Below are 57,053 nucleotides of genomic sequence, written 5' to 3' on the forward strand. Positions count from 1 at the left end.
GTCGAAGAAGGGGCCTACGTATATCTCGCCCAGCTCGGAGTGGACGCGTTGCCACGGAGTTCGGCTGCGGCGGCACCAGGTATCGAGTTCCGACCACGCGTCGTGAGGGGGAGCGTCGGCAACCGACAGTACGAGGTCCGATGCCGCAACGTCGTCTTCGATTGGCGCAGTGGTGAATATGACTTCGAGATCCGGAAGAGCTTCGGAGAGCAGGGCGATGCAGGCATCGGCAACGGGCCCGGTTCCGTCGATCAGTACATGTCGGAGGACTGGAATCTCCGGTACTTCACCTGGAACAACCAGCACGCCGCGTGCGACGAGGGCGTCGGCGATCTCGATCGATCTCGCGCCGAGCGGCGAGTTCGACCGCCGGAGGAAGCTGTCGAGTTCCGCGAGATCTTCGGCAGGCGCACCGATCGTGACTGCGTTCTCGTCCGGTGTCAGGTAGTGCCAAGAACCGTCCGGGGTCGGGTACAGCTGGTGTCCGTCGGCGAGGGTGTACACGGATCTCCTTGTCGAGGCCCGCACCCGACGAGTCGGATGCGGGCGGGGTCGTCAGCAGATCAGACTGTCGAAACAGGCTGGATCAAGGAAGGTTTCAGCTCTGGAAGCTGAAAGGGTTGTCGACGAGGGCGTTGGTACCCACGCCCTGCAGGGCGTGTGCTGACGTTGCCTCGGCAACCGGCTCGAAGGTGAACGGGTTGTCGACGAGGGCATTGGTGCCGACGCCCTGGAGTGCATTGGCCGGAGCCGAGTTGGAGACGCTGTCGAACGAAATGTTGCTCATTGTCATCCCTTCCGTAATGGAAACCATTTCCATTACGATGCCACCGTACGAAAGATCGCGACGGAGAGCAACAGGTACAAGAGAGTGCATACATGAGCGAGACCCCGACGACGGGATCCGTCGAAGCGCAACCACATGTGTTTCGGGACAGATCGTTTCGATTGTTCTTCACCGCCCGCACGATTGCCGTGGCCGGTGCGGCGGTGACAGGAGTGGCTATGCCGATCCTGGTGTTCGACATCAGTCCGTCTCCGTTTCTCACCTCGCTCGCGGCCGCTGGGACGGTTCTGCCGTACCTCGTGTTCGGTTTGTTCGCCGGCGCGGTGGCAGACCGAGTCGATCGGCGCACGGTCATCCTGTGTGCGCAGGCCGCAGCTGCTCTTGCCTTGGCGAGTGTTCCGGTGGCCCAGGCGCTTGGTGTCTTGACCGCGTGGCATGCCGTCGGTGTATCGATGTGCATCGGAACGTGTTTCGTGTGGTTCGACGCTGCAGCTTTCGGAGCGCTGCCTGCTCTGGTCGGTCGGCAGAGGATACCGGCCGCCAACAGTGCGCTGTGGACGGCCGGCACGCTGATCGATGTTGTCTTTCCGGCGATTGCCGGAGTGCTCGTGGCATCGATCGGCCCGGCCTACGCATTGGGTGCTGATGCGCTGGCCTATGTATTGGCAGGACTGGCCATGGCGTCGATCGGAGCCTCGTTTTCGATTACCCCTGCGACGCCGAAGAAGTCGGAACCTGGAATTGCGCGTGACATACGCGAAGGCCTCAGCTTTCTCTGGCAGTCTCCGCTCCTGCGAGCCTTGACCGGCGTCGGCTTCGTCAATTCGCTGACGCAGGGCGCTGTCACGGCGCTCCTGGTGGTGTACGCGACCGAGAGGCTGGGGATTTCGACGTCGAGTCCGATGATCGGGGCCGTGTGGACAGCAGTCTCCGTCGGTGGTGTGGTGGGCGCAGTCTTGCTCCCACGCCTACCGGCGCGGTGGCCGGTGGGGGCGATCACGATCGGTGCGTTGACCATCGCCCCGGCGGTGCTGTTCGTAGTTGTGACAACCAGCAACACCGCCTCCGCGATCACTGCTCTGGCCGTCTACTCCGGCTGCGCGACTGTCACCATCCTCAATGGGATCGGTGCACGGCAACGCCTGACGCCGGATCGCCTTCAGGGCCGGGTGAACACCACGGCGCGGATGGTCGCCTGGGGTGGTTCGCCGGTGGGTGCCTTGATTGCCGGGGTAATTGCCGGACGGTGGGACATCGGCACCGCTTACCTTGTTGCGTGCATCTTTGCGCTGGTCGGGGCACTCTTCGCATGGGCGAGCGCTCTGCGGTCCGACCCTCACCCGCACAGATGAGCATGTCACTATTAATGAAAACGACTGTCGTTATGGTTAGATCCACCTGTTCACGACTGCGAACGCCACTAGCTCAGGAGCGCGATGACGCTGACCAGCGAAGCAGTACCTGACGCGCCGTCGCGTGCACACCCCGTCGGCCAGCGTGGGTACGGCCCGTTTCTATTGGCCACGGCCGTTGTGCTCGTCGCGGTCTCCACCGTCGCAGTGTGGTCCGGTGCTGCGTCGCTGTCCTTCGCCGACGTGTTCGCAGTGTTGTACGCTCACGTCGGTGGCCCGCCGGTTGATCCACTGCTCGATCGGATCGTATGGGGACTACGGGTCCCGCGCATTCTGATCGCGGCATTGGCCGGCGCAGGGTTGTCTCTGGCCGGCGCCGTGCTGCAAGCATTGGTGCGCAACCCGATTGCCGATCCCTACATTCTGGGTGTCGGTTCGGGAGCGTCCTTCGGCGCGGTGCTGATCATGACGACGGGCTTCGGAACCGGGCTGTCGATCGGTGTCCCGGTGGCGGCCTTCCTGGGAGCGATGATCTCCCTGATCGCGGTTCTCGTTCTGGGCAGGCGCGAGGGAATGCTCGTCCCGCTACGCATGGTCCTGGCCGGTGTTGCCATCGGCTATCTACTCTCGGCTGCAACAAGTTTCGTGCAGCTGCGTGCCGACCCGAGCCAGCTTTCGGGAGTGCTCTTCTGGTTACTCGGTTCGGTGAGCGGGGCAAGTTGGTCGGATCTCGGTGTGCCGGCCGCGGTGATCACCCTGTGCGCAGCGGTGTTGCTGACGCAATCGCGCCAACTCAATGCGCTGGCGATGGGTGACGAGAGTGCGCAATCGGTAGGCGTCGATGTGCGTCGTACCAGATTGCTGTTGCTGGTGATCGCGTCGTTGCTGACCGCTGTGGTCGTATCCGTCGCCGGCGGAATCGGTTTCGTGGGGCTACTCGTGCCGCACGCCGTACGGCTCCTCGTCGGATCCGATCACGGCAAGCTGCTCCCCGCCACCGCGCTCGTCGGCGCCACCTTCCTGGTGATCGTGGATCTTGCAGCTCGAACGCTGGATGCGCCCAACGAATTGCCACTCGGGATCATCACCGCGGGATTGGGCGCTCCGTTCTTTCTCTGGTTGCTTCGACGGGACGGCGGTGCGCAGTCGTGAGATTGTCGGCCAGCGGAATTCAGATCGTTCGGGGCGGGCGCCTGGTGATTTCGGGTGTGGATCTGGAAGCACCGGAGGGAAGTGTGGTCGGGCTCGTCGGACCGAACGGCAGCGGAAAGTCCTCCCTCCTGCGCGCGTTGTATCGCTCGATGAAGCCTCGAAGCGGAGTCGTGAAGGTGGACGAGGTGAATGTCTGGGACGATCTCTCGCCCCGATCGGCTGCCCGCATCATCGGTGTCGTCGGGCAGGAGCATTCATCCGACTTCTCGTTCAGTGTCCGCGAGGTTGTCGCGACGGGCCGAACGCCGCATCACAGCGCGTTCTCCCGACTGGGTGAAATCGACCGGGACATCGTCAGTGCCGCACTGGCACGAACCGGTATGCGCGGCTTCGAATCACGGCTCTTCGCTGAACTGTCCGGTGGTGAGAAGCAGCGTGTGATGTTGGCGAGGGCCATTGCTCAACAGCCGTCGGTGCTGGTCCTGGACGAGCCCACCAACCACCTCGACATCCGCGCTCAGCTCGAATTGATGGAACTGGTCATCGAACTCGGTACCACGACGGTTGTCGCGATCCACGAGCTTGCTCTGGCCGCCGCCTATTGCGACTACGTGTGTCTGCTTTCGGAGGGTGCGGTTGTCTCGTCGGGCCCTACCGCCGAGGTTCTGACCGAGGATCTGTTGTCCGAAGTATTCGGCGTTCAGGTGCATCTCGGCACTCATCCGTTGACCGGTCGTCCCCTGCTCTCGTTCGCCCCTCCGCTCCTACCTACGAAAGAAGCAGTGTCTTGAAAACATCGAAACGTACTGCCGCGCTGTTCTGCTCGGCAGTAGCTACCACAGCTGTACTGACCGCCTGCGGGAACTCCACTGCGGATTCGGCGGCAGCGTCCTCCGAGAAGATCACTGTCACGAATTGTGATCGTGACATCACGTTACCGACGTCGGCTGAAAGGATAGTCTCGCTGTATCCGTCGATGACGGAGCTTCTGATTCAGCTCGGCGCCGCCGACCGCATTGTCGGACAATCGAATACCGACCTCTCACCACCGAGTCCCGATCTCGCGCAACAGTTCGCCGCCGTGCCGGTACTGAGCACCGGAGTTCCCGCGAAAGAAGCACTGCTCGACGCCCGTCCTGATCTGATCGTCTCCGACGGCGAATACTGGTTCGACGGTGACCGATTGCAGAGCATGGACGAACTACGCGACCTCGGCATCCCGATTTTCGTGAACAGCGGCTATTGCCACAAGGCAGTCACCGAAGGACGGATCGACGACGTCTGGTCCGATCTCGACGCTCTCGGCGCCTTGACGGGAACGAGCGACGAAGCGGCAACTCTCCTGGCAGACGGCAAGAAGTCGCTCGCCGCCACCGAGGCGTCCGTGGCCGGGAAGGAGCCGGTTCCCACTGTGATGCTTCAGGTTTCGGAGGGGCAGTCCTACGCTCTGGCAAGGGGTCTCTACAGCAGTGTGCTCGAGGCGGCCGGGGGAAAGAACCTCTTCGAGAGCGACCTCCCTGACGGAAAGTACTTCGGCCAGGTAGCGACGGAGTCGGTACTCGCGAAGTCGCCGCAGGCAATCCTCGTCGTCTACTCCACCGAGTCGACGCGGGCATCCACACTCGAGGCTGCCCGCACGGCATTTGCCGGCACTCCCGCCGCGGCGTCGAATGCGATCTTTGCCGTCCCGGAGGCGTGGTTCGCAGGCGAGTTGGTATCGATAGACGGCGCTGCCGAGGTTTCCCGTCTGCTGCACCCGGGTTCGTGACCGCACTCGAGCGGATCGAGGCCGTCGTATCGCTGCATGCTGCGCTGGACCGGACGGTGAGTCCGTCGGAGCGACCGTTCGACGAGGGCGCACTGCCGCCGGTGACGTCTGAGTTCGTTGAATTACCGGCCCCGACGCCACTACCGGCCCGGGGCTTTCCGGACATCTTGCAGGCACGACGGAGTCGCTACAACCCGGCAGCAGTTGCGTTGGGAGCAGTCGAACTGTCAAACGTGCTGCACCACAGTCTGGTCAGCAGCCCGACGGCCGGTGGGATGCGCGAACTGACGGTGTTGATGGTTGTCACCCAGCCCAGTGATCCGCTCGGAGTCGGGGTGTACCGGTATGCCCCGGACCGCGCCGAAGCTGTCCGGCTGGGCGACGTACGAGAGCACCTTCGTGCGAGCCTTCTCCAACCCGAGTTCGTCGACGTGTTCCCGGTTCTTCTGTTCGTGGTCGCCGACGCGGAAGCACCGCTCGAGAAGTATGCGATGCGGCACTACCGCACGATGCACGTGGATGCCGGTGTGCTGGTTCAGAATCTGTACCTGGTGACCGAGGGGATGGGACTTGTGGGCTGTGCCATCGCAGGATTCACCGATCCGCGAGTGGCATCTCTGTTGAATCTCGCGACGACGCAGCTTCCCGTCATGGCTTTCGCCCTCGGGCGGCCCGGCTAGTTCAGGCGAGAATGCGCGCCTTCTGGGTCTCGAACTCGGCGTCCGTCAATACGCCGGCGTTCTTGAGTTCGCCCAGCTTGGTGAGCTGTTCGATCTTCGCGTCCATCGACGCTGTCGGGGCTGCCTGCGGCGGCAGGGGCGGTAGATCCGGAATCGGCGGCACCGGCTGGGCCTGGGCTGCGCGAGCCTGATCTTCGGCGGCCCAACGGGTCCGCTGACGGCGCTGAACATTGCCGTGAATGGAGCTCGCGACGGCTACCCGGCCGGCTCGCCTCAAGAAACTCATGTGTCCTTCTCCGTATTTTCTGGTGCGGTGTTGTCGAGTGCATCAGCCAGTTCGTCCAAGCTCAGGTGACCTTCGGTGACGACCTTTGCGCCGCTGCGTGTCCAGGCATCGATGACAGGCAGTATGGCCAGTTCCTCGTAGACGAGTACGGCGGCAACACTTCCGGCGGCCAACTCGTCACCAACGGCAGCGATGTCGCCGGCGTCGAGCAGTCCGGAGGCAGCGCCGTCGAACTGCGCCAGATCGAAATCTTCGAGTTCGAAGGTGGAGGCCGGTACGACGGATACCGATCCGTCGGCGGCCTTGGTGACGAACTCGAGGTCGAGGATGCGGATCGCTCCGGAGTCGACGAGAGTGAGCAGCTGCTCGAATCCCGCGGAGGTCGGTGCACCGCTGGGAAACTCGACGGCTACGTATTCGATGGGGCCGAACTGGTCTTGGTTGGACATCGGTTACTTCTTGCCCTTCGTGGGTTGCGGTTCTTCCAGAGCAGGTACTTCGTTGGGCATGCGCCCGGCCGGAATGATGGCGAGCAGAGAGAGTCCGGCGAGTACGAGCAGCGAGGTTCGCAGTGCGCGCAGGCGCGCTTCGGTGTTGATCCGGATGGCTTCGTCGATCTGTGCTTGTGTCGCCGAGGTGTTTTCGAGCGTCACGACGAGTTGATCGTTCGGGACGAAGTTGACCTGGTCGAGATTGATCCCGGACTCGACCTTGAGCGATGCCGGGATGGTGGGGTTGTCGATCAGCTGCGCGCTGACGAGGGTACCGAGGATTCCGACGGCGAACACGCTGGCCACCGCGATGCCGACGCTGCCGGACATGTTGTGTACCAGTCCTCGCCAGGCACCGACGTCACCGGCCAGTTCCTTGGGGGCTGCGGTGAGGAGGGTGTTGAACACCAGCGCAACGATGGCGCCCTGCCCGAGGCCGAGAGTGATCAGCCCGATGACGACGAAGATCTGATGCCAGTCGCCACGAATGGTGAAGGCCAACAGGATGAGTCCAGCGGCAACAACGACGAACCCGGCTCGTGCGATCAGGCGCGGGGAGTACGTCTTGTACAGGCGCGCGACGACGGTGCTCGCGATGAAGATCGAGAGTGTGTACGGGATGATCGAGAACGACGTCTGCAAGCTGGTGCGGCCCTGGATGATCTGCATGTACAGCGGAATGAGGAAGTTGGCCGCCGTTCCCACGAACATCATCGTCGCCATGCAGATCGTGGTGGCGCGCTCGGCGCCGGTCTTGAGAACGTCGAGGTTGAAGAGCTGAGGCTTGTTCTGTGCCTTGCGGCTTCGCGTCCACTGGAAGAAGCTCTGCGCGCAGATGGTGCCGAGGACGATCAGGATGGCCGCGGGTGAAACACCGATGACCGAGAACGGCGCAGCGTCGGTGGCAAGGATGACGCCCCACGAGTTCAGGCCGCTGAATCCGAAGCTGAGCAGGATGACGGCAACGGCAGCAATGGCGGCGCCGGCCCAGTCGATGGTGATGTCCTTCTGTGGGGGAACAGGTTTGACACGGAAGCTCAGGATCAGGTTGACCACGGCGAGCGCCACGACGAGAGCGAACGAGTAACGCCACCCGATCGTCGTCGCGAAGGAACCGGCGATGAGCAGTGCCAGCACACCGGCTGCTGGGATTGCTGCTGCCAGGTAACCGATGGCCTTTGCCTGCTGATCGCCACTGAAGTTCGTGGCGATGAAGACCGTCAATGCGGGAGCGATGAGGGCGATCACTGCGCCGGACGCAGCTTGCGCCACGAACAGCATTGCCGGGCTCTGACTCAGAGCAACCGCGGCCATCGCGAGGCCGTGAATCGCGACCGCAATCTGGAAGACCAAACGCGTTCCGTACCGGGCGCCGATCTTGGCTCCCAGCAGAATGAAGGCAGCCATGGCGAAGGTGCCCGCGGTGATCGCTGTGCCGACACTTGTTGCGGGCGTGTCGAGGTCGGTGGTGATACCGGCCATCGAGACGGTCAGGGCGTTGACGGCGAACGACGCCTGGATCTGGGTGAGGACCACCACGACGAGTGGTAGCCAGGAGGCGGTACTCACGGCGGCCGTTGTGGCGGCTGCGCCAGGCTTTACGGACATGATGGGTCACGCCTTCCTCGACACTGCGTGTACTCGCGGTGTACTCGCGACGTGCCCGGATCAGCCACGCACGGTTACATTAGCCGGAATTGTGCTGAATGGTCGCCTGCAGGTGGTTGGTTTCTTCGCGGTAGACCACCATCTCCCGTTGCAAGGCGCGTCGGAAGCGTGGTTGCTCGGCCACGAGTACGGCCAGGACGGTCAGCAGCAGCCAGGTAGCCGCCGCGCTCGCGAGGAGCAACAGGACCGGAATCCATGGTCCGCCCATTTGCTCGAGCAGCGTCGTCTTGGCCCAGACTCGCCAGTAGAGCATCAGATTGACGATCAGTCCGACACCGTAGGAGATGAAGAAAGACAGCAGGAACTGCTTCCACGTGCCGTCGTGGCGCCGTGCCGTCATCGGTTCGGCCCGCAGGGGCAACGCCACGGACATCACGTTGGCGACGCCGAGCCACAGCAGGATCATGGTCAGCACCTGACCGCACGCCTTCACCAGATCAGCACTGCTTCCGGAGCGCCAGGCGAGGACGGCGCTGAGCAGGAACCCGGCGCTGCCGACGAGAAGCAGCATCACCGCGTTCTTCGCGACCAGTACGTGCCAGAGCCTGGTGCCGCCGGACAACGCAGCACGGACGCGGCCGGCGTCGAAGCTGAGTGCATTGGTGCACACGACGCTACCGACCACACCCGAGAGTGCGTACAGCGCAAGGTAAGGCAGTCGATCTTCCTTGGCGTCCCACTGGAAGAGGCGGATGAAAGCCAGGTATGCCAAGCCCATTCCGAGACTCAGCCCCAGCCGAAAAGCGATCGACCGAGGCTTGCCACTCACGACGTGCCGTGCTTCCTCACGGATCCGCGAGCCGAGACCCTGTACATGCCGGACGACGGGGTTGCCCGAGGTCAGCGGGACGTAACCGCGAATCGCAGCGGCGACGGTATCGGTGTCACCGGCATCGAGCGCGGCGACGCGTGCTTCGAGAACCGCAAGGTGGGCGGCGCGCAGGGCTATCCGTGCAGTGGTGACCGCGGCAACGGCGTCGGCCTCGGCCTGCGCGGCGGTACCGATGGAGGCGTCGGCGGGAAGCGGTGGTTGCAACCGGGTGATCAGTTCGAGTTGGTGCGCCATGTGCGGCGAGGGCGACAACCCACTGTACGACGGTCGGCTCAGCGCAGTTCGTTCGTCGTCGAGCGAATCGCGGACGGACGCGGCGGCTTTGCGGACCGCCGTCGGGTTGTGCCAGCGCACCGATCTGGCGTCACGCTCGGCGGCGACGGCCCGGGAGGCAACCTCGGTCAGATCCTCCACCGCTGTCAATGTGTGCTCCACTCGGTTTAGGTTGGTTTCATGACCACCAACTCGGAAAAGGAAGATCTCCGGCGGTACCTGCAGGCAGCGCGCGACGTGCTCGTCTGGAAGCTCGACGGGCTGTCGGAGTATGACATTCGGCGTCCGATGACCCGGACAGGGACCAACTTGTTGGGTCTGGTCAAACACATGATCGGCGTCGAGCTCGGGTATTTCGGTCCGACGTTCGGCCGACGTGTTCCCGATCTACCTGCGTGGTTGCGTTCGGAGGAACTCAACGTCGACATGTGGGCCCGCGCCGACGAGTCCAGGGCCGACATCGTCGAAACCTATCGCCGCACCTGGGCTTTCGCCGACGCCACGATCGAGGAGCACGATCTGGACGCCCCCGGCTTCGTGAAGCATTGGCCGGAGAATCGGCGCGACGTCACGTTGCATCGGATACTCGTTCACGTCGTCACCGAGATCCATCGGCACGCCGGCCATGCGGACATCGTCCGGGAGTTGATCGACGGCGCAGCGGGGATGAAAGCGGGCGACGACAATCTGGCTCCCGGTGATCAGGCGTGGTGGGCCGAGTACAACGACCGTCTGGAGACGGCGGCACGCGAGGCCCACCACGCCTGAACTACTCGAATACCGCTGCCGCGCCGATCACCACGACGACGATCACGAAGTTGATCAGCAGGAGTGGCCAGACGAAGCGTAGGAACTTGTCGTAGCCCACCTTCGCCATCGCCAGCCCGCCGACAACGACGACGTTGGTCGGGGCGACCATCAGCATCAGGCCGTGGCCCATCTGGAAGGCGGTGATGACGAGAGCGCGGCTGACTCCGGCGAAGTCGCCGAGCGGAGCGAGCAGCGGCATCGCCAGGGTGGCGTGACCGGAGCTGGACGGGATCAGAAACGCCAACGGGATGTTGACGAGCATCACGAGGATCGCGAAGACGCCGGCCGAAGCGCCGCTGACCAATTGCTCCATCGCATTGAGGATGGTGTCGAGGGTTTCGGTGTTCGTCATGATCACCGAGACGCCGCGAGCGAGCAGGATGACGATTGCCGGGCCGACCATGTCGCCGGCTCCACGCGTGATCAGGGAGACGATTTTCTTCTCACCCATCTTCGCGACGATGCCGACGAGAACTGCGGCGAGGATGAACAGCATCGCCAATTGCGGGAACCACCAGTTCAACTCGAACCAGTAGGGTTCGGTGGTGGTGACGTGGTACGCGTCGTACTCGGCCGGTCCGGTGGTGGCTCCGAAGATGCTCGACCAGGGGATGACGGAGAAGATCATCAATCCGAAGGTGAGCCCGGTGATGAGCAGCACCAGCTTTTGAGTTCCGGTGAGCTTGCCGTCGATGTCCACCGGCTCGGCCGGCTCCTCGTCTTCGTCGTCCTCGATGTCGAAACCGACGAGCGACTTGGACGGGTCCTTCTTCACCTTCGCGGCGTAGCGGAGAACGAATACCACTGCTACTGCGGTCAATACGATCCACAGGATCACGCGCAGCACGATGCCGTCACCGATGGAGACGCCTGCTTCACCCGAGGCGACGCCGATCGAGAACGGGTTGACCGTCGACGCCATGTTTCCGACCAGTGCGCCGAGGATGATCATGGTGGCCGCGACCATGCGGTCGTAACCCAGTGCCGTCATCAGCGGTATGAGCAGGGCGTAGAAGCCGAAGGTCTCGACCGAGAAGCCCATCGTCGAACCCAGCAGCGAGAACAGCACCATGATGACGGTGATGAGCAGCCAGCCCTTGTCGCTGAGCTTGGTGGCGAGTTGGGAGACAGCGGTTTCGAGGCTGCGGGTGGCAAAGCTGACGGAGATGAACGCACCGAGCGCCATGATGAAGAGGACGACGCCGACCGAGCCGAAGAGCCGTCCGATGTTGTCGGTGTCGACGAACCCGGTGATCGAATCCTGCACGCCGTACAGGCCGTTCACGGGGGAGAGGATCAGCTGCTGGATTCGTTCCCAGAACGAGAGCGGAGACGTGACGGTCTCGAAGCTGCCGGGAACGGGTGAGCCGTCCACGTCGACGCCGAAGCGTCCGGCCGGAATGAACAGTGCTGCAACCCAGACCAGGACGGTGACGATCGCGAGCATCGTGACCGCACCGGGGAACTCGAACTTCTTCTTGGCCGGTGTTTGCGCGGATCCCGTGTCGGTCTCGGTGCTCATTTCTTCCCCTCGAAGGTGTGTGCGTACTCCTGAAAGAACAGTGCCTTGGCGACGACGGCCTTCTCCAGCTCGTCGAGCAGGACGCGTTCGTTGGGGCCGTGGATGTTCGCGTAGCCGTCGGTGGCGCCGAACAACAGCTTCTCAGCGGTCGGCACTGCTGTATCCAAGGCCATGACGAGGGGGATCGATCCGCCGCCTGCCATCAGTCCGGCCGGCTCACCCCATGACTGCGAGAGTGCTGACAGCGCTGCGTCGAAGGCCGGTCCGCCTTCGGCCGCGGCAAACCCGTCGCCCGTTTCTCCTGCAGTGACGGTCAACGCCAACCCGAAGGGCCGCAAGGCTTCCAGGTGCCGGACCAGAGCAGCCTGCGCCTCGGTGGCAGGTTGGCGCGGGTGCACGCGCAGATTGATCACGGCGCGGGCGGTGCTGGCGACGGCATTGACGGCACCGTCCACCGGAGGAGCGTCGATTCCGGTCACGGTGATGGCCGGGCCCGACCAGATGCGTTCGCCGATGCCGCCGGTGCCCAGTAGCGGAAGCCCGTCGCGGATCTCGGCGAGGGTGCGGAACTCGTCCTCGGTATATGAACTGCCGGTCCACGGTTCGCGCAGGAGGCCGTCGACGGCGACGTCACCGTTGTCGTCGTGCAGCGACGCCAGTGCGCGGATGAGCGCGAGGCGGGCGTCCGGTGCGGCGCCGCCGTAGAGGCCGTTGTGCTTGTCGGCTCCGAGAGTGGTGAGTTCGACGATCACCTGGGCGGATCCGCGCAATGCGACGGTCAGAGTCGGCGATCCGGGGCGAACGCTGCCGACGTCGGCGATGACCATTGCGTCGGCCGCAAACAATTCGGGGGCTTCGGGCGGATAGTTGTCGAAGGGGCTGCCGAATTCTTCCTGGCCTTCGATGACGAGCTTGACCGTCACCGGCGGCTTTCCGTCGAATACGCGAAGTGCGCCGATCATGCCGATGACATTTGCCTTCGAATCTGCTGTACCGCGGCCGTATATCGCGCCGTCGCGTCTGGTCGGCTCGAAAGGCGGAGAATCCCAGAGTTCGATGTCGTCGGCGGGAACGACGTCGTAGTGCGAATACATCAATACTGTCGGGGACCCGGCGGGGCCGGGAACTGTTGCGATGATGACGGGCGCGGTTTTACCTGTTATCTCGAGTTTCTCTATCTTCGTGACTCCGGACTTTTCCAGTAGAGAAACGATCAGGTCGTGAGCCTCGAACAGGGGTTTGCTGGGGAAACCCTCTGTTGCTATCGACGGAATACGAACGAGTTCGACAAGTTCCGACTCCAGTTCCGGCATCAAAGCTGCAACTGTTTCCTTGATTGTGGAATAGGAGGGTGAGGCGGATTCTTCCGGCACAGAACTGACTCCTTCTGGGAAAGGCGAAAAGCATTAGAGGCAGAGTCTTACACCCGATATATGGGCTGTGAAAGGGCAACCCGAACAAAAGATCGAATTCGGTCGCCGCGGGGTCGGTTCTTGACATTGACGTCAACGTCAACACACACTGTGACGGTGACCACCAGCGAAACGCAGGAGCGAGCGCGGACAGCCCGCAAGCTCGGGGACGGTCCACGCCGGGCCGGCCTGCTCGATACCGCTGCGCTCTGTTTCGGCGAACTCGGATACGACGCTGTGACCGTCGAGACGATCACGACCAGGGCTGATGTTTCCCGGGCGACCTTCTACGCGTACTTCTCCTCGAAGGACGAGGTCTTCCGTGCCGTCGCCGAAATGATGTGTCGACGGTTCCTCGACGCTCAGCACATGGAGGGCCCGGCGGCCGAGGATCTACGCGAAGTTCTCCGAACGACCACGTCGGCGTTCATCACGGCCGTGTACACCTACGGTGACCTGCTCGCGGTGATCGAGCATCGGGCGCGGGTGGATTCCGAGGTCGAGCGCAGTTGGTCGGCGGTTCGCGAAAAGCTCGTGAGCCGCTACGTGCGCTTCGTCGAACGGATTCAACAGGTTCACGACGTGGATCCCTGCGTTTCGCCCCCGGTGCTCGTTCAGATGATATCGGACGCACAGATGGCCGGTGGAGCACGACTGAGTAAGGCGAGTGTCGAAGAGCAGAACCAGTTCATTGCGGATATGACGACGATGTCCGAGCGGTTGATCGGGTTCGAAGAGTCGAAATAGATTTCTTTTACGAATGGAGTGATCGGTGGCAGAAAAAGACGTGCTCGAAGCGGCTCTGGCGGAAATCTCCGCGCTGCAACAAGCGCATTGGCCCGCCGGCATTCCCCGCGCCGTCGAGTATCCGCTCGAAGGTGGGGGACTTGTCGATTACTTGCGGCATTGGGCGGTCGAGCGGCCGGATACTCCCGCAATCGTCTTCTACGGCCGGGTCGTCACGTATTCCGAATACGACGAGCTTTCGGATCGTTTTGCCGGATGGCTGCTTTCACTCGGAGTCGAACGCGGCGATCGCGTCGGCGTTCACCTGGTCAATTGCCCGCAGTTCCATATCGCGATGCTCGGCATTCTCAAGGTCGGTGCGGTTCACGTGCCGATCAATCCGCTCTTCCGTGAACACGAATTGATTCACGAACTCAACGATGCGGGCGTCACGGTTCTTCTGACGCAGAACACCTTCTCGAAGTTGGTGAAGAAGATTCGTTCGCAGACACCACTCGAACACGTCGCGAAGACTGCCGTCTCCGACATGCTTACCGCGATCCCCACCGTCGAACTGCCCTTCGAGGTCGACGATCCGCGCCTGAGCGACTGGCAGTCGATCATCACCAGTGAGCGTGCGACTCCCGTTGCCACCGAACTCGATTCCCTCGCCGCCCTGAACTACACGGGCGGAACGACGGGAATGCCCAAGGGCTGTGAGCACACTCAGCGTCACATGGTTTACACCGCGGCCACCGCGACGCTTGCCGGTGGTGACCAGGTGGGTGCCAATCCGCCGGTATCTCTGGTGTTTCTGCCGATCTTCTGGATCGCGGGTGAGGACTTCGGCATTCTGGTTCCGCTCGTCAACGGCGGAACCGTTGTCCTGCTGAATCGTTGGGATGCGGAGACCACGCTCGACGCGGTCGAGACCTACGGTGTGACCTCACTGGTCGGAACCGTCGACAATTACGTCGAACTGATGGACACATCAGGGTTCTCGGAGCGAAATCTCTCGACACTCCAGAACGCCATGGCAGTCTCGTTTGTTCTCAAACTCGATCCGGCCACGCGCCAGCGGTGGCGCGAGGCTACCGGCGGCGTTCTGCGCGAAGCGAGCTACGGCATGACCGAAACCCACACCGCGGACACGATCACCCTCGGCTTCCAGGACGGTGACTACGACCTGAAAAGCGAGCCGGTGTTCTGTGGGATTCCGGTGCCCGGCACCGACGTTCTGATCGTCGATCACGACGGCAGGCCGGTTCCTGTCGGCGAGCACGGACAGATCATCGTGCGCAGTCCGTCGATCCTTTCCGCGTACTACCGCAACGAGGTCGCCACCGCCGACGCCATCCGTGACGGCTGGCTGCAGACGGGCGACGTCGGAAAGTTCAGTGAGCGTGGCGGTTTGCACTATCTGGCGCGCAACAAGGAAATGATCAAGACCAACGGCATGAGTGTCTTTCCCTCCGAGGTGGAAGCGCTGCTGATGCTCCATCCCGCGATCGAAAAGGCTGCGGTGGTGCCGAAACCGGATCAGGACAAGGGACAGGTTGCTTTTGCGTTTGTCCAGCTGGTCGAGGGTTCCGACACCGCGGCCGACGAGATCGTCTCGTGGGCGAAGGAGAACATGGCCACGTACAAGGTGCCCGAAGTGGAAGTGCTCGAGGCGCTTCCGATGACAGCGACAGGAAAGGTGCGCAAGGGCGATCTGTTCGAGCGCACTCAGGGGGACAAGTGAGACTGCTGATTGCGAACCGCGGCGAGATTGCGCTGCGGATCATTCGAACTGCCCGTGAACTCGGGATCGAGACGGTGTCCGTCTACGCCGACGACGACGCGTCCAGCCCGCACGTCTCGGCGGCGACGGAGTCGGTGGCGCTCGGAGCCTCGGGTGCTTCCGCCTACCTCGATCAGGGCGCTTTGCTGAAGATCGCTGCCGAAACCGGTGCCACGCACGTACACCCGGGCTACGGATTCCTCAGCGAGAACGCCGAATTCGCGCAGGCATGCACCGAGGCGGGGATCGTCTTCGTCGGTCCGGACGCCCAGGTCCTCCGGACTTTCGGCGACAAAGCCGGCGCCCGCACTGCGGCTGTCGACTCGGGCATACCGGTCCTGCCGTCGACATCGGCGAATGCCGACCTCGCGGAGGTACGTGAATTCTTCGAGCGCAACTCCCGCGGCATCATGATCAAGGCGCTCAGCGGTGGCGGTGGTCGCGGCATGCGCGCGGTGCGGGACCCGAAAGCTCTCGACGACGCGTACCGTGTGTGTGCGGCCGAAGCCCAGTCGGGGTTCGGTAGTTCGGCACTGTTCGCCGAGGTACTCAGTGAGCACGCTCGGCACATCGAAGTGCAGATCGTGGCGGCACCGGGGCAAGGCGGAACCCGCGCGCTCGCTCTGGGTGACCGCGATTGCAGCGTCCAACGTCGGCATCAGAAGTTGATCGAGGTTGCGCCCGCGCAGGGGCTGTCGGGGGCCCTGCGCGAGCGTCTTCACGCTGCGGCCGCGAGGCTGTGCGCCGAGGTCGGCTACCGCGGCATCGCGACTGTCGAGTTCCTGGTCGAGGAACGCGGATTCGTCTTCCTCGAGGTCAATCCCCGAATTCAGGTGGAGCACACGGTGACCGAGGAGGTCACCGGAGTCGACCTCGTCGCCGTACAGCTCGCGATCGCGGACGGAGTTCCGTTCGAGAATCTGGACCTGCCAACCGGAATCACCGCTGTCGAGAAGGGCTCGGAAACAGTCGGATCCGTGGCAATCGCATCGGGAATCGCGATCCAGGCTCGCGTCAACATGGAAACCATGACGCCGGACGGCAATGCGTTGCCGTCGTCGGGCACCCTCGACAACTTCACCCCTCCGGGCGGGCCCGGCGTGCGAGTGGACACCTTCGGTACGGTCGGACTCTCGCCGAGTGCGCGGTACGATTCGCTGCTGGCGAAGGTCGTCACCCACACGCGTCGATCGGATTTTCCTGCCGCTGTGCGCAAGTCGATTGCTGCTCTGAGTGAGTTCACCATCGACGGTGTGGCGACCAACCTCGAATTCTTGCAGGCCATATTGTCCGACAAGGACTTCCGTGACGGTCTGGTCGACGTCGACTGGTTGGGTTCGCGATTGGCGGATCTTGTTCCCGAAGCCGGTCCGCAAACGCCTTCCTCGAACGTGGACGTGGCACCGGACGAAGACGTGGTTCGTGCACAGATGGCGGGCATCGTCGTCGAACTTGCCGCCGTCGGTGACGGTGTCCATGCGGGAGGCCAGATTGCCGTCCTCGAGGCGATGAAGATGCAGCATGTACTTTCGGCGTCCGGTGACCTCGAAGTGGTCCGAGTGTTGTCGTCACCGGGACGATCGGTCGGAGCGGGCGAACCATTGCTCGTCGTTCGTAGCGCGAGCGCGGGCTCGAAGCTCGCCGAGGTCGACGAGGTGGACCTCGACGACGTCCGCCCCGATCTCGCGGAGATCATCGCTCGCCACGAGGTGACCCTGGACGCGGCGCGGCCCGCAGCTGTGGCCAAGCGCCACAAGCTGGGGCGGCGGACTGCTCGCGAGAACGTCTACGACCTGGTCGACGACGACAGCCTGGTCGAGTACGGCGCTCTCGCGCTGGCAGCGCAGCGCAGTCGACGCAGCGAGGAAGACCTGATCGCCAACACTCCGGCTGACGGACTGATCGGCGGAGTGGCGACCATCAGCGGCGGCGAGAGCGTCGTGATCTCTTACGACTACTCGGTGCTCGCCGGTACCCAGGGCATGCGCAATCACGCCAAGACCGACCGCCTGCTCGAGATCGCCGATCGCAAGCGAGTTCCGGTAGTGCTGTTCGCGGAAGGCGGCGGTGGTCGCCCCGGTGACACCGACGCGGGCGCCGGGGCGGGCCTGGAACTGGGAACCTTCCGTGCCATGGCGGCTCTGAGCGGCCGGGTGCCCATGGTCGCCGTCGTGTCCGGTCGTTGTTTCGCGGGCAACGCGGCCCTGGCCGGCGCGTGCGACGTACTGATCGCGACGCCCGATGCCAACATCGGCATGGGAGGCCCTGCCATGGTCGAGGGCGGCGGGCTCGGAAACTTCCGCCCCGAGGACATCGGCCCCATCGACGTGCAGCGCCGCAACGGCGTCGTACACCTGGTCGCTGACGACGACGCTCATGCTGTGGCCCTGGCCAAGCAGTACCTCGGCTATTTCCAGGGCGCGAGCGGAGAGTGGGCGGCTCCGGATCCGCGGCTCTCGCGGCACATGGTGCCGGAGAATCGCCTGCGCTCGTACGACGTTCGTGGAGCGATCGAGGCGATCGCGGATGTCGACAGCGTCCTGGAACTCCGTCGAGATTACGGTCGCGGTGTAGTGACTGCACTCGTTCGCGTCGAAGGAGTTCCGTACGGTGTGCTGGCGAACAGCAGCGAGCATCTCGGCGGAGCGATCGACGCGGAGGCGTCCGACAAGGCTTCGGATTTCCTGGAACTGCTCGAAGCGCACCGCATCCCTCTGGTGACCCTCTGCGACACACCGGGATTCATGGTGGGTCCGGATTCGGAGGAAGAGGCGACCGTCCGAAGGTTCGGCAGGTTCTTCGTTGCCGGTGCTCGCCTCACGGTGCCGTTCGGAACGATCATCCTGCGTAAGGGTTACGGGTTGGGCGCCATGGCGATGGCCGGTGGTTCCTTCCACGCACCCGAGTTCACGGTGGCGTGGCCGACGGGCGAGATCGGGCCGATGGGTCTGGAAGGCGCGGTGCGTCTCGGTTTCCGCAAGGAACTCGAGTCCGTCGAAGATCCGGAGGCTCGGGAAACCCTGTTCGGTCAGTTCGTGGAACTGGCCTACGCACAGGGCAAGGCTCTGATGGCGGCGACCACGTTCGAACTGGACGACGTCATCGATCCGGCCGACACCCGAGCCTGGATCAGGCAGCTCGGCCGAAACAGTTGAGATCCTGCTGATTCGAGCTGTTGCCGCACGTGGGCGGGGCAACTAGCCTTGCCCACGTGTCGGCTGCGCGAGATAACGTCCTGATCATTCATTGGCACGACCTGGGGCGACACCTCGCGAGTTACGGTGTCGCCGGGGTCAACAGCCCCCATCTCGACCGACTGGCAGCAGAAGGTATCCGCTTCACCGACGCACACGCGACGGCGCCGCTGTGCTCACCTTCGCGCGGTTCGCTCTTCTCGGGCAGGTATCCGCACAACAACGGTCTGATCGGGTTGGCGCACCACGGCTGGGAGTACCACGCCGAGGTGCAGACGCTCCCGCAAATCCTCTCCGACAACGGCTGGTACACCTCGCTGTTCGGCATGCAGCACGAGACTGCGTATCCGAAGCGACTGGGCTATCACGAGTACGACGTCACCAACTCGTTCTGCGACTACGTGGTTCCGCGTGCCCAGAACTGGTTACGACGCTTCCCACCCGAGCCGTTCCTGCTCACCACGGGGTTCTTCGAAACGCATCGGCCGTACCCGGCCGATCGCTACACACCGGCGGACACCGCAGCGCTGGAGGTTCCCGGATACCTTCCCGACGTGCCGCAGGTACGCGAGGATCTGGCCGAATTCCACGGCAGCGTAGAGGTGGCCGACGCCGCGGTGGGTGATCTGCTCGGGACGCTCGAGGAAGAGGGGCTCGACGAGAACACGTGGGTCTTCTTCCTCACCGATCACGGCGCCGCGTTCCCGCGTGCCAAGTCGACGCTCTACGCCCCGGGTACCGGTATTGCCTTGATCGCTCGGCCTCCGGCTCGGTATCGCAGTGGCGGAGCGGAATACGAGACACTCTTCAGCGGTGTGGACCTTGTTCCGACCATTCTCGATCTCCTCGGCATCGATGTCCCCACCGAGGTGGAAGGGCGCTCGCACGCCGATGCCCTCGTCGATCGTGGAACCCAGCCTTCCGAGCCCGTCCGGACTTCCTTGTTCACGGAGAAGACCTTTCACGACAGCTTCGATCCCATTCGAGCGGTGCGCACCAAGGACTACAGCTATATCGAGAACTACGCCGTCCGCCCGGCTCTGGATCTACCGCTCGACATCGAGGACAGTCTCTCCGGAAAGGCGCTCGGCACCGAGCATCTGGCGGTACGCGCGCCTCGGGAGCTGTACGACCTGCGGTCCGACCCTGACGAGAAGATCAATCTGATCGATCGACCGGAAGTGTCGGCGGTACAGGCGGAATTGTCCTCGCAGCTTCACACGTGGCGCGCCGAAACGGATGATCGTCTTCCCGACGAGGCATTGGGTAGCGCGATGGCCGTGCACCGCATGGCGGCATATCTCGAAAAGATCGGTGTCCGACCCAACGTGCGGTCCGCCTACAGCGCGGACCGCGGCTATCTCGAGTCGGACACCGAAAACCCCTAGGGCCTGGTGGCTTCGCGTTCTTCCAACAATGCGATGACCCGCTCGACCAACTCGGAGATGTCAGCGCCCGTCGTGTCGAAAGCCAAGTCCGGGTCCTCCGGGGTCTCGTACGGCGCGTCGATACCGGTGAGTCCCTTCAGTTCACCCGCTCGCGCACGTGCATACAGGCCCTTGGGATCTCGGCGTTCGCATTCTTCGACGGGAGTGGTGACAGCAATTTCGAGAAAGGTGAGCCCGGCAGCTTCGTTGAGAGCACGCGCAATTGCCCGGTCCGAACGCAGTGGCGAAACCATCGACGCGATGGCCACCACGCCGGCGTCGGCGAACAGTCGAGTGAGATGTCCGACGCGCCGGATGTTCTCGGCCCGATCTCCCGGTGAGAACCCGAGATCGTCGGAGATACCGTGGCGGACGTTGTCACCGTCCAGGAGGTACGCGGTGCGTCCCGCGTCGACCAGCGCACGTTCGACAGCCACAGCTACGGTGGATTTTCCGGAGGCGGGCAGGCCGGTCAACCAGATCGTCGCGCCCTTCTGGGTGGTAGACGCCCACCGCCGTTGACGTTCGAGTGAGGACGGATGCCATTTGATGTCGTTGCGGGTCTGTTCACCGGGAACGACGACGCGTGGTTCGAGAATGGTGCCTGCGCCGACGGTGTCGTTACCCTGCTCGTCGATCAGAATGAACGCGCCGGAGTCCCGATTGTGGTCGTAGGTATCGGCGACCACCACGGAACTGGTTCGGAGCGTCACCGTTCCGATGTCGTTGAGCCCCAACTCCACCGGGCTGTCCTGCTCGTCGAGCGTCTCGGGATCGAGTCGGGTGTGCAGTTCTTGAACGGTCGCTCGCACGGTCCGGGACGTATGTTTGAGTGCTATCCGATCGCCGGCTCGCAGTGGCGTGTTCGACAACCAGCAGATCGTGGCTTCGAGTTCTCGGGCCAGAACCGGCAAGTGGGCCTGCGCACCTCCGCTGACCAGAACGTCGCCACGTCCGACGTCGATGTCGTCGGCCAGTTCCACCGAAACCGACAGTGGTGCAACGGCGGTAGTGCGGTTGTCGTCGAGGGTGTCGAGGCCGATCACGGTGCTCTTCGAGCCGGACGGCAGGACCACCACCTCGTCTCCGACGCTCAGTGTGCCTGCCGATATACGGCCGGTGTACCGGCGCCGATTCTGTGGATCGGGACGCGAAACCCACTGCACGGGAAGCCGAAGCTCCTCGATGTGTGTCGCAGGCGCATGGAGTTCGACGCCTTCGAGATATTCGAGAAGTGTCGGCCCGTCGTACCACGCGGTGTTCTCGGAACGCGTCACGACGTTGTCGCCGGCCTTCGCGGAGACCGGGATGGCAAGTACGTCCTCGCGTCCGACTTGCCGCGCCAAGGCTCGCAGTTCTTCCTGCACCTGAGCGAATCTCGCTTCGTCGAAATCCACCAGATCGATCTTGTTCACCACGGCCACAAGGTTCGGAACACCCAGTAGCGCAGCGATTCTGGCGTGCCGACGCGTCTGACGCAGCACGCCGGTCCTCGCGTCGACCAGCAAGACCGCCACGTGCGCGTTGGAGGCTCCGGTGAACATGTTGCGCGTGTAGCGCTCGTGTCCCGGGGTGTCGGCGAGTACGTAACTTCTTGTCGGAGTGGAGAAGAATCGGTACGCGACGTCGATCGTGATGCCCTGTTCACGCTCGGCGCGTAGTCCGTCGGAGAGTGCAGCCAGGTCGGCGACACCGTGCTCGTCGGTCACGGAATCGAGGTGATCGGTTGGCAGGCTGTCGGTGTCGTGCAACAGCCGGCCGATCAGCGTGCTCTTGCCGTCGTCGACGCTACCCGCCGTTGCCAGCCGCAGGAGTTGGCGAGTGATGGTGGTGGTCATCAGAAGTAGCCCTCACGCTTTCGGTCTTCCATCGCGGCGACCGAGGTTCGGTCGTCTGCGCGAGTCTCGCCTCGTTCGGACACCGTCGCGGCCGAGATTTCGGTGACGACGTCGTCGATGGTGGTGGCGTGCGATCGAACGGCGCCGGTGATGGTCAGATCGCCGACGGTTCGATATCGCACCCACTCGGTCGTTGCCGCGGCGTTCTCGGCATCTGTGCTGAATTCGGAAGCAGCGAGGAGCATCCCGTCGCGCTCGAACACCCGCCGTTGGTGCGCGAAATAGATGGACGGCAGTTCCAGTTCCTCCTGGGCGATGTAGCGCCAGATGTCGAGCTCGGTCCAGTTGCTCAGGGGGAAGACACGAACGGACTCGCCGCGTCTGATCCGACCGTTGTAGAGCGACCATGGTTCGGCCCGTTGCGCTCGCGGGTCCCACTGGCCGAACTCGTCACGGAAGCTCAGGACTCGTTCCTTGGCTCGCGCGCGTTCCTCGTCCCGGCGGGCGCCGCCGAATGCGGCGTCGAACCTTCCGCCCTCGAGAGCGTCGAGCAGGGTTCTGGTCTGCAGGCGGTTTCGTGATCCGCTGGTCTCGGTCGACTCCTGCACTCTGCCCTGGTCGATCGAATCCTGAACGGAGGCAACCAGAAGTGTGTGTCCACCCTCCTTGATTCGGCGGTCGCGAAATTCGATGACCTCCTCGAAATTGTGACCGGTGTCGACGTGCAGAACCGGGAAGGGGAGCGGGGACGGCCGAAACGCCTTCTCGGCCAGTCGAAGCAGGACTATCGAGTCCTTACCGGCCGAGAAGAGCAGTACCGGTCTTTCGAGCTCTGCCACCACCTCTCGAATGATGTGAACCGCTTCGGATTCGAGAACTCGGAGTTCGTCGACCACATCGGTGACGGTGCTCATGTGACGGGGTATCCGTTCTGTTCGGCGTCGATGCGGTAGCGCTGCACCCATTCGCGGGATCGTCCGTCGCTCTGACGACGCAGCGGCGGTGGTGGGGCCAGTTGTCCGTCGAGGCCGAGGGAGATGAGAGTTTTTGCGACCACGGACTGCGGGTCTTCGGTGAGATCGCGGAACCCGATCTCGATGGGAGAGATGTCCTCCTCCTCGAACCAGCGCTTCCATTGGCGTTCCTGCTCACCGAGAATCGTCACCAGGTGCGCGATTCCGAGTGCGTTGTACTGCGCACCGTCCGAGAGATTCGGTGGAGTCGCGTCGTCGCGCCAGACCTGTGTCTGCACGGCGCGCCACATCGACACAGCTTGAGCGACGACATCTTCTCGATAGACGTGTATGAACTGCAGGTCGTGATCGAGGGTGTCGTGGAGTGCCGAACGAAGGTCCGTCCCACTTCGCCACGGCAATCCGGCCGCGCGATCGAGCAGGAGCGGCGTCTGATTCCACATCAGCTTGCCGCCCCAGACTCCGTTGGGGGTTCGGCCGAGTTCGAGTAGTTGTGTGCGCCACTGTTCGGAGGTGCGAGTGTCCGGCGTGCCCGGGTGAAACGGGGCGAGCAGGCTCAGGACGGACTCGTCCGTGACGTCCTCGAACCACTGCCTCGGTTGAGGCGATCGAGAGGTCTCGGGGAGGTACTGGAAGAACTCTTCCGGCTCACCCGCGACCCCGGTTGCTCGCAGGGATTCGACCAGCAAAGTACTGCCGCTGCGCTGCGAAGCGCAGACGAGAAACGAGCGTTGGGCCTCCGTCATGCGAGCAACGCTAAGGGCGGCCGGAAACCGCCGCAAGCTGGGAAAATAAACTCACGTAGAGGTTAAATCTCGACGTGAAACGTTAAATGTGCGGGTCACGAAATCTTGCGCTGAGGCACGTCTTACGCAGTTGTCGCAAGGGCCGCGGCGAGCCCGAAAGCGATGGCCATGAACACAACTTCACCGATGGCGCGGCGCAGGGATCCGTCCGAACTCATGCGGTGTGCAGCACTCGCGACCACCCACGTCCGGCGCCACCACCATCCCAGGGCGACGAGCAGCGCGATCACCACGATCTTGGCGAGGATCACCCGGCCGTATGCGCTGTCGTAGAAGGCGGAGAGTGAGTCGAGTCGCACGACGGCGTTGACGATACCGGTGACGACCAACGCGAGGACGCATCGCCAGGCGAGGGCGGAGTACTTGGGCAACCAGATCGCCCATGAACCGCGCGACGGTACGGCAAGGGCGAGTGCGGCGAGCACGCCGAACCACAGGGCCGCCGCGAGGACGTGAACGGCGTCGAGGATCGATCCGAAGCTCTGCTGCGCCATGTGCCCGGTGATCGGGCGGGCAGCGAGCGCCAACGCGGAGACGACCAATGCCGGTGCGACGGGCACCGTCTCGGGATTTGTGAATCCGTAGATGCCGTAACAGACGACGGCAAACGCGCACGCGATGATCGCGACGCCGACGCGGCCGACGTTGACCTCGGAGACGAATGCGCCGAAGTGTCCGATGGTCAGCGAGGTGACCGGGGCGCCGTCGGCCGCTGCGGCATTGAGCACGAGGAGCGTGATCTCGGCGACGAGCCAGACCGCTGCCACCGCGGTGAGCTGAGTCCACATGACGGCAGGGGTTGTTGCCGGGCGGCGTTCACTGCGGCCCATCCACGCAAGCGCCGCGATGCCGAGCGTCAACGAGCCGCATCCGATCGCGAGAACGCGGACCGTGCTCGACGATTCGGGTCCCGACGGGCTGGCGAGGCCCCAGGCGATCAGTACCCCCAGCAGAGCTGTGGGTACGGCAAACAGCAACCACCACCTGTTTGCCGTACCCGTCACGCGATCAGCTCGACTTCGGCTTACGGAGCACGAAGAACAGCGCACCGCCGAACACGACGACGCCGGCGACGATGAAGATCCACACCGGCATGCTGCCGGACTCCGACTCACCCGTACTCGACGCGGCGGCAGCGCCGGGAGTGCCCGACCCCGCCTCGGTGAGGGTGAACGTCAGGGTTCCGTTGACGGGGTGGCCGTCAGCGGAGGTGACGCGGTACGCGATCGTGTAGACGCCGGTCGGCCCGAGATCGCCGAGGTCTGCACTGACAGTGGGACCTTCGACGGACGGATCGCTCTTGGTCCAGAGGTTGCCGTCGGGACCGGTGACGGTCAGTGCCGCGAACTGCGCCTGCAGGGCCTCGTTGAACGTGACCGAAACCGTATCGGGTGCAACTTGAATCGACGCACCGTTTTCGGGGTTGGAACCGACCACTGCGGAGTGCGCGCTGGCTGTGCCCATTCCGAGCATCGTGGCCAGCATCGCGAGCATGCCGACGGCGATGACCTTGATCCGGGTACTCATCAGCGCTTGCTCCTGACCAGTGCGCCGAGGCCGAGTGCAGCGCCCAACGCGCCGAGCACCAGGCCGACGCCGCCGAGCCAGCGGGCGGTGTTGTCCGACGAAGAAGATTCGGAGGCAGCGGACGTCTCGGCAGTGTTATCGGCAGAGGGCGCTCCGTGCGCGTCACCGGTGGACGCGGCGAGAGTCAGCGTCGGCGCGGGCTTGTCCGGCTCACTGCCGTCGGCAAGCTCTTCCTGATCCCAGTTGACGACGTTGCCGTCGCTGTACGTCTGGACGGCCTTGAACTCGACCTCTTCCTGCTCCGGCAGCGGGCCGGCAGAAAGGACGAACTGCTGGAACTGGCCGGGGGCGATGCCGACGCCGGGATCGGCCGTCCAGGTCACGGACTTCGCGACCAGCGAGGTGGGGTCCTTCTCCACGACAGCGGTCCAGCCGGGCATCGGTTCGGTACGTGCCGACTTGAGGTCGGGGAGTGCCACCGTCAGCTTGGTGGTCGAAGCGGTGTCGGATTCGGTGGGCACGCGGAACGTGAGAACGGAGTATCCGCCCTGGGTGGCTCCTGGTGCGACGACGCTGACGTGTGCTGAAGCAATTCCGGCGGCCAGCAGCACAGCGCTGCCGGTAGCGACGGTCGTGACAACCGCACGCGAAATCAGGGTGTTCTTCATGTCGGGAAGTGTCCTCTTGGTCTGGTGAAGGGGTGGGGAGTTCTACGAATCTTCAGACCAGGGCAGGAGGACCGCGCCGCGAGATGCTGGCGCGAAGCAGAGCGTCGACAGGTCCGTGATGGATTCCGGTCGAGACGGTGTGGCCGCGGGAAGTGACGGCGGCGGGCGCCAGGGACGCCAGGACGACGTGAAGAGCGTGAGTGACAACCCGGTAGAGGCGCTCGGCAGCCAGGACCGCCAGCGCACAGGCGACGGTGGCACCGGCGTGAGCACCGAGCATCACCAATCCCGGAGCGGGCGAATGAGCGTGCTCGGAGAGCGTCATGGTGGTGTGCGCGGCAAGCTGACCCAGGCCCAGAGCCACGATCAAGGCGGCGGGCCCCCGCGAGAGGGCGGGGAGGGTGGCTGTGACGGTACCGACGGTTGCGCAGACTGCGAGCAGCAGAGTCAGCGAAGACGACTGTGGCAGCTCACCTCCACCGATTCCGTGCGCAGCGACAGCGAGAGCAGCCGAAGCGGAACCGACAGCTGTCCCCCGGAGGGTCGCGGTCTGCTCGGCTGCTCTCACTGTCTTTCTCAGGTCTAGCGCACGCCGAGGCGTGCGAGCAGATCTGCTTCGACGCCGTCGAGTTCGGAAGAAATTGCCTGATGAGCTGCCTTTCGGCGAGCCTGCGGCATCTGCTCGGCAGCACGAACTGCCGTGCTGAGATCGCCGAGGCGCTCACGGATGGCGGCCGCGAAACGCTGCGTCTCCGCGTCGTCGGGCTTGCGGCTGAGGATCTCGGTGACCGAGCTCTCGGCACCGGCGATACGAGCGCTCAACTTCGCGCCGTGACCGGTGTAGTCGCCGAGCTGGTCGACGGCGATGCCCATCTTCTGTGCGCGCGTGGTGTCGAGCTGGGCGCGAACTGCCGTAGCCGCGCGGTACGCGATCGGCAGGAGAACAGGGGCAAGCAGACGTGCCACGCCCAGGTACTTGCGTACCTTGGCGACGGTCAGGCCCTGATTCGCAGCAGCCTTCTCCTGCGCCTTCAGGGTCGCGATCTGCGCCTTTTCGATCTTGTGCTGTGACTCGATCTCGGCTTTCTCCAGCTTCTTGAGCGACTTGGTCTCGACCTTGTCGCGCTTACGCTGGCTCTTGGCGTTGAGCTTCGCCTCGACCTCAGCCTTGTGCTTGAGAGCCTTTGCCTCCGCCTTGCGGGTGGCACGAGACTTTCGCTTCTTGAACAACCCCATCGAAAAGGACCCCGTTTCCAGGTGTTTGTGTGTTGCCAGGTACCTGCGCTTCGGCTTCAGCCTAGGGGAGCACATAATCTTCGTCATCGTGTGTTCCGTTAACAACCCCGCGCCCCAGCTCCCGATCATCGATTCGGGGGCGTTGACCCGATGCCGCCATCGGGTGCGTCTGGACGGGTTGTTTCCCGGGAAATCGGCTTCGGAACCCGTCGACACCGGCGTCAAGCAACGCCAGGATGCCGCGATCGCAAAGCGTGCCGAGATCGCCGAACTGGTGATCGGTGCTGCTCCCGAGCGTTGGGTGAAGATCAACCCCGATCAATCGGCGTCGGCTCAGGCTCGAGACACTCTGGCTGCCTGTGAGGCCGGCGCGGACCGGATCTGGGGCGCCGTGTTGCCCGTCGAGCGAGACACCGGCCGCAAGGGCCGATGCGAAATGCTCATCCGTGACGAGGGAGGCGGCGGGTACATCCCCGTCATTGTCGTCAATCACAAGGTGACCGATCCAGGCCAGGGCGCGATCACCTCGGGGCTCTTCGACTGGGAGCCAGCGGTCGATCCCAAACGCAAGGTCCGCAGTCAGGTCCGCGATCAGATGCGCGTCGCGCAGGTCTATCGGATGCTCGAGCGTCGTGGGCTGGCTAGCCCGTCTCTGACAGCCGGCGCGATCGGTTACAACGGCGACTGCATCCTCGTCCACGACCTCAGCGCGATTCTCGACGATTACGACGAGCGTTTCGCCGACCGCATCGCTGTTGCCCGCGGTGAGGTGCTGACGTCCCCGTCACAGGTGAGCGAGTGCAAATCGTGCCCGTGGTGGACCGAATGCAAGCAGGAGTTGGTCCGAAACCGAGACGTCAGCCTCGTCGCTGTCGGATCGCGAGCCGAGCTTCTGCGCGATGTCGGCTGCAACACGATCGATCAGTTGGCCGCCTGGGAAGGTGAGCCGCTCGAGGATTGGCCGCACGGAAATTTCGACGACGCAGTGGTGATCGCGAAGGCGTGGTTGGCAGACGCCCCGTTGGTGCGGCGGTTCGAGAAGATCTCGGTGACCCGGGCGGACATCGAGATCGACGTCGACATGGAGAGCTATCAGGAGCACGGCGCCTACCTGTGGGGAACGTTGCTCAATGTCGGTGGCTTCTCGATGTATCGAGGATTCGCGACGTGGGATCCGCTGCCGACGCGTGACGAGGCGCGGTCGTTCGCGGAGTTCTGGGGTTGGCTGATGGCGGAGCGTGCCGCGGCGGCTGCTTCGGGTAAAACCTTTGCCGCATACTGCTATTCGCGTTCGGCGGAGGACAAGTGGTTGTTGGACTCGGCGCGCAGGTTTGCCGGTGAACCCGGGATTCCGAGCAAGGACGAGATCCGTGAGTTCATCGACAGTCCGCAGTGGGTCGACATCTATCAAGCGGTGAGTGATCAGTTCATCTGCCCGAACGGCAAGGGACTCAAGAAGATTGCCCCCGTGGCCGGGTTCAACTGGCGTGACGCCGAAGCTGGTGGTGAAGCGTCGATGGCGTGGTACCGCGAGGCGGTCGGCTACGACGGTGAGCCGGACGAGACGCAACGGACACGCATCCTGCAGTACAACGAGGACGACGTCATTGCCACCAAGGTCCTACGTGAGTGGATGACTGACCGCGCGGAGAAGGAAATTCCGTTGGCTTCCGAGCTGTAGCACTGACCTCTGTCGCTATTGTCTGAAACATCCTATTTAACAGGATGTTTCGATTCGAAGTTTCTCGTCATCGTGTGTCTGGAGCCCGTATCCGCGCTACCTTCATCTGGTCGGCTCCACGATGGAGGGTATTGAATGCTGAGCAGGCTGACTTCGAGTGCGAGCGACGCCGAACTGTCTGACGTCGAGCGGCGCGACCTCTTCGCACGCCAGATACTGCAGGTGACGACGGTCGCGCCACTGGCCAACATGGTCAATGTACTCAGCGTGTGCGCTTTGCTTGCGTATGTCATACCCCCCGGTCACAACGAGTTTCGGGTGATCTGGGGTTCTGCGGCCTTCTTGGTTGTCCTCAATTCGGTGCGCGTCTGGATACCGCGAGTCGTCCTGAAGGGCCGGTACACGCCCAAACATACGACGAGGTACGACTACTGGGCGCTCATGCTCGAGGTGGTCCTGCTTGGGCTTCTGCTTGTCGTTCTCGCCGCCGCGATGCTTCCCGTGACGGACAACTCGCGAAAGCTTGTGCTTATAGCGACATTCGCCGGAGTCATGGGCGCCGGCGCCGTGGCATTGTCGACAGTACGGTCGATAGCGGTAGCGTGGATTCTGGTGCACAGCATCGGATTGCTCGTCGTTATCCTGCCTAAGAGAACCACGGAATACACTGTCCTCTCGTTCCAGTTGGTCGTTTACTCGGTGACACTGATTATCGGCGTCGTGTACCTCTGGGCGTCGTTCCGAAGTCGTTGTCTAGCCGAGTTCGAGGCTGCTGCCGAGCGCCAGACGGTCAGTTTACTTCTCGACGATTTCGAGGGCGGGTCACGCGACTGGCTGTGGGAAGTCGACACCACAGGGACGTTGTCGCACACCTCCGCTCGGCTGTCACAGATCTCGGGAGTTCCCGTCTCCGACCTGCGAACCCTGTCGCTGCGCGGATTGTTGGATCGGCTCGACGTCGGTTCGACGAAGAGTGGTCGAGCCGCGGTCCAGGTCATCGGAGATCACCTCGACCGCCTCATGCCGTTTCGAGAGGTCGTCATTCCCGTTCGTGTCGGCGGCGTCGACCGATGGTGGTCTCTGTCGGGTCATCCCAGGCTTTCCGAGGCCATGGAGTTCGTGGGTTGGCGAGGTGTGGGTTCGGACATCACCGAGAAGTACAACTACGAGCGGCGAATTCTGTGGCTTGCTGCAACCGACGGACTGACCGGGCTCCCTAATCGCCGGACGTTCGGCTCGGAGCTGTCCGACGCCCTCGGCACCGTCCGGACCGGCGAGCAGGTTCTGGTCGGCATCCTCGACCTGGACAATTTCAAGTCGGTGAACGACACGCTGGGACACCCTGTCGGTGACAAATTGTTGATTTCCGTTGCTGCACGGCTCAATCGGGTGGTCGACGGTGCCATGTGTGCCCGAATCGGTGGCGACGAATTCGGCGTCGTCCTGCGGGGAACAGGGGACGGCGGCGAGGTGTTTGCCCGCTATCTGGGCGCATTGCGTGAGCCGTTTTTCGTGCGGGGGAATCGCATCGAGGTTCGTGCATCGATCGGTTATGCCAGCTCACCGGCAGATTCCGAAGACGCGGACACGCTTGTCATGTCCGCGGACCTGGCGCTGTATGCGGCAAAATCCGCCGGCAAGAACCGGGTCGGAAAATACTCGCCGGTCCTGCGCGCGCGGGCGAGGGAGCGAGCGTCGGCCTTGCAAGAGCTTGGGCTTGCGATCGAGTCTCGGCAGTTCGAGCTGTACTACCAACCGCAGGTTCGTGCGGACACCGGCCGCGTCGAGGGTTTCGAGGCACTGCTTCGCTGGAATCATCCGGTGCGTGGAGTGCTTGCGCCGCACATTTTCATCGACGTCGCGGAAGAGACGGGTTTGATCGTCCCGCTGGGGCTTCAGGTTTTACACATGGCCTGCGCTGAAGCGACGACGTGGCCCGATGACACCTACGTGACGGTGAATGTCTCTCCGGTGCAACTGATGTCGTCCGGCTTCGGATCGGCCGTGAACGATGCGCTGGAGGCGTCCGGTCTGTCCAGCAAACGGCTCCAGCTGGAGATCACGGAAACGGGAGCGGTAGAAGAGCTTGCCGTCGCCGAACTGGATCGTCTGCGTGCCACCGGGATTGCGATCGCCCTGGACGACTTCGGGACCGGCTATTCGTCTTTCGAGAGTTTGAAGAAACTGCCATTGGACATTCTCAAGATCGACCGGTCGTTCATCACCGAATTGAGCGAGGGTGATTCGGCAGTCGTCACGTCGGTGGTCGAGGTGTCGAAGGCGCTCGGAATGCAGTCATTGGCAGAAGGCGTGGAGACGGCCGACCAGTTGAGGCTCCTGCGCACCGCCGGTTGCGAATTGGTTCAGGGTTACTACATCAGTCGGCCGATACCCGCGGCCGAGGTGGCCGAATATCTGAGCGCAACTGCACAAACCAGCGGTGGGTATTTTCATTCGTTCTGACAACTGTGCGCCTTTATTAACCGCGGGCGGTTAATAAAGGCGCACAGCAGGGAGGTTAGCGCGGCGCCATGCGCAGTGCGCCGTCCATGCGGATGGTCTCGCCGTTGAGGTAATCGTGCTCGACGATCATCTGCGCGAGCTGTGCGTACTCGGACGGCTGGCCCAGACGCGACGGGAACGGGACGCCGGCTTCGAGGCCCTTGCGGTACTCGTCGGTGACACCTGCGAGCATCGGGGTGTCGATGATGCCGGGAGCGATGGTGTTGACGCGGATGCCGAACTGCGCGAGGTCGCGGGCAGCCGGAACAGTCATGCCGTGCACGCCACCCTTGGAAGCGGAGTACGCGATCTGGCCGATCTGGCCTTCGAAGGCAGCAACGGAAGCGGTGTTGATGACAACGCCGCGCTGGCCCGACTCGTCGACGGCCTCGGTCTTGGCGATGGCGTCGGCGGCCAGGCGCATGACGTTGAAGGTACCGAGCAGGTTGACGGTGATGACCGTGCGGAACAGCTCGAGGTCGTGCGGGCCCTTCTTGGACAGGATGCGTCCGGCCCAGCCGACACCGGCACAGTTGACGACGATGCGCAGCGGGGAGCCCGATTCGACGATCTGGTTGATCGCTGCTTCGACCTCTTCGCCGCTGGTCACGTCGGTGGGGATGAGGGTGACGCCGGCGGGGACGTTGTCACCTGCGCGCTCGATCGACGCGGGCAGATCCAGGCCGAAGACGGTAGCGCCGGCGTCGGCGAGGCGCTTGGCTGTTGCGGCGCCCAGGCCTGATGCCGCTCCGGTGACCAGTGCTGCGGTTCCCTTGATTTCCACTTCGTGTGCTCCTCGAGTTAGCGATCGGTAAGGCGGTGGTGCGTGTCGAGAACCATAACGCGAGGGTGTATGTGAGGGCGAACGCGCAAGACCCGCGCCGGGCTGGGTACCTTGGACGCGAGGTCTGAGAGCAAAGCACCGGACGAGAGGGGACCTGCGTGAGCAAGGCGCCTGTGCGTCCCGCCGCTTCTGTCGAGAATTTCGAGCGGTTGCAGCGCGACCCGCTCTTCGAAGATCTTGCCGAGCTGATTGCCGAAGTTCTCTCCTACGCGTTCGACGCGCCCGCCGCCGTCGAGATCGAACAGTGGACGATCAGTTGCCTGCCTTCGACAAATCGATCGGCGGAACGCCATCGCTTGTTCACTCTCAACATCGGTCCGATGGAGATTCTGAGCGTCGAGTGCCATCTGGTCGGCGGCAAGCCGATCGAGCACGTCATGTCCGTGTACGTATCCAGTTCGGCATTGGAGTCGCGAACCGGCTGCAGCATCGAAGAACTCGATGCCAAGCACGATCTGGTCGCCATCAGACGCACGGAGTTGGCGTCGGCCGACGGCGACGGGACCGTGATCGACTGCAGCCTCGAGGACTCGGATGCGTTGGAGCAGTTTGCTCAACTGCCCGTCGACATGACGACGGTTCGTCCACTCGCGGAGCATCTTGTTGCCAAGGGCAAGGGTCCATTTCGGCAGTACCACAACTCCGGGTTCGCCAAATATGTACTGGAAAGGTCACTCGACCATGGTTGATCAGTTGCCCATCCGACTCCCGCGCGTGCTGCGAGACGGGGACGATGACGGCGCGGTCGACGTGCTGCAGGAATACTTCACGCGACCGCTCCGCAAGACGGGTTATCTGCGAACCGGCGCACTGTGGGATTCCTGGGATCCCAGTGGCAATCGCGATCGTGATGCAAACATCTTCACCGCAGAAGATCTTTTGCGGTGACGCTTTTGTCGGTTCAGGTTCCGGCTCAGGGAGCCTTCTTTCTTCTCGGCGAGAACAACGCCGAGCTGAACCGCCTTCTGGTCGACGTCGGACCGGATCGCGATCTTTCGGACGAAACCGAGCCCTTCACTCCGGAATCTTCCGTGTGTCGTTTGGAAACGGCGCTCCGAGAGATTCACGGCGTCGGGCGCACGATGGCATCCAAGCTCATCGCCCGTAAGCGTCCGCGGCTCTACCCGATCTACGACGACGTCATCGGGCGGGAGTTGGGAACGAAGGCTGCCCATCTGGAACCCGTACGAGAGGCCTTGTGCGACGGAGAGTTGCACGTGCGATTGCTCGACTTGCGCGTTCGAGCCGGACTGGGTGATGCCATTCCGGCGGTCCGGGTGCTGGATGTGCTCGCCTGGATGCAGGGGAAGGGATACAAACCGGCACTTTAGTTTCTGTCGGTGGGTGGGTCTAGTGTCGAATGTATGTTCGATAATCGATCGGCGGGCGGTGTGGGGACAGTCGTAGATGACGGCCGTCCTGTCGTCGACCCACTCGTGTTGCCGGACATGCTTTTTGCGACAGCGCAGAGTGAGAACATGCTCGCCGCGCAGAAGGTGCTCGGCGCATCGATGTTGTCGGAGTCGAGATTCAATGCGGAACTCGCTGTGTCCGGTGATGTCGACAAGGCCTGGCGGATCGCGTGCAACGAGATCGCGGTCATGCTCACGTGCTCACGTCGTACTGCCGAAGTCCACATCGAGATCGGTGACGCCCTGCGCGAGTTCCTTCCGCTCACCAGGGCGGCTTTCGCTGCCGGCGAGCTGGACTATGCGCGTGTGCGCAAGATTGTCGACGGGCTCACCGGGGCCGACCACGAAGCGATCGCAGCACTCGAGCGCCGAATACTTGCCTCCGCGCACCGTCTTCCGCCCGGTCAATTGGAGCGTGACATCGAACGTCAGCTGTTTGCCTACGATCCGGATGCTGCCGCCGAACGTCGCCGGAAGATGCTGGAGCACCGCGACGTTCGCACGCGTGCCGATCGTCACGGTCTGGCACAGTTGCAGGCAACACTCAGCGCAAACGAGGCCGTCGAGGCGCTCGGCCTGATCAACGAGGCCGCCGGAAGCGTCTGTAACCGCGATCCACGAAATGTCTCGACGCGCCGGGCTGACGCGCTGGTTGCTCTCCTGCACGGCGAACAGGGGCTGACTTGCCAGTGCGGCAGCGAAACGTGCGAGGCAGCATCCACCCCAGCTCGATCAACTGCGACCTCACGTCGGAAGCCTCTGCTGCACATCGTGTGTGACCTGGCGACGCTTCTCGGATTGACGTCAGATCCCGCGAGCATCGACGGATACGGGCCGATCGACCCCGATTTTGCTCGCGAGCTTGCTGCTGATTCCACCTGGCAGGCTTTGTTCGCCGACTTCCGCGCCCAGGCCGCCGGGAATCGACCGCGCCGACAACATGCTTCGACTGCACTCCCGCTTGTCACCCGATGTGATCGCCTAAGTCGCGAACCGAAAGGCTGCGGAGATCGGATTCGGGCAATACAACGGTTGGTCGCGAGAACCCCGGACATAGTTCGAAGATCGGATGGGCATGGCGCCCAGCCCGATCCACCTCCCGGTGCGCTGACCTATGCTCCGGGAGCGGCACTGGCAGCGCTGGTGCGGGCCGTCGATGGTCACTGCCGGTTCCCTGGCTGTTCGGTGCCCGCAAAAAGGTGTCAACTCGACCACATCACCGAATTCGAATCGTCCGATCCGCGGCGTGGTGGGTGGACGATTGTGACCAACCTCCAATGCCTGTGTCGTCATCACCATCAGGTGAAGACATACAGGTTGTGGACGCCGGTAATGCTGGAGGATCGTGCCATTCACTGGGCCGACAGCACCAGCGGGTTGACGGCTGTCACGGTTCCGGAGAGGATCTGACCTGTGCCGGAGGGACAATGCGCGGGAATCGTCGGCGGCGGAATCGGAGGACTGACGGCTGCCATCGCGCTCCGCAAAGCGGGCTGGGATGTCACAGTGTACGAGCGTGCGCCCGAGTTCACGGAGGTAGGCGCCGCCGTCGTGTTGTTTCCCAACGCGCTGGCAGCGCTGGACGAAATCGGTGTAGGCGAACAGGTCAGGTCAAAATCCCTTCCCTACAGTTCGGGCGCGATCAGGAATCTGCGCGGGCAAAGTCTGGTGACGCGCAGAATTGGTGACCTCGCCGGCGGCCGAGATCTGGTGACAATCCATCGCGCCGATCTGATCGACGCGTTGGTTCGCGCCATCCCCGCTGAGTGTCTACGCACCGGAGTCAGGGTGACGAGTGTGGGTGTCGACGGCGGGATCGTTACCGACGGCGATACCGCTCGATACGACCTTGTCGTTGCTGCGGACGGTGTGCACAGTGTTGTCCGACAGCAGATCTGGCCGGGCGAGGGGACAGTGGTGCATACCGGAGTGTCTGCCTGGCGCTGGATCATCGATGGGCCGCCACCGGATTTTGTCGGGCAGGTGTGGGGGATTCGAGGAGAGTTCGGCATTCTCCCCTTGGTAGGTGATCGCACGTATGCCTTCGCAGGTGCTCAACGCGGCGTCGACAGCCTCGAGCATTTTGCTGACTGGCCCGAACCGGTGTCGCAACTGGTCGTGAACGCTGACCCAGCTCGCATCATCGTGAACGAATTGCTCGAGATTCGGACCCCGAAGTTGTTGACACGCGGCAAGGTTGCGTTGATTGGCGACGCCGCTCATGCCATGCGCCCCCACCTCGGGCTAGGTGCGGCTTTGGCCATCGAGGACGCCGTCACTCTAGCTGCCTATGCGCACGATCTCGCGGGTTACACAAAGGCTCGGCGTCGTAGAGTTCTAACTGTTCAATGGATTTCGCGGCACATGTCAACCGTCGTGATGCCGGAGAGTCGCCCCCTGGCGGCGGTGCGTGACGTCGCTGTTCGGCTCACTCCCGACATTCTTGCCTTGTCGGTCTTCGGTGTGATCAACCGTTGGCGGCCGAGGCCGATCGAGACGCGCTGACTTCGAAGATGGTTTCCAGACCGTCTTCTTCGTCCCACTGCTCACCGACTTCGTTGAAACCGTACTGGCTGATCAGGTTTCGAGACGCAGCATTGTCCGGGCTGATGGTCGCTCGAACGACGTGTACTTCGGATTCGCGACTGGCGATGTCCAGAAGTATCTCGAGGGCAGTTCGAGCGTAGCCCTGGCGCCGGAACGCCGGGTCGATGCGATATCCGATCTCCACCATCCCGCGCGCATCGGGGCGGCCGTGAAATCCGGCCAACCCCACCGGGGCGGAGGTGCGGGCATCGACTGCGATGCGGGTGATCCACGCGCTGTCGAGGGGATTCTCTGCTATCTGCTTGCTCCGGTAGCGCCACAAGCCCTGGCATTCTTCGCCGAGGAGATACGGGGTCAGGAGGTTCGGCGCGAGTTCCATTGCGAGAGCCGCGTTATCTTCACCCAGCGCGTGGAGGGTGAGTGATGGAACGTGGATCAGTTGAAGGCTGCATCCGTCGAGTGCCCAGGGTAGTTCGGTGACGGTCACAGGTCGGCGATCGGAGTCGACAGAGTTATGTCGACGCCGATGCTCCGGAGATTGCCGTCCAGAACCTGCCAGATGGAACGCTCGAGGAACTCGGCCAATTCCGCACTGGTCACATCGGAACCCGGCTGGCTGAGCCAACGGTTTACGCTGACGTCGACCAATCCGATCACGCCGAAAGCCAAGGGCTCCGCCATCTTCGACGGTTTGCCACGGCTGGTGAGGATCGCGCCCAAGAGGTTTCCCAACTGGACGGCGATGGCCGTCTTGGTTCCGGTCACCACTTTCGAACCGGTGGCCCGCGTGCTCGGCGAGCCCTTGCCTAAAAAGTGGTGCAGTCGTGGGTATTTCACAATCCACTGGAGGTAGGTCTCGACTGCCCGTGAGATGGCCTCGCCGACCGTGCCCTGCGGCGTGAGAGTGGGTGTCAGGTCGGTCATCATCATCTCGAGGATGCGGACTCGCAGCTGCTCGTCGAGGTCGGCTCGATCCTTGAAGATTCGGTAGACAACGGAACGGGGGACGTCGGCGCGCTCGGCGATCTGCTGGACGCCGACGTCGGCGCCGCCTTCGTTGACTGCATCGAGTGCTGCGTCGAGGATCCGCGCTTTGCGCTGCTCCTTGTGATCGTTCCAGCGAGTGCTGCGCCCGTCGGGCTGCGCCGACTCGGCTGTTTTTGTCATAAATCGAACGATACTCACCCCGCCATTGACTGGACAAGATGTCTCACATACTTTGGTGGGACAGCGTGTCACACACAGATACCGTTCTCTTCAGGAGTGGCAATGAGTAACAGGGTTTTTGTCGTCGGCGTCGGCATGACGAAGTTCGAGAAGCCGGGAGCCCGCGAGTGGGACTACCCCGACATGGCACGCGAGTCGGGTACCAAGGCGCTCGAAGACGCGGGTATCGACTACACCGAGGTCGAGCAGGCATACGTCGGCTACGTCTACGGCGAGTCCACCGCAGGTCAGCGGGCTGTCTACGAGTTGGGTCTGACGGGAATCCCCATCGTCAACGTCAACAACAACTGTTCGACGGGATCGACCGCGCTCTACCTCGCCACGCAGGCAGTCAAGAGTGGTCAGGCCGACTGCGCCTTGGCGCTGGGCTTCGAGAAGATGCAGTCCGGGTCCCTCGGATCCACCTACGACGACCGCGAGCAGCCACTCATGCGGCACCTCCTCGCTCTCGCCGAGCTGCAGGAGTTCGCGATGCCGCCCGCTCCGTACATGTTCGGCGCGGCCGGCCTCGAGCACATGGAACGCTTCGGAACCACTGCAGAGCAGTTCGCGAAGATCGCCGTCAAGAACCACAAGCACTCACTGAACAACCCGGACGCGCAGTTCCAGGACGAGTACACCCTCGAGCAGATCCTCGAAGCACGCCAGATTCACGGGCCGCTCACCAAGCTCCAGTGCTCGCCTACCTCGGACGGATCCGGCGCGGCGATCATCGCCAGCGAAGCATTCGTCGAGAAGCACGGCCTCGCTGCTCAGGCGATCGAGATCGTCGGGCAGGCCATGGTCACCGACATGAACAGCACCTTCGAGGACAAGAGCGCGATCAGTCTGGTCGGCGCGGACATGACCCGTAAGGCAGCTGAGAAGGTGTACGCGCAGGCCGGGATCACCGCCGACGACGTCGACGTCATCGAACTCCACGACTGCTTCTCCACCAACGAGTTGCTGACCTACGAGGCGCTCGGACTGTGCGCCGAAGGTGACGGCGGCAAGCTCGTCGACGCCGACGACACCACCTACGGCGGACGCTGGGTGGTCAACCCGTCCGGCGGCCTCATCTCCAAGGGACACCCCCTCGGCGCAACCGGCCTCGCCCAGTGCGCCGAGCTCACCTGGCAGCTCCGCGGCACCGCCGACAAGCGTCAGGTCGACGGCGCGAAGGTCGCCCTCCAACACAACATCGGACTCGGCGGCGCAGTTGTCGTGACCGCATACAAGCCCTACGCACGCTGAATCACACCCTCAATCCGCTAGCTACCCACTAGGAGTTTCATCATGGCTTCCGTTTCCGTCTCCGCCGTACTGCCCGCATCCCCCGAGAAGACCTGGGATGCGCTCTCCGACCTGTCTCGCTGGGAAGAGTGGCTCACCATTCACCAGGGCTGGAAGAGTGAACTCCCCACCGAGGTTGCGTTGGGCGCCAAGTTCACCGAGGTCGTCTCCGTGATGGGTATGGCCAACAAGATCGAGTGGACCGTCGAAGAGGTCGAGGTTCCGAAGATGGTCAAGATTGCCGGTACCGGAATGGCCGGTGTCACCGTCGAATTCGTTCTCTCGGTCGAGGCCGACGGTTCGGGCTCGAAGGCAACCGTCGACGCCAGCTTCAAGGGCACCATGATCGTCGGACCGATCGGCAAGGCAGTTGCCAAGAACGCCAAGGCTGACCTCGAGGCCTCGCTGGCGAAGTTCGCCGAGTTGGTCGGATAACGCTCGATGACAACACCGAAGACCAACGCGGTCGAATTCGATACGTCCGGGCTGGACGTATGGACTGATCCGGAGCACTTCGAGGTGACGGCCGAGCGCATCGCCGAATATGCCGCTGCCACCAACGATCCCATCGAGCGACACCTGAAGGGCGAGATCGCTCCACCGGTCTTCGCGGTGGTACCCGTCTTCATGTCGATGGCACCGGCTGCGCTGTCGGTGGCACCGGTGGAACTGCTGATGAAGCTCGTTCACGGTGAGCAGGACTTCCTGTTCCACCGTCCGATCTACCCCGGCGACCATCTGGTGGCCCGGGCAAAACCCATCGGATTCGAGGGCCGCGACAACGGTTCCACCGTCGTCATCTACATCGAAACCAAAACCGACAAGGGTGAATTGGTCAACGAGCAGTGGATGACCGCATTCTTCCGCAAGGTCGACGCGGGCCCCGGACTGGGCGAGAAGGCTCCCGAACACCGATTCGACGACGCTGTTCGCGCGGGTAGTCCGGCAGCGGCGGTGAATCAGCACATCGACGAGGACCAGACGTTCCGGTACTCGCCGGCCTCCGGTGATCCGATGCCGATCCACCTCGACGAGGAGATCGCTCGGATGTCCGGGCTGCCCGGAATCATCAACCACGGGTTGTGCACGATGGCGTTCACGTCATGGGGCGCCCTGACCGAACTGGCGGGCGGAGAGACCGAGCGGTTGCGCCGTCTCGCAGTGCGATTCGCGAAGCCGGTCCTCCCGACCCAGGACATCGAGACGGTGTTCTACAAGTCGGGTTCGGCAGACGGAGCCACGTCGTACTCGTACGAAACCAGTGCGGTCGGTGACCTCGTCATCAAGGACGGCCTCGCGGTCATCTCCGACAAATGAGTCTTCATGTCCGACAACTGAACTGATGGGAATCTGAACTGATGGGAAGTCTCGACGGTCGCGTAGCGATCATCACCGGAGCAGGACGCGGCATCGGCCGTGAGCATGCGCTGCTCTTCGCTCGCGAGGGTGCGAGCGTCGTGGTCAACGATCTCGGCGGAGCAAACGACGGATCCGGCGCAGATGCCGGTCCCGCACAGCAAGTAGTCGACGAGATCGTCGCTGCAGGCGGCAAGGCCGTTGCCAACACAGACAACATCGCCACCTGGGACGGGGCGGAGGGCCTCGTCAAGCAGGCCGTCAGCGAGTTCGGTCGACTCGACGTGCTGGTCAACAACGCCGGCATTCTTCGCGACGCCTTCATCGCGGGCATGGACGAGAGTCAGTGGGACGCAGTCATCGCCGTGCACCTGAAGGGGCACGCGGCGACGCTGCACCACGCTGCCGCCTACTGGAAGGACCAGAGCAAGGCGGGAGAGACCGTCAATGCTTCGGTCATCAACACTGCGTCGGCTTCGGGTACGTTCATGCCCAATGCGGGCCAGGGTAACTACGGTGCCGCAAAGGCGGGCATCGCAGCCCTGACCTTGGTGGCCGCTGACGAGCTCGATCGATACGGCGTGCGCGTCAACGCAATTGCGCCGATTGCACGCACTCGGCTGACGCTGGCGACACCCGGTATGGGGGCACTGTTTGCCGCCGAGGTACCCGAGGGTGAGTTCGACGCCTTCGCGCCGTCCAACATCTCACCGTTGGTGGCCTATCTCGCGGCCGCGGACTGCAAGCTCACCGGCAAGGTGTACGCCGTTCAGGGCGGAGCCATCACGGAACTCGCCGGCTGGCACGGTGTGAACACCATCGAGAGCGAGGGTCCCTGGACCACCGCCGACCTCGCAGAACGTCTGTAAGCGCATGGCACGCAATGCATACGAACTCGGCCTCGGGCTGAGCGAGGAGCACACCGCACTCGCAGATTCGGTGCGCTCCTTTGCCGAGCGCACCATCACCACCGAGCAGGTGCGCGCTGCGGTGGAGTCGAGGACCGAGGACAAGTTCCCGCAGTTCTGGACGGCGCTGGTCGGGCAGGACCTTCTCGGGCTCGCGGTTCCGGAAGAACAGGGTGGTCACGGCGCCGGTCTGCTGACCTTGGCGGTGGCACTGGAAGCATTGGGCCGCACTGTCTCTCCCGGCCCGTTCGTACCGACGGTATTGGCAAGCGCAGTTCTCGGTGCGGCCGATTCCAAGGCGGGTCTGGAGTTTCTGCCCGGTCTGATCGACGGAAGTCGTACGGCAGCAGTCGCCTTGGGTGCGCCGTTGGCGGCCGAGTCGTCGGACGGCGGGTACACGATCGCGGGCGCACTCGACGGTGTGCTCGGTGGTGAACACGCCGACGTGCTGCTGGTCCCGATCCAGTTGCCCGAGGGTGTTCGCTATGCGGTGCTCGAGAGCAGCGCGGTCTCGATCACCGTGCAGGACAGCATCGACGTGCTGCGCGGCAGTGCGCGGATCGAAGCTGACAATGTTCAGATCAGCGCCGAACGGATACTCGACGGTCTCACCGAGGCGCGGGTACGGTCCATTGCCGCAGTCGTTCTCGGTGCCGAAGACGTCGGCGTCATGTCCTGGTGTGTTTCCACTGCGTCGGAGTACGCCAAGACACGCGTGCAGTTCGGGCGACCCATCGGCCAGTTCCAGGGCGTCAAGCACAAGTGCGCGCAGATGGGCATTGCGCTCGAGCAGGCACGCGCCGTTGTGTGGGATGCGGCAAGCGCATTGGACAAGGGCGACGACACGGCAGATTTTGCCGCCGACATCGCCGCGGTCATCGTGCCGGACGCCGCAGTGCAGGTAGCGCAGGATTGTGTGCAGGTCCACGGCGGTATCGGATTTACGTGGGAGCACGACGCCCACCTGTACTACCGCCGCGCGCTCTCGATCCGCGGCATTCTCGGTACTCGCGAGGATCGTGCCAATCGTGTTGCACAGCAGGCGCTCGGCGGTGTCAGCCGGGCTTCCGTTCTCGAACTGCCGCCGGAGGCAGAGGAGATCCGCGGCGACATCGCGGCCGAGCTTGCCAAGTTGGTCGAGCTCGACGAGGACGACCAGCTGATCGCGCTCGGCGACGGCGGCTGGGTTCAGCCGCACCTGCCGAAGCCCTACGGGCGCAGCGCCGCTCCGCTCGAGCAGATCGTCATCTCCCAGGAGATCAAGGCTGCGGGGATCTCGATGCCACAGCTCCTGATGGGCACCTGGGCAGTGCAGGCCGTCGTGGCGCATGGTTCGGACAGGCAGAAGCAGGAACTGGCAGTACCGACCCTGCAGGGTGAGCTGGTGTGGTGCCAGCTCTTCAGTGAGCCCGGTGCTGGTTCCGACCTCGCGTCATTGTCCACGAAGGCCGAAAAGGTCGACGGCGGTTGGAAGATCACCGGCCAGAAGATCTGGACCACGGTTGCGCAGTTCTCCGACTGGGCAATGCTGATCGCCCGCACGGACGCCACCAAGCCGAAGCATCAGGGCATCACGTACTTCGTCCTGGACATGTCGACGCCGGGCATCACCGTCCGACCGCTGCGTGAGATGACGGGCTCGGCGCTGTTCAACGAGGTGTTCCTCGACGACGTGTTCATCCCCGACGAGAACGTGGTCGGCGAGGTCAACGACGGTTGGAACGTCGCACGTACGACGCTGGCCGGGGAGCGCGTCGCGCTGAGCCAGAAGATGGAGGCGTACGCCTCGGACTCCGATCTGCTGAAGTTCGCGAAGTCGGCAGACCTGAGCCCGATCGGTCGCTACCGCGTCGGCGAGCTGGTGGCCGAGAGCCAGGCGATCGACCTCATCGGCTCTCGCGTTGTGCTCAAGCAACTTTCGGGCATCGACGTGAGCACAACGTCGAGCGTCGGCAAGCTGTTGGCGATGAAGATCAGCCAGTCGATCGCCGAGTTCGTCGTCGCCGAACTGGGTGCTGCCGGAGCGGTCAGCATCCCAGGTCAGCCCAGCGACAAGGCGATGGAGCAGCTCATTTCGGGACGTGCCACCACCATTTACGGCGGCACAACCGAGGTGCAGCTCAACGTGATCGGTGAGCGCATGCTCGGGTTGCCGCGCGACTGACAGTATTGACCGGGTGGGGCTCAGTCCTGGATTCTTCTCCAGGGCTGAGCCTCTTCCAGTTCGAAGGCCAATTCGAGGAGCGTGCGCTCGTCGCCGAGATCGGCGGAGAAATGCGAAGCCAACGGCAAACCGTTGCTGGTCTGATGCAGCGGTAGCGAAATCGCGGGGCCGCCGGAGATGTTGTTGAGCGGGGTGAACGACGTGTACGCGATCAACTTGTCGAAGAGTTCCTCGAAAGGCTGAGCGGGGGAGAGGTATCCGAGCTCGGGGGTGGTGTGCCCCAGAGCCGGCGAAAGCACGACGTCGTACTTCAAGAACATGGCGCTGTACTGCTGCTGGAGGCGTCGCAGGCGGTAGAGCACGCGCGGCGTCTTCACCAGGTTCTTCCGGTACAGCGAGTACAGGCCCTTGGTGAGGTTGTCGGTGCCGGACTTGTCGAAGTCGGGTCCGAGCATCTGTTTGCCACCGGTGGAGATGGCAAACGACAGGAATCCCCAGTAGATACTGAAATCTTCGATGAATTCCGGGCCGACGGGCAATGCCGCGTCTTCGACGTGATGGCCGAGGCCGGCAAGGAGTTCGGCCGTGGCTTCTACGGACTTGCGTGTCTCGTCGTCGGTCTTGGTGACTGTCACGGAATCGGTGATCACGCCGACGCGCAGGCGGGTTGAGCTGGGTCCTTCGATCAGGCGAACCGGTGCGAGTCGTGGATTGCGGTAGTAACTTTCGGCCGCTGACATCCATCGTGCAGTGTCGCGAACCGTGCGGGTGACGGCGCCCTGAGCGATCAGCCGGATCGGCATCGACTTGTCGGCGGGATCGGCGATGGTACGGCCGCGAGTGGGTTTGAGTCCGACCAGTCCGCAGGCAGCGGCAGGAATGCGAATCGATCCACCACCGTCGTTGGCGTGCGCGATCGGGAGGACTCCGGCAGCAACCAGTGCGGCAGCGCCACCCGATGAAGCGCCGGACGAGTACGCCGGGTTCCACGGGTTGTGGACGGGCTCTTCGGCCATGTATTCGGTAGACGCGCTGAATCCGAACTCGGGCAGCCGGGTCTTGCCGATCGAGATGGCCCCGGTGGAGAGGAACTGTTTCGCGAAATCGCTGTCGGCCTTTGCGGGGACCGCGGTGAAGGCGGTGCTGCCCTGCTGGGTGGGGAGGCCGGCGCTGTCGGTGTTGTCCTTGATCGCGGTGGGGACACCGGCAAAGACGCCCTTGGCGGGGCGGTTGCTTCTGGCGAGGGCACGGTCGAAATCGGTGCAGGCCAGGCCGTTCAATTGGCCCTGAACCGCCTCTGCCCGGGCGATCGACGCCTCCATGACTTCCCGCGCGGTCACCTCGCCCGATTCGATCCGGGCGGCGATACCGGTGGCGTCGAGATCGCCCAGGGCGTCGTCGGTGAAGGCGTGGACGGGGGTGTTCGCGGTCATGGGGATCCTTGTCAGGCGGAGGCACTCAGGTCGTCCGTCCAGCATATTGGACGGACGACCCCTGAGTGGCGCTATCTGTGGATTGCGGTATCAGCTACCGAAAATCGTCACAGCCTGCTCGGCTGCTTGCGGCGCCTGCTGGAACACGCCCTGCGGAATGAACTGCTGGGGGATGAACTGCTGAGGGCCCAACTGCTGGAAGTTCGTGACCATCGGGTGAATGACGTTGTTGAATACATCGTTGAACATGTGTTGTGTCCTTCGGTTACAGCGGTTTTCGAACTTCTGACTCCACCGACACTAAGCACGGTTCTGGCGAGTTTCAACGAAAATTACTGATACACAGTCACGTTCAAGTTCATTGCCAGCTGGGGGCCAGGAATCGACGTTTGTTCACAGCTTCGACGCGGTGCCGTGCAGGTTCTTGGCCGTCGGGGATGTCTCGACGGATTTGGGGTCGGGATACGTGCCCAGTACGCGATCGGCCGTTCCCGCGGTGGTGACGGTGAACCAGTAGTGTTCGTTCTTGAAGTGATGGTTGCGATGGTTGCGCCAAACCGACCGGTAGAGAGCAGTTTTCGGCTTGTAGTCACTGTGGATGAGGAAATGGGTCCACTCGTAGCCGAGACCGAGGACGGAAATGCAGGTCAGGAACGTCAGGCCGAGTTCGACGCGGGGAAATGCCAGGAGGGCGACGGCCGTCAGGAAAGGAATCACGATCAGGAGTGTCTGCCACGGAATGAAGATGAGTGAGACGGTTCGCGGGGCGAAATGGTGCTCCCGATGGCTGCGCGCCAGGCGTGAATCGATGGTGATGCCGGCAACGGTCCGCGGCTTCCAATGTAGAACGAACACGTGAATAACCCACTCCACGAAGGGGAATGCGGCAAGCATCACGAGTGGAACCAGTGCGTCGGTGATCTGCCAGTCGCCCAACGAGATGCGCGCCGCTGCGGCGGCCAGCAGCATGGTGCCGATCATCCACGGCGTCGGTGACTTGCGGAACGTCCGTGCGGCGTCGGCCAGAGTGAGGGGCTTGCTCATGGTTTCAGTCCTTCCAGGAAGGTGAGAGCGTCGCCGATCGCAGTCGTGCCGGTGTGGAGGAGCTGCGCTGCGGACGCCTCGGCGGTTGACTCGTCGTGTGAAGTGATGGCGGAAGCCAGTTTTCGATACAGGTCGGTCTGGCCGACTTCGGCGACCATGACGGAGGCAAGTGCAGTCATGGCCGGCTCGTACGCGGCGCGCAGGCTGTTGAAGATCAAGCGGAAGGCGATGGAATCCGCGCTGTCGACGACGACGTCCCAGAACGCCAGAGCGCGGTCTTGCAACTCCACTGGATCTTCGGTGGCCCCTAGTTGATCCACGGCGGTGTCGAGTTCCCGGGCAGATTCTGCGGAGATGCGACGGGCGGCCAGCACCGCGATCTGCGGTCCCATCAGTTCACGAGTTTCAAGGACGCTGCGCACGACGGTCAGGTCGGGGACGCCGTCTCTGACCAGCAACTGGGGGAGAAGTTCGGGTCCGGCCTGGCGTCGGAAATCACGCACCGACGTGGACTCGCCCTGGCGGACTTCTACCAGTCCGGCCTGGGCGAGCTTCTGGATTGCTTCCCGGACGGCGGGCCGGGAGACGCCGAACGCCTCGGCGAGTTTCCGCTCACTGGGCAGGGCTTCACCTGCAGCTAGCTCTCCGGCCAGTACTTTCACGGAAATCTGGTCGAAGACTGCGCCGGAGGCCGAGGTACGTGCAACGGGTTGGAACATGTACTGACCGTAAACGCCTACTGGTGAGAGGTCAAGTGGTATTACCAGTGAACCTCACTTCAGGCTGCGGGTGATGTCCGTCAGCTTGTTCAGGAAGTCCGTGTAGGTGAGTGCGAATCCGACCTTGTCGTCGTAGTCGAGCGGTGCGACATTGCCGAGGGCCACGGCTGGAACACGATCCCACGCCGGGTTGCCCGGCCAGGAGTCGAGATTCTGGGCGACGACGACATCGGCGTCGGCGAGCACATCCGCATTCTCCCAACCGAATTCGGCGCTGTAGCCGCCGATCGCGGCCGATTGGGCGGCGGTGATCGCGTCGTTGGACAGGATCGTGTACCCGAGTGACGACGCTACGTCGACGGTCAGGTTGTTCGGGGTGTTGAACACGAAGAACTTGTCCTCGATCAGCGATACGAAGGCGATCGTCTTGGTTTGCGCGACGGAACCGACGTCGTCGCGAGCGGCGCCGAGAGCATCTTCGTAGCGCGCCTGTGCTGCCGAGGCGGCTTCGGTCTTGCCCAGCAGTGCCAGTTGCTCGCCCATGAATCCCATAGGACCGCCGAGTGATTCGGTCTCCTTGTCGGGCGAGCTGCCGTCCTGGATCACCAGAACCGGTGCGATGTCCTCGAAAGTGAGGTTCTTCGACTTGTAGCTCTCGTACCAGCCGACGGAGATGAGGATCAGGTCCGGGTTGTAGCTCAGCACGTCCTCTTTGCTGAGATTGCCGCCCAGGTGCCCCGCATCGGCAGGGACCTTGGATGCGAGATGGCTCGACTCGTCGTAATCGAGGGCGACGATCGGGTATTCGGCGAGAAGTGCGAACTCGAGGGACGTCCGGGAGTCGATGACAACCACTCGCTGCGGGTCGGCAGGTATCTGGGCGGAGTACCCCGCGAAGCTGTAGTCGATGGTCTCGGTCGAAGGCGAGGGCTGGTCGTCGGACGAGCTGCACGAGGCGAGCGTGCCGATCAGGATCGCGCCGACCGCGAGCGCGATAGACCTGGCAAAACGGCGGCGGTGGTGCATTTGTGGTGTTCTCCAACGTGTTCGGGCAACATGGTTTGCCTTGCCTAACGACGCTAACGTGTCACCCGTGCGGGTTTGGTGCCATTCTGATGCGGTTTCGTGACAGGTGAGAACGAGCGGAAGTACGCGGCGGGGGTGTGGCCGATGACCTGCCTGAACAGGTCGATGAATGTTCCAGGGTTGGCATACCCGAGGCCGCGGGCCACGGCGACGACAGGTTTGCCTGCGGCGATCTCGATCAATGCAACGCGGACGCGCACCAGAATTCGCCATTGAGTGAGCGTCGTGCCGGTGTCGGCCTGGAAGCGGCGCATCAAGGTCCGGCCACTCACGCCGATGGTGCGCGCCCAGTCGGAAGTGGTGCGGTCGTCCGCCGGATCGGCGATGATCTGCCGTGCAATCGAAAGAAGGTCAGGCGTTCTCGGCAACGGAATGTCGAGACTCGCGGCCTGAACAGGATGGATGAGGTCGATTGCCACCTGCTGAAGCCGTAGTCGCTTCGGGTCGGGCATGGCGTTGTTCTCGTTGTGTAACAACACCTCCCGAAGTGCACCGGTCATGGGTATGCCGACCACTGTCGTCCGGTCGGCCTCGACATGATCCGGATTCAGGTACGTCGCGAAGATGACGGCGCCGTGATCGGAGCGAACTCTATGTGGCGTGCCTGCGGGTATCCAGATGCCGAGCATCGGCGGAACCATCCAGAGGTGTTCGGACGCTTCGAGTGTGACGGTCCCACCCGCCGACCACAGCAGTTCATGTTCGTGGTGGGTATGGAAATCCCAGACGCCCGTTGCGGTGCTCTCGAACCGGATGGTGCTGACGGACCACGGCTCCGCGACGATCCGGTCCGGGGTGGACACCGGCTCGTTCCACGTCGCCGGTTCCAGGGTCGGCGCTCCCCACAATATGATGCCGGAGAAGTCCTGTCGCGATGGCGTCACGAACCAAGAACGTACCGGCTTCCTGCCGTCGACCGAGGGGGCACGCGTATCCATGGCTCGATCGAAATAGTGGTTGGCCATGATGCTTCACCGAAACAGCGCAGGTGAGAGTAATTTTAGGTAGCCCTAATTCGGAAGACCGTCAGGAAACCCATGACACCACTCCTGTTACCGACGCCAGATACCGATGCCGAGTTCGCTCGCATCACCGCTGCACTGACTCGTCGCGGCTTTCTCGGCGGAAGTGCCGCCGCACTGTCCATGCTCGCTCTTGCCGGATGCGGCAGCGGGGACGCCGGTGGCGGTGCGGACGGCGAAACTCGGACGGTGCAGACCCACTACGGCCCCGTGGATGTTCCCGTCGATCCGCAGCGCATCGTCGCCGTCTCGTACAACACTCCGTGGCAGCTGCAGGCCGTCGGCGCCCAACCCGTGGCGACGCTCGACTACAGCGCGTACATCGACCAGTTCACGCCCGCGCAGCAGAAGTTCATCGACGGTTTGTCCTCAGTGGGGGTCTTTCTCGAGGTGAACCGCGAAGCGGTCGTCGCTGCTGCGCCCGACCTCATCGTGGGCGATGCTTACGAGATCGACGAGGACATGTTCCGCGAGCTCTCGAAAATTGCTCCTACAGCAGTGTATTCGGGCACCAATCGATCGGACTGGCGTACCGTCGCCGAGGGAGTGGCAGACGCGGTCAACAAGGGTTCGGCTCTGACATCGAACCGCGAGAAATACCAGGCGATGCAGGAGCGAATCCGCACCGAATACTCCGCTCAGCTTCGGGGCAACCGTTGGGCCCAGGTCGCAATCGGAGGCTCGGAAGGACTCTTCTCGATTCTGTATCCGACCGGCGTCACGGGAGCGATGCTCGCCGACCTCGACGTGACCCGCGGCGAGTTCATCCCTGATCTCAATCCGTCCACCGGCTTCGAGGCTTTTCCCTTCGAACAACTCGAAATGCTGCGGGACGTCACCGTGGTGATCTACCCCAAGCAACCCGACGGAACCGATTCTGCGGGAATGAAATCCATCTTCGCCAACCCGCTGTGGAGCCGCATTCCTGCGATCGCGTCCGGGCAGTCATTCGGAATCAGCACGCAGGTCACCGACTACGGCACAGCGATCAATTGGCTCAGCGAACTCGAATCCGGCGCCTTGGAGGCACTTTCATGACATCACTTCTCCTACCTACATCCGACACCGATGCCGAGTTCGCTCGCATCACCGCTGCACTGACCCGGCGAGGTTTTCTCGGCGCCGGCGCGCTGGCCGGGATCGGATTGCTCACGGCCTGTGGAACCAGCTCCGGTGAATCGGCCGAGGGCTCGATGCGCACCATCAACACTGCTCTGGGCCAGATGGAGGTTCCCACCAATCCGCAACGGGTGGTCAGCGCCGATTACTACACGGGCCCCGCGATGTTCGACGCCGGATTCACACCCGTCGGACTGCCGGTCGACTACGAGAACGCCGACGGTGTCCCGGAACCGTATGCGTCTGCGCTGCGGTCCCTCCCGAAGGTGGGGCGTTGGTACGAGCCGAACGCCGAGGCGATTGCGGCTTTGTCTCCCGACTTGATCGTGATGACCAACCTGCTGTCGGAGAACAACCCGGATCTCTACGAGCAGATCCGGTCGATCGCCCCGACCGCGGTTTTTGCCGAAGACGGGCAGTACGCGTGGAAGGAGCGCGCCCTCGGAGTCGCGGACGCGCTCAACCAGAGCGCGAAGGTTCAGGAGTTGGCAGATCGTTACCAGGCGCGGATCGCCAAGTTCCGTAGCGACAACGCTGATGTGTTGAGCAAGGTGAAGGTCGTCTACACCACGTACTTCGAGGAAAGTGGCTTCTCGCTGTACTCGCCGACCAAGTATCAGACGACGGTCATCAGCGAAGCCGGGTTCCAGTTCAACGACCGCTCACTCGCAATCCCTGCCGGCAGTAACGAGTGGTTCCCGAAGGAGCAGTTGGAGCTGCTCGACGAGGCCGACGTCATCATCACCAACAGTGGCAAGGGTCCAATCGACGAGAAGTTGGCGAACGACACCATCTTCCAGCGTCTGCGCGCCGTCAAGAACGATCAGGTGTACTCGTTCGACTACGAGGGCGTCGCGTCATTCGGTTGGGCCCTGACGTTCCTCGAGCAGTTCCAGCCGATCGCCGAGGAGATCAGAGCCAAGCTCTGACCTCCTCAGCGATCAAGAGGAAGCCGGCGTCACCACATCCAGTCTCGGTTGATGCTTCTCGGTGTATGCCCACGGGCGGATCTTCTCCAGTGCTTTGCCGATCCGGAACACGGTCGGTTCGTCGTAGGTGTGGCCGACGATCTGGACGCCCGTGGGGACGCCGTTGTGTGCGTGTCCACTGGGTACCGCCAATACGGGGCACCGATTGGCGACGTTGAACGGCAACGTGAGAAGTGCTTCGGCGGTGGTGTTCACGTGCTGGCCCGCCACAGTGAGGCCGTCGAGCAAAGACTCGCCTGCCGGGAAGGCGATGGTGCCGGAGGTCGGGCAGATCAGCGCATCGAAAGGAGCCATTGCCTCGGCGAGCTCTCGTTGCATCTGCGTTTCCTTGCGAAGGCCGTCCAGAAATGACATTTCCGCAGCGCCCTTCGACGTGATCGCGACATTGTCGAGCGTGTAATCGGCAAGAAGATCACCGTGGGCGCGAGCAACTTCCGCGACGGATGCTCCCATGATCGTTCCGAAATGCACCTTCACCGCTGCCGCCATCGAATCGCGAGTCCACGGCAGTTCGATCTCCTCGACGATCGCTCCTGCGTCGACCAACGACTGCGCGAGCGCCCGTGTATTCGCCTCGATGTCAGGTTCGATGGGGAAGTCACCGAGCCGCAGGCACAGGGCAATTCGCATTCCCTCGACCGACGGGTACTCGTGCGGCAGCGTGATCGCCGGCCTCAGCGAAGAATGATCACGCGGGTCCGGCCCGATCAGAACGTTGGCCAACAGAATCGCGTCGTCGACAGTTCTGGCCATGGGACCGTCGCCGCGGTAGGAATCCATGGAGAGCGGGGCGACCCCGGGAATGCGTCCGTACGACGCTTTGAGGCCGACGGTGCCGGTGAAACCCGCCGGGCCTCGTGTCGACCCGCCGATATCGGATGCTGTTGCCAGAGTGGTAGTTCCGGCGGCCAGCGCGGCGCCCGCTCCTCCCGACGAGCCGCCAGGGCTGTACTCGAGGTTCCAGGGATTACGAGTCACCCCCCACAGTGGAGAGTGGGTGAACGCCGCAACGCAGAACTCCGGCGTCGTCGTGCGGGCATGGATCAGGCCGCCTGCTGCCAGAACTCGATCGATCACCGGCGCGTTCTCGCGGGCGATGTTGCCGCGCCCAGCCAGTGAGCCCTCGGTCAGTGACCTTCCGGCGATAGCGTGTTTTTCCTTGGCAGCTACCGGAATTCCCTCCAGCGGCCGCGGGTCTGGTCCCTGGCCGCCGTAGCGGCGCTCTGCCTCCCGAGCGCCGACGAGTGCCTCGTCGAACATCTTCTCGGTGAAAGCATTGATGTGTTGTTCGAACTTCTCCGTTCGGGCGACTACTGCTTGTAGCAGTTCGACCGGAGACAGTTCTCGCGTGCGAAAGTGGGCAATCGCTTCGGTGGCGCTGAGGTAATGCAGTTCGTCTGTCATGACGTTATCTCCCTGGAGGGGTGTCGGTAGGAATCACGCGCTTCGTGCAAGGGCACCCAACGCGGCAGCAGTCATGGCCGTGACACCTTCGGGTAGAGCCGCGGACGGATCGGGCGCAAAGCGCGGTGAATGATTCGACGGCGTGCCGGGAGGAATCCGTCCCTCGGCGAGCGCGGCGAGGGCAGTTTCGTCGAAACTCTGAAGCGCGGTCCCGCCGAAATGCCAGAATACGGAGGGGCACTGGGCGGCAGTGCCGAAGACGCCGAAGTCCTCGCTGCCTGAAAGCGGTTGCGGCAGAGTGTACATTCCCAACCCGGCCCGGCGTAGGTCCGACATCACCGTGGACGTTGCGTCCGGAGTGTTGACCGTAGCCGGAAAGCCGTTGTACGCATGAACGTCCGGCTGTTCGACGGCGCCGGCTCCGTCCGCTTCTGCACGAGCGATCCGTCCCACCGATTCGAGCATGTGTTCGCGCGACGATGCGTTGAAAGTTCGCAGGCTGAGCAGTAGTTCGGCGTCGTCGGCGATGATGTTCGCAGCTGTGCCGGCGTGCAAGGCTCCGACCGTGAGCACGGGTGCTGTCGGAGTTGCCGCTTCATGAGCGACCAGACCTTGAATGCGCAGCGCGAAAGATGCTGCCATCAGCAAGGGGTCGATGCATGCGTACGGCGAGGACGCATGGCCACCGCGGCCGTGAAAGACCACTCGAATCGTGTCGGATGCGGCCATCAAGATGTCGGGTTTGCTGACCAGCATCCCCGCAGGAGTCGGCCCCACGTGTTGGCCCAGGCAGAGGTCCGGTCGCGGGAAGCGGACGAAGATTCCGTCGTCGACCATCGCACGAGCGCCGGAGCCGGTCTCCTCGGCAGGCTGGAAGACGGCAACGATTGTCCCCGTGATCGCTGCCGGATCTGCGGAAAGCGCTGCGCACGTGGCAAGTAGCGCGGTTACGTGGACGTCGTGTCCACATGCGTGCATCACGCCATCCGTCTTGGAGGCGTAGGACAGACCGGTGTCTTCTGCTACCGGCAACGCGTCCATGTCGGCGCGCAGCAGGATCACCGGACCGCTGCTCCCCGTGAGTACTCCGACGACACCCGTACCGCCGACCCCGACAGTGACGTCCCAGCCGCCGATTCGCCGAAGTTCCTCGGCAACGACTGCAGCAGTGCGAGTTTCGTCACCGGACAACTCTGGGTGTGCATGCAGGTCCTGGTACAGATCGAACCAGTGCGGCTCGACGGTTCGCAGCCGCGACGGGTCTCCGAATTCAAGGTTCGAAAGCAGTTGGTTCATGGTCGATCTTCTTTCGATGGTGGTGTTCAGTTGGCGATTTTCAGTTGAACGAGGTCCAGCATTTTCTCGCGGGTCTGGGGTGCTGCCATAACCGCGATGATCGCCACGACTGGCCCGAGCGCGAGCGATACGAATGCCGCTGACCAGGAGAGATGGTCGACGATGAATCCGAACACGAGCGGCGCGACTATTCCGGCGACCATGCCGCCGAAAATGATCATCGACGAGGCTGCCCCGACCACCGACGAGGGCAGGGCCCGCAGTGGTAGTGCAAAACACGGCATGAAAGCGAAAGAGGCAGCGGCAGATCCGAGGGTGACGAGAACGACGAACAAGGCTGTATTGGAGACGAAGGGTATTGACGCGAGCATGACTATGCACGCGAGCATGGACGGGATCACGACGATACGACTGTTGCCTGCCAACCGATCCGAGATCCGCCCCCCGATGACCGTGGTCACGGCGGCCACGACCGTTGCCGGGATGAGGAGGAGACTTGCGCTCGAGAGGGCGATTCCACGTTCGTCGTGGAGGTAGGACGGAACCCAGGACGACATTCCCCAGATCACGAAGTCGTACCCGAAGAACATCAAGGCGAAGAGCCACATCGCTCGTGAGCGAAGCACGGTGCGCATGTTGCTCCACGAGGAATCCGGACCGCGGTCGATCTCCGCCGGCAGTGCGGGCGGAAGCCACAACTTGATGCTGACGAGCGACAGTACTCCGAGCACCGCGACGGCCAGAAACATCCCACGCCAGCCGATCAACGGGAGGAGTGCTGCCGCAACGACAATGGCGAGCAGTGTGCCGACCGCGTTGGAGCTGTTCATCCAGCCCGTGGCAGTGGCCCGTTGCTCCGGGATGCTGCGTTCGGCAACGAGCTTCACAGCGGCGGCCGGAAACACGCCCTGCGCGAGTCCGAAGAGAAAGCGAACAACCAGAAGCGTCCCGAAGGACCACGCAAGGGCGGTGAGGCCGGTGAAGACACTCCATGCCACCAATCCGATCAGTGCCATCCGGACTGCGCCGTATCGATCGGCGAGCAGTCCACCGGGCAGCTGGGCCAAGGTGTACGCGATGAAGAACGTGGAAATGATCAATCCACGCTGGGAGTAGTCGAGATCGAACTCTTCACCGAGCAGGGGTAGAGCGAGATTGATCGCGAGCCGGTCTATGTAGTCGATCGCGTAGGCGACGAACAGCAGCGCAACCGTGACTTTCGTGGAGCGAAGCACCGAGCCTCCAAACGTGAACCTGTGAAGTGATTCACATATCCTTGGCAAATGTGCAGTGATCAACAGTCAGAATGCAGCAATCCGGCAATACTGAGCCGATGAAGCCGGAATCCGACACATTTGTGATCGCGGAATCTGACCTGGAGATCGTCAACGCACTTCAGCTCAACCCCCGCGCGTCGTGGACCGAGCTGGCGTCGGTACTCGACATGGATTCGACGACGATCGCCCGGCGGTGGCGTCGTCTCGTCGCCGACGGCCATGCCTGGGTCAACGCGGTTGCCATCGGGCGAGCCCACATCTTCGGCTATCTGATGATCAGTTCCACCCAGGACTCGGTTGCCGAGGTGGGGGAGCGGTTGCGTCAACTGCCCTGTGCCTATCTGTTGGCCAGGACGGAAGGCGAATTCGAGTACTTCGTCGGTGTGGTGGCCGCCGATCAGAAGAGTTTGGACGCTTTGGTGTGTGAGCACCTTGCTGCTGATCCTGGAATTCTGTCGATCAGAAGCCGGGTCGGGGTGAAGGTGTACCGAGACGGCTTCAGTTGGGAGCCGGGGGCTCTGGGGCAAGCCGGTCGCGCTCAGCTGACACCGGCATCGACAAAGGCGGCGGAGGCACCGGCAGTGTTCCGCCAGTCCGACGGTGCCCTGTTGGATGCGCTCGGCCGCGACGGACGTGCCAGCTATGCGCGCCTGGCCGCGATCTGTGAAACGAACGAGACCGCGATACGACGGCGCCTGGCGCAACTGACCGCGTCGCACCAGTTGATTTTTCGCTGCGATGTCTCCCAACAGGCTGTCGGCTCACCGTTCGAAGTGATCTTCGACGTCGCTGTGGACGGCTCCACCGACGAACTCGGCCAACTCGTGTCGAGTTGGCCGGAGACCCGGCTGTTGGTGGCGACCACCGGAACAGCCAACATGTTGATCAGCGTGTGGCTGAGCAGCCTCGCACAGAGTCTTGTCGTCGAGGATCGGCTACGTCGAATCGGTAATGTGCGGATCCTCGATCGACGTGTCTCGCTGTACCCGATGAAGCGGTTCGGGCAGCTGCTCGGACCGAGCGGGGTGGCAGAAGGTCATGTGCCGGTCGCGATTTGGGGTGCCGGCGACATGCTTCGTTGAGTCTCAGTCGATCGGGGTCCGGTTGTCGTCGACGAGGTGCGTATCGGTATCGGTATCGGTCGCACGGGAGCGCTTCCAGATCATCCGAGCCAGTGCACCCATCACGGACACGGCCAGGACAACGCCACCGCCGACGATGCCGGCCGACGAGTCGGGGAAGATGCCCTCGAGCAGCAGCCAGACACCGAAGACGAAGAACAGCACCGCGGCGCCGATCTTGATGAATCCGTCCGGGAGGTGCTTGCCCAGTACCGAGCCGACGATGATGGCGAGAGCGTCGGCCGCCACCATGCCCACCGTCGACCCGATCCAGACGCCGATCCAGTCGTTGTCGGTCGCAAGGGTGATGGTGGCGAGCATGGTCTTGTCGCCGAGTTCTGCCAGGAAGAAGGCCGAGGCGACGGCAATGAAGGCGGATCGCGTGACGCGACCGGCCTTGCTTTGCTCGTCGTCGGTGAGATCGTCACCGCGTAGGGTCCAGAGGCCGAAGATCAGGAACGCGATACCGCCGACGATGGAGATTGCCGCAGTCGGAAGCGCGACGCCCAGGTAGTGACCCACGGCGACCGAAACCAGGTGAACAAGAGTGGTGGCGACGGTGATACCGCCGAGAACAACCCACCAGCGATAGCGCAAGGCAAACGTCATTGCCATCAGTTGCGACTTGTCGCCGAGTTCCGCGACGAAGATGACGCCGAAACTCAAAAGTATTGCGGCAAGCAAGATTTACTCCTCCGGTCGGTGTGGGTCGGAGGAAAAATGCGAGCCTCCGGCCTGGGCAGGCGCAGTGGGTGCGCTTGTCCGGCCGAAGGTCTCGCCCACCGAGGCCTCAGGACCTTCGGTTCGCCAGGCCGGGTGCTTCGCGATCCGCACATGACGGAGCGCGTCGAACCAGTATGTCGACACAGGCGATTGGGGGCTACTCCCCTTCGTTGCCACCCACGTTAGCGCGGTCGAAACGAATTGGCAAAGCGCACAGCAAGTTTGGGAGTCCGAACTTATCGCTTACCGAGACCGTCACGAAGCGAGGAGCATGGCCAAAACAGCGGTGTCGGGATCGCTGATCGGATCGATGCCGACGCGACTGATCATGGAAACGACAGTGCCGTCCGGCTCTGCTTCGACCCACGCCGCCCGATGCTCCAAACCCAGGTAGGGAAGGCCGGGAAGTAGCACACATCCCGATGCGCTGCCCTCGCATTCCGGCAGGCTGGGCGTGGTTTCCGACGGTGGGTGCAGCATGATCAGTGCCGGTGGCTGATGATCGGAGAAGCGGCCGGGCGTCAGGGCGAAATCGCCCAGCACCGGACCCTCGGCAACCACCAGACCGACGGTGCCCGGCTGCGGGTCCTCGGGAACGTCCTCGCGAACCCCGAAGACCGTCGTCGTCGGCAACAAACCCGGCATCGAGGCCACTCGGACAGCCAACGCGAGAAGCTGCGCCCACTCCTGAGTGG

Annotated in this window: 53 protein-coding genes and 1 pseudogene (2 of these 54 running past the window's edge); 24 read left to right on the forward strand and 30 right to left on the reverse strand. The window is 63.2% G+C overall.

Going from position 1 to position 57,053, the window contains the following annotated elements; all coding sequences use genetic code 11:
- Together I7X09_RS13655 and I7X09_RS13660 are read right to left on the reverse strand one after the other, a co-directional pair.
- A protein-coding gene (locus I7X09_RS13655) for a hypothetical protein (RefSeq protein ID WP_200317302.1) crosses the window boundary here: on the reverse strand, window positions 1–504 show its 5' portion. The gene continues 309 nt to the left of window position 1, outside the view; the window shows 504 of its 813 coding nt (coding positions 1–504); its start codon is at window positions 502–504; the stop codon falls past the left edge of the window.
- Between the two features lie 94 nt (window positions 505–598).
- On the reverse strand, window positions 599–787 hold the full coding sequence (locus I7X09_RS13660) for a streptamidine-related RiPP repeat protein (protein ID WP_003943543.1): 189 nt from the start codon (window positions 785–787) through the stop codon (window positions 599–601).
- A 92-nt stretch (window positions 788–879) separates the two neighbouring features.
- On the opposite strand from I7X09_RS13660, the gene I7X09_RS13665 reads away from it, so the two are divergent.
- From I7X09_RS13665 to I7X09_RS13685, 5 genes are all read left to right on the forward strand, one after another.
- Window positions 880–2,139 carry an MFS transporter gene (locus I7X09_RS13665; RefSeq protein ID WP_200317304.1) on the forward strand — a complete coding sequence of 420 codons (1,260 nt, stop codon included), beginning with the start codon at window positions 880–882 and terminating at the stop codon, window positions 2,137–2,139.
- An 84-nt stretch (window positions 2,140–2,223) separates the two neighbouring features.
- Window positions 2,224–3,291 carry a FecCD family ABC transporter permease gene (locus tag I7X09_RS13670; RefSeq protein ID WP_200317306.1) on the forward strand — a complete coding sequence of 356 codons (1,068 nt, stop codon included), beginning with the start codon at window positions 2,224–2,226 and terminating at the stop codon, window positions 3,289–3,291.
- Window positions 3,288–4,082 (forward strand): ABC transporter ATP-binding protein, encoded by a 795-nt coding sequence (locus I7X09_RS13675; RefSeq protein WP_095969403.1) that lies wholly within the window; start codon window positions 3,288–3,290, stop codon window positions 4,080–4,082. The genes I7X09_RS13670 and I7X09_RS13675 overlap by 4 nt, the downstream gene beginning before the upstream one ends.
- On the forward strand, window positions 4,079–5,059 hold the full coding sequence (locus I7X09_RS13680; protein ID WP_200317308.1) for an ABC transporter substrate-binding protein: 981 nt from the start codon (window positions 4,079–4,081) through the stop codon (window positions 5,057–5,059). Before I7X09_RS13675 ends, I7X09_RS13680 begins: the two co-directional genes overlap by 4 nt.
- Complete coding sequence (locus I7X09_RS13685) at window positions 5,056–5,739, forward strand: SagB family peptide dehydrogenase (protein ID WP_200317316.1); 684 nt, start codon at window positions 5,056–5,058, stop codon at window positions 5,737–5,739. The genes I7X09_RS13680 and I7X09_RS13685 overlap by 4 nt, the downstream gene beginning before the upstream one ends.
- Before the next feature lies 1 nt (window position 5,740).
- On the opposite strand, the gene I7X09_RS13690 is transcribed toward I7X09_RS13685, so the two are convergent.
- The 4 genes from I7X09_RS13690 to I7X09_RS13705 all read right to left on the reverse strand — a co-directional run bounded on the left by I7X09_RS13690 (window position 5,741) and on the right by I7X09_RS13705 (window position 9,451).
- Window positions 5,741–6,025: an SHOCT domain-containing protein gene (locus I7X09_RS13690; RefSeq protein ID WP_095969406.1), complete on the reverse strand. Its 285-nt coding sequence runs from the start codon at window positions 6,023–6,025 to the stop codon at window positions 5,741–5,743.
- Complete coding sequence (locus I7X09_RS13695) at window positions 6,022–6,474, reverse strand: DUF6325 family protein (protein WP_124566907.1); 453 nt, start codon at window positions 6,472–6,474, stop codon at window positions 6,022–6,024. Before I7X09_RS13695 ends, I7X09_RS13690 begins: the two co-directional genes overlap by 4 nt.
- 3 nt (window positions 6,475–6,477) lie before the next feature.
- The gene (locus tag I7X09_RS13700) at window positions 6,478–8,124 is read right to left on the reverse strand and encodes an MFS transporter (RefSeq protein WP_200317319.1); all 1,647 of its coding nucleotides are present in this window, start codon (window positions 8,122–8,124) and stop codon (window positions 6,478–6,480) included.
- Between the two features lie 79 nt (window positions 8,125–8,203).
- On the reverse strand, window positions 8,204–9,451 hold the full coding sequence (locus I7X09_RS13705) for a hypothetical protein (protein ID WP_234036911.1): 1,248 nt from the start codon (window positions 9,449–9,451) through the stop codon (window positions 8,204–8,206).
- A gap of 18 nt (window positions 9,452–9,469) precedes the next feature.
- Between I7X09_RS13705 and I7X09_RS13710 the strand changes: the two genes are divergently transcribed.
- On the forward strand, window positions 9,470–10,057 hold the full coding sequence (locus I7X09_RS13710; protein ID WP_200317321.1) for a DinB family protein: 588 nt from the start codon (window positions 9,470–9,472) through the stop codon (window positions 10,055–10,057).
- Window position 10,058: 1 nt separating this feature from the next.
- Here the strand turns inward: I7X09_RS13710 and I7X09_RS13715 are convergent, their stop codons facing one another.
- Both I7X09_RS13715 and I7X09_RS13720 read right to left on the reverse strand, forming a co-directional pair.
- Window positions 10,059–11,621 (reverse strand): YfcC family protein, encoded by a 1,563-nt coding sequence (locus tag I7X09_RS13715; protein WP_124566904.1) that lies wholly within the window; start codon window positions 11,619–11,621, stop codon window positions 10,059–10,061.
- Complete coding sequence (locus I7X09_RS13720; protein WP_200317322.1) at window positions 11,618–12,994, reverse strand: M20/M25/M40 family metallo-hydrolase; 1,377 nt, start codon at window positions 12,992–12,994, stop codon at window positions 11,618–11,620. The genes I7X09_RS13715 and I7X09_RS13720 overlap by 4 nt, the downstream gene beginning before the upstream one ends.
- A 150-nt stretch (window positions 12,995–13,144) precedes the next feature.
- On the opposite strand from I7X09_RS13720, the gene I7X09_RS13725 reads away from it, so the two are divergent.
- From I7X09_RS13725 to I7X09_RS13740, 4 genes are read left to right on the forward strand one after another with little or no spacing between them, the layout of a single operon-like run.
- Complete coding sequence (locus I7X09_RS13725) at window positions 13,145–13,780, forward strand: TetR/AcrR family transcriptional regulator (RefSeq protein ID WP_095969412.1); 636 nt, start codon at window positions 13,145–13,147, stop codon at window positions 13,778–13,780.
- A gap of 25 nt (window positions 13,781–13,805) precedes the next feature.
- On the forward strand, window positions 13,806–15,503 hold the full coding sequence (locus I7X09_RS13730; protein WP_124566902.1) for an AMP-binding protein: 1,698 nt from the start codon (window positions 13,806–13,808) through the stop codon (window positions 15,501–15,503).
- Complete coding sequence (locus I7X09_RS13735; protein ID WP_200317323.1) at window positions 15,500–18,697, forward strand: carboxyl transferase domain-containing protein; 3,198 nt, start codon at window positions 15,500–15,502, stop codon at window positions 18,695–18,697. Before I7X09_RS13730 ends, I7X09_RS13735 begins: the two co-directional genes overlap by 4 nt.
- A 56-nt stretch (window positions 18,698–18,753) precedes the next feature.
- On the forward strand, window positions 18,754–20,124 hold the full coding sequence (locus I7X09_RS13740) for a sulfatase family protein (protein WP_200317324.1): 1,371 nt from the start codon (window positions 18,754–18,756) through the stop codon (window positions 20,122–20,124).
- Here I7X09_RS13740 and cysC read toward each other — a convergent pair.
- The 8 genes from cysC to I7X09_RS13780 all read right to left on the reverse strand — a co-directional run bounded on the left by cysC (window position 20,121) and on the right by I7X09_RS13780 (window position 27,212).
- Entirely contained in the window at window positions 20,121–22,001 is a 1,881-nt protein-coding gene (gene cysC, locus I7X09_RS13745; protein WP_200317325.1) for an adenylyl-sulfate kinase, read from the reverse strand. The genes I7X09_RS13740 and cysC overlap by 4 nt on opposite strands.
- Window positions 22,001–22,915, reverse strand: coding sequence for a sulfate adenylyltransferase subunit CysD (cysD, locus tag I7X09_RS13750; protein WP_095969417.1), 915 nt, complete (start codon window positions 22,913–22,915; stop codon window positions 22,001–22,003). The genes cysC and cysD overlap by 1 nt, the downstream gene beginning before the upstream one ends.
- Window positions 22,912–23,721, reverse strand: a complete 810-nt coding sequence (gene stf0 / locus I7X09_RS13755) for a trehalose 2-sulfotransferase (protein WP_200317326.1) — start codon at window positions 23,719–23,721, stop codon at window positions 22,912–22,914. The genes cysD and stf0 overlap by 4 nt, the downstream gene beginning before the upstream one ends.
- Before the next feature lie 122 nt (window positions 23,722–23,843).
- Window positions 23,844–24,785: a copper resistance D family protein gene (locus I7X09_RS13760; RefSeq protein ID WP_200317327.1), complete on the reverse strand. Its 942-nt coding sequence runs from the start codon at window positions 24,783–24,785 to the stop codon at window positions 23,844–23,846.
- A gap of 4 nt (window positions 24,786–24,789) precedes the next feature.
- Complete coding sequence (locus I7X09_RS13765; protein WP_003944137.1) at window positions 24,790–25,308, reverse strand: copper resistance CopC family protein; 519 nt, start codon at window positions 25,306–25,308, stop codon at window positions 24,790–24,792.
- Complete coding sequence (locus I7X09_RS13770) at window positions 25,308–25,976, reverse strand: YcnI family copper-binding membrane protein (protein ID WP_095969420.1); 669 nt, start codon at window positions 25,974–25,976, stop codon at window positions 25,308–25,310. The genes I7X09_RS13765 and I7X09_RS13770 overlap by 1 nt, the downstream gene beginning before the upstream one ends.
- A gap of 52 nt (window positions 25,977–26,028) precedes the next feature.
- Window positions 26,029–26,544 (reverse strand): hypothetical protein, encoded by a 516-nt coding sequence (locus I7X09_RS13775; RefSeq protein WP_200317328.1) that lies wholly within the window; start codon window positions 26,542–26,544, stop codon window positions 26,029–26,031.
- A gap of 14 nt (window positions 26,545–26,558) precedes the next feature.
- A complete protein-coding gene (locus tag I7X09_RS13780; protein WP_003944178.1) occupies window positions 26,559–27,212 on the reverse strand; it encodes a DUF6474 family protein in 654 nt (217 codons plus the stop codon).
- Between the two features lie 124 nt (window positions 27,213–27,336).
- Here I7X09_RS13780 and I7X09_RS13785 point away from each other — a divergent pair, with 124 nt between their 5' ends.
- Window positions 27,337–28,893 carry a TM0106 family RecB-like putative nuclease gene (locus I7X09_RS13785; RefSeq protein ID WP_200317824.1) on the forward strand — a complete coding sequence of 519 codons (1,557 nt, stop codon included), beginning with the start codon at window positions 27,337–27,339 and terminating at the stop codon, window positions 28,891–28,893.
- 135 nt (window positions 28,894–29,028) lie between these two features.
- A complete protein-coding gene (locus I7X09_RS13790; protein WP_200317330.1) occupies window positions 29,029–31,356 on the forward strand; it encodes a putative bifunctional diguanylate cyclase/phosphodiesterase in 2,328 nt (775 codons plus the stop codon).
- Between the two features lie 55 nt (window positions 31,357–31,411).
- On the opposite strand, the gene I7X09_RS13795 is transcribed toward I7X09_RS13790, so the two are convergent.
- Window positions 31,412–32,179 carry an SDR family NAD(P)-dependent oxidoreductase gene (locus I7X09_RS13795; protein WP_003944195.1) on the reverse strand — a complete coding sequence of 256 codons (768 nt, stop codon included), beginning with the start codon at window positions 32,177–32,179 and terminating at the stop codon, window positions 31,412–31,414.
- A gap of 158 nt (window positions 32,180–32,337) precedes the next feature.
- On the opposite strand from I7X09_RS13795, the gene I7X09_RS13800 reads away from it, so the two are divergent.
- From I7X09_RS13800 to I7X09_RS13815, 4 genes and pseudogenes are all read left to right on the forward strand, one after another.
- Window positions 32,338–32,928, forward strand: coding sequence for a hypothetical protein (locus tag I7X09_RS13800; RefSeq protein WP_029254163.1), 591 nt, complete (start codon window positions 32,338–32,340; stop codon window positions 32,926–32,928).
- Window positions 32,921–33,570 (forward strand): annotated as a pseudogene (locus I7X09_RS13805) (DUF6308 family protein). Before I7X09_RS13800 ends, I7X09_RS13805 begins: the two are co-directional and overlap by 8 nt.
- A gap of 33 nt (window positions 33,571–33,603) precedes the next feature.
- The gene (locus tag I7X09_RS13810) at window positions 33,604–35,061 is read left to right on the forward strand and encodes an HNH endonuclease signature motif containing protein (RefSeq protein ID WP_200317332.1); all 1,458 of its coding nucleotides are present in this window, start codon (window positions 33,604–33,606) and stop codon (window positions 35,059–35,061) included.
- A gap of 3 nt (window positions 35,062–35,064) precedes the next feature.
- On the forward strand, window positions 35,065–36,156 hold the full coding sequence (locus I7X09_RS13815) for an FAD-dependent monooxygenase (RefSeq protein WP_200317334.1): 1,092 nt from the start codon (window positions 35,065–35,067) through the stop codon (window positions 36,154–36,156).
- Here I7X09_RS13815 and I7X09_RS13820 read toward each other — a convergent pair.
- Window positions 36,119–36,685, reverse strand: a complete 567-nt coding sequence (locus tag I7X09_RS13820) for a GNAT family N-acetyltransferase (RefSeq protein WP_200317336.1) — start codon at window positions 36,683–36,685, stop codon at window positions 36,119–36,121. The two genes, I7X09_RS13815 and I7X09_RS13820, sit on opposite strands and share 38 nt — an antisense overlap.
- Complete coding sequence (locus tag I7X09_RS13825; RefSeq protein WP_095969427.1) at window positions 36,682–37,365, reverse strand: TetR/AcrR family transcriptional regulator; 684 nt, start codon at window positions 37,363–37,365, stop codon at window positions 36,682–36,684. Before I7X09_RS13825 ends, I7X09_RS13820 begins: the two co-directional genes overlap by 4 nt.
- A 102-nt stretch (window positions 37,366–37,467) precedes the next feature.
- Here I7X09_RS13825 and I7X09_RS13830 point away from each other — a divergent pair, with 102 nt between their 5' ends.
- From I7X09_RS13830 to I7X09_RS13850, 5 genes are read left to right on the forward strand one after another with little or no spacing between them, the layout of a single operon-like run.
- Window positions 37,468–38,658 (forward strand): lipid-transfer protein, encoded by a 1,191-nt coding sequence (locus I7X09_RS13830; protein WP_200317338.1) that lies wholly within the window; start codon window positions 37,468–37,470, stop codon window positions 38,656–38,658.
- 42 nt (window positions 38,659–38,700) lie between these two features.
- Entirely contained in the window at window positions 38,701–39,132 is a 432-nt protein-coding gene (locus tag I7X09_RS13835; protein WP_095969428.1) for a type II toxin-antitoxin system Rv0910 family toxin, read from the forward strand.
- A gap of 6 nt (window positions 39,133–39,138) precedes the next feature.
- Window positions 39,139–40,014, forward strand: coding sequence for a MaoC/PaaZ C-terminal domain-containing protein (locus I7X09_RS13840; RefSeq protein WP_200317341.1), 876 nt, complete (start codon window positions 39,139–39,141; stop codon window positions 40,012–40,014).
- 41 nt (window positions 40,015–40,055) lie between these two features.
- Entirely contained in the window at window positions 40,056–40,922 is an 867-nt protein-coding gene (locus tag I7X09_RS13845; protein ID WP_007735961.1) for an SDR family oxidoreductase, read from the forward strand.
- 4 nt (window positions 40,923–40,926) lie between these two features.
- A complete protein-coding gene (locus I7X09_RS13850; protein WP_200317343.1) occupies window positions 40,927–43,125 on the forward strand; it encodes an acyl-CoA dehydrogenase in 2,199 nt (732 codons plus the stop codon).
- 20 nt (window positions 43,126–43,145) lie between these two features.
- Here the strand turns inward: I7X09_RS13850 and I7X09_RS13855 are convergent, their stop codons facing one another.
- The 6 genes from I7X09_RS13855 to I7X09_RS13880 form a co-directional block, all read right to left on the reverse strand.
- Window positions 43,146–44,558, reverse strand: a complete 1,413-nt coding sequence (locus I7X09_RS13855; RefSeq protein ID WP_200317345.1) for an amidase — start codon at window positions 44,556–44,558, stop codon at window positions 43,146–43,148.
- A gap of 90 nt (window positions 44,559–44,648) precedes the next feature.
- Window positions 44,649–44,807: a hypothetical protein gene (locus tag I7X09_RS13860; RefSeq protein ID WP_003944172.1), complete on the reverse strand. Its 159-nt coding sequence runs from the start codon at window positions 44,805–44,807 to the stop codon at window positions 44,649–44,651.
- 144 nt (window positions 44,808–44,951) lie between these two features.
- Window positions 44,952–45,602, reverse strand: coding sequence for a sterol desaturase family protein (locus tag I7X09_RS13865; RefSeq protein ID WP_200317355.1), 651 nt, complete (start codon window positions 45,600–45,602; stop codon window positions 44,952–44,954).
- The gene (locus tag I7X09_RS13870) at window positions 45,599–46,321 is read right to left on the reverse strand and encodes a FadR/GntR family transcriptional regulator (RefSeq protein WP_019746349.1); all 723 of its coding nucleotides are present in this window, start codon (window positions 46,319–46,321) and stop codon (window positions 45,599–45,601) included. Before I7X09_RS13870 ends, I7X09_RS13865 begins: the two co-directional genes overlap by 4 nt.
- Window positions 46,322–46,375: 54 nt before the next feature.
- On the reverse strand, window positions 46,376–47,347 hold the full coding sequence (locus I7X09_RS13875) for an ABC transporter substrate-binding protein (RefSeq protein WP_095969434.1): 972 nt from the start codon (window positions 47,345–47,347) through the stop codon (window positions 46,376–46,378).
- Between the two features lie 53 nt (window positions 47,348–47,400).
- Window positions 47,401–48,291 carry a helix-turn-helix domain-containing protein gene (locus I7X09_RS13880; protein WP_234036912.1) on the reverse strand — a complete coding sequence of 297 codons (891 nt, stop codon included), beginning with the start codon at window positions 48,289–48,291 and terminating at the stop codon, window positions 47,401–47,403.
- A gap of 153 nt (window positions 48,292–48,444) precedes the next feature.
- Between I7X09_RS13880 and I7X09_RS13885 the strand changes: the two genes are divergently transcribed.
- Together I7X09_RS13885 and I7X09_RS13890 are read left to right on the forward strand one after the other, a co-directional pair.
- The gene (locus I7X09_RS13885; protein WP_200317359.1) at window positions 48,445–49,467 is read left to right on the forward strand and encodes an ABC transporter substrate-binding protein; all 1,023 of its coding nucleotides are present in this window, start codon (window positions 48,445–48,447) and stop codon (window positions 49,465–49,467) included.
- Window positions 49,464–50,477, forward strand: a complete 1,014-nt coding sequence (locus I7X09_RS13890; protein WP_095969437.1) for an ABC transporter substrate-binding protein — start codon at window positions 49,464–49,466, stop codon at window positions 50,475–50,477. Before I7X09_RS13885 ends, I7X09_RS13890 begins: the two co-directional genes overlap by 4 nt.
- Window positions 50,478–50,489: 12 nt before the next feature.
- On the opposite strand, the gene I7X09_RS13895 is transcribed toward I7X09_RS13890, so the two are convergent.
- The 3 genes from I7X09_RS13895 to I7X09_RS13905 are packed head-to-tail and all read right to left on the reverse strand — an operon-like array spanning window position 50,490 to window position 54,472.
- Complete coding sequence (locus I7X09_RS13895; protein WP_200317361.1) at window positions 50,490–51,941, reverse strand: amidase; 1,452 nt, start codon at window positions 51,939–51,941, stop codon at window positions 50,490–50,492.
- A 33-nt stretch (window positions 51,942–51,974) separates the two neighbouring features.
- Window positions 51,975–53,237 (reverse strand): amidohydrolase, encoded by a 1,263-nt coding sequence (locus tag I7X09_RS13900; protein ID WP_095969439.1) that lies wholly within the window; start codon window positions 53,235–53,237, stop codon window positions 51,975–51,977.
- A gap of 26 nt (window positions 53,238–53,263) precedes the next feature.
- The gene (locus tag I7X09_RS13905) at window positions 53,264–54,472 is read right to left on the reverse strand and encodes an MFS transporter (RefSeq protein ID WP_095969440.1); all 1,209 of its coding nucleotides are present in this window, start codon (window positions 54,470–54,472) and stop codon (window positions 53,264–53,266) included.
- Window positions 54,473–54,570: 98 nt separating this feature from the next.
- On the opposite strand from I7X09_RS13905, the gene I7X09_RS13910 reads away from it, so the two are divergent.
- Window positions 54,571–55,596: an Lrp/AsnC family transcriptional regulator gene (locus I7X09_RS13910; protein ID WP_200317363.1), complete on the forward strand. Its 1,026-nt coding sequence runs from the start codon at window positions 54,571–54,573 to the stop codon at window positions 55,594–55,596.
- 3 nt (window positions 55,597–55,599) lie between these two features.
- Here I7X09_RS13910 and I7X09_RS13915 read toward each other — a convergent pair whose 3' ends face one another.
- Window positions 55,600–56,319, reverse strand: a complete 720-nt coding sequence (locus tag I7X09_RS13915; protein ID WP_200317365.1) for a TMEM165/GDT1 family protein — start codon at window positions 56,317–56,319, stop codon at window positions 55,600–55,602.
- A gap of 294 nt (window positions 56,320–56,613) precedes the next feature.
- Window positions 56,614–57,053, reverse strand: the 3' portion of a protein-coding gene (locus I7X09_RS13920) for a hypothetical protein (RefSeq protein ID WP_003944138.1). It continues 88 nt past the right edge of the window; only the last 440 of its 528 coding nucleotides appear in the window; its start codon lies beyond the right edge, outside the window — the gene reads right to left on this strand; it ends in the stop codon at window positions 56,614–56,616.

Origin of the sequence: Rhodococcus sp. P-2 (assembly GCF_016598535.1) — a bacterium.
GTDB lineage: Bacteria > Actinomycetota > Actinomycetes > Mycobacteriales > Mycobacteriaceae > Rhodococcus_F > Rhodococcus_F baikonurensis.

What these genes read in the sequence shown, in the direction of transcription:
- I7X09_RS13865 (WP_200317355.1), bottom strand. Translation starts at nt 45,602, where the DNA reads ATGAGCAAGCCCCTCACTCTGGCCGACGCCGCACGGACGTTCCGCAAG.
- stf0 (WP_200317326.1), bottom strand. Translation starts at nt 23,721, where the DNA reads ATGACGGAGGCCCAACGCTCGTTTCTCGTCTGCGCTTCGCAGCGCAGC.
- I7X09_RS13895 (WP_200317361.1), bottom strand. Translation starts at nt 51,941, where the DNA reads ATGACAGACGAACTGCATTACCTCAGCGCCACCGAAGCGATTGCCCAC.
- I7X09_RS13670 (WP_200317306.1), top strand. Translation starts at nt 2,224, where the DNA reads ATGACGCTGACCAGCGAAGCAGTACCTGACGCGCCGTCGCGTGCACAC.
- I7X09_RS13780 (WP_003944178.1), bottom strand. Translation starts at nt 27,212, where the DNA reads ATGGGGTTGTTCAAGAAGCGAAAGTCTCGTGCCACCCGCAAGGCGGAG.
- I7X09_RS13690 (WP_095969406.1), bottom strand. Translation starts at nt 6,025, where the DNA reads ATGAGTTTCTTGAGGCGAGCCGGCCGGGTAGCCGTCGCGAGCTCCATT.
- I7X09_RS13765 (WP_003944137.1), bottom strand. Translation starts at nt 25,308, where the DNA reads ATGAGTACCCGGATCAAGGTCATCGCCGTCGGCATGCTCGCGATGCTG.
- I7X09_RS13840 (WP_200317341.1), top strand. Translation starts at nt 39,139, where the DNA reads ATGACAACACCGAAGACCAACGCGGTCGAATTCGATACGTCCGGGCTG.
- I7X09_RS13850 (WP_200317343.1), top strand. Translation starts at nt 40,927, where the DNA reads ATGGCACGCAATGCATACGAACTCGGCCTCGGGCTGAGCGAGGAGCAC.
- I7X09_RS13855 (WP_200317345.1), bottom strand. Translation starts at nt 44,558, where the DNA reads ATGACCGCGAACACCCCCGTCCACGCCTTCACCGACGACGCCCTGGGC.
- I7X09_RS13715 (WP_124566904.1), bottom strand. Translation starts at nt 11,621, where the DNA reads ATGAGCACCGAGACCGACACGGGATCCGCGCAAACACCGGCCAAGAAG.
- I7X09_RS13770 (WP_095969420.1), bottom strand. Translation starts at nt 25,976, where the DNA reads ATGAAGAACACCCTGATTTCGCGTGCGGTTGTCACGACCGTCGCTACC.
- cysC (WP_200317325.1), bottom strand. Translation starts at nt 22,001, where the DNA reads ATGACCACCACCATCACTCGCCAACTCCTGCGGCTGGCAACGGCGGGT.
- I7X09_RS13910 (WP_200317363.1), top strand. Translation starts at nt 54,571, where the DNA reads ATGAAGCCGGAATCCGACACATTTGTGATCGCGGAATCTGACCTGGAG.
- I7X09_RS13710 (WP_200317321.1), top strand. Translation starts at nt 9,470, where the DNA reads ATGACCACCAACTCGGAAAAGGAAGATCTCCGGCGGTACCTGCAGGCA.
- I7X09_RS13700 (WP_200317319.1), bottom strand. Translation starts at nt 8,124, where the DNA reads ATGTCCGTAAAGCCTGGCGCAGCCGCCACAACGGCCGCCGTGAGTACC.
- I7X09_RS13875 (WP_095969434.1), bottom strand. Translation starts at nt 47,347, where the DNA reads ATGCACCACCGCCGCCGTTTTGCCAGGTCTATCGCGCTCGCGGTCGGC.
- I7X09_RS13900 (WP_095969439.1), bottom strand. Translation starts at nt 53,237, where the DNA reads ATGAACCAACTGCTTTCGAACCTTGAATTCGGAGACCCGTCGCGGCTG.
- I7X09_RS13890 (WP_095969437.1), top strand. Translation starts at nt 49,464, where the DNA reads ATGACATCACTTCTCCTACCTACATCCGACACCGATGCCGAGTTCGCT.
- I7X09_RS13660 (WP_003943543.1), bottom strand. Translation starts at nt 787, where the DNA reads ATGAGCAACATTTCGTTCGACAGCGTCTCCAACTCGGCTCCGGCCAAT.
- I7X09_RS13885 (WP_200317359.1), top strand. Translation starts at nt 48,445, where the DNA reads ATGACACCACTCCTGTTACCGACGCCAGATACCGATGCCGAGTTCGCT.
- I7X09_RS13845 (WP_007735961.1), top strand. Translation starts at nt 40,056, where the DNA reads ATGGGAAGTCTCGACGGTCGCGTAGCGATCATCACCGGAGCAGGACGC.
- I7X09_RS13860 (WP_003944172.1), bottom strand. Translation starts at nt 44,807, where the DNA reads ATGTTCAACGATGTATTCAACAACGTCATTCACCCGATGGTCACGAAC.
- I7X09_RS13825 (WP_095969427.1), bottom strand. Translation starts at nt 37,365, where the DNA reads ATGACAAAAACAGCCGAGTCGGCGCAGCCCGACGGGCGCAGCACTCGC.
- I7X09_RS13695 (WP_124566907.1), bottom strand. Translation starts at nt 6,474, where the DNA reads ATGTCCAACCAAGACCAGTTCGGCCCCATCGAATACGTAGCCGTCGAG.
- I7X09_RS13790 (WP_200317330.1), top strand. Translation starts at nt 29,029, where the DNA reads ATGCTGAGCAGGCTGACTTCGAGTGCGAGCGACGCCGAACTGTCTGAC.
- I7X09_RS13830 (WP_200317338.1), top strand. Translation starts at nt 37,468, where the DNA reads ATGAGTAACAGGGTTTTTGTCGTCGGCGTCGGCATGACGAAGTTCGAG.
- I7X09_RS13835 (WP_095969428.1), top strand. Translation starts at nt 38,701, where the DNA reads ATGGCTTCCGTTTCCGTCTCCGCCGTACTGCCCGCATCCCCCGAGAAG.
- I7X09_RS13870 (WP_019746349.1), bottom strand. Translation starts at nt 46,321, where the DNA reads ATGTTCCAACCCGTTGCACGTACCTCGGCCTCCGGCGCAGTCTTCGAC.
- cysD (WP_095969417.1), bottom strand. Translation starts at nt 22,915, where the DNA reads ATGAGCACCGTCACCGATGTGGTCGACGAACTCCGAGTTCTCGAATCC.
- I7X09_RS13665 (WP_200317304.1), top strand. Translation starts at nt 880, where the DNA reads ATGAGCGAGACCCCGACGACGGGATCCGTCGAAGCGCAACCACATGTG.
- I7X09_RS13810 (WP_200317332.1), top strand. Translation starts at nt 33,604, where the DNA reads ATGTTCGATAATCGATCGGCGGGCGGTGTGGGGACAGTCGTAGATGAC.